The 40,929-nt window shown below is 38.1% G+C and carries 37 protein-coding genes (1 of these 37 running past the window's edge); 6 read left to right on the top strand and 31 right to left on the bottom strand.

Features of this window, described 5'->3' with window-relative positions; genetic code table 11:
- Positions 1-121: 121 nt before the first annotated feature.
- From DK865_RS05680 to DK865_RS05665, 4 genes are all read right to left on the bottom strand, one after another.
- On the bottom strand, positions 122-469 hold the full coding sequence (locus DK865_RS05680; RefSeq protein WP_023581109.1) for a YfiM family lipoprotein: 348 nt from the start codon (positions 467-469) through the stop codon (positions 122-124).
- Between the two features lie 131 nt (positions 470-600).
- The gene (pssA, locus tag DK865_RS05675; RefSeq protein ID WP_023581110.1) at positions 601-1,959 is read right to left on the bottom strand and encodes a CDP-diacylglycerol--serine O-phosphatidyltransferase; all 1,359 of its coding nucleotides are present in this window, start codon (positions 1,957-1,959) and stop codon (positions 601-603) included.
- Between the two features lie 202 nt (positions 1,960-2,161).
- Positions 2,162-4,807 (bottom strand): bifunctional acetate--CoA ligase family protein/GNAT family N-acetyltransferase, encoded by a 2,646-nt coding sequence (locus DK865_RS05670; protein WP_109391415.1) that lies wholly within the window; start codon positions 4,805-4,807, stop codon positions 2,162-2,164.
- 28 nt (positions 4,808-4,835) lie between these two features.
- On the bottom strand, positions 4,836-5,537 hold the full coding sequence (locus tag DK865_RS05665) for a tRNA-uridine aminocarboxypropyltransferase (RefSeq protein ID WP_036912263.1): 702 nt from the start codon (positions 5,535-5,537) through the stop codon (positions 4,836-4,838).
- A 139-nt stretch (positions 5,538-5,676) separates the two neighbouring features.
- On the opposite strand from DK865_RS05665, the gene DK865_RS05660 reads away from it, so the two are divergent.
- Together DK865_RS05660 and DK865_RS05655 are read left to right on the top strand one after the other, a co-directional pair.
- Positions 5,677-6,741, top strand: a complete 1,065-nt coding sequence (locus DK865_RS05660; protein ID WP_109391414.1) for a C48 family peptidase — start codon at positions 5,677-5,679, stop codon at positions 6,739-6,741.
- A gap of 174 nt (positions 6,742-6,915) precedes the next feature.
- Positions 6,916-8,055, top strand: a complete 1,140-nt coding sequence (locus DK865_RS05655; RefSeq protein WP_023581115.1) for a tRNA/rRNA methyltransferase — start codon at positions 6,916-6,918, stop codon at positions 8,053-8,055.
- Between the two features lie 99 nt (positions 8,056-8,154).
- On the opposite strand, the gene emrB is transcribed toward DK865_RS05655, so the two are convergent.
- The 8 genes from emrB to DK865_RS05615 all read right to left on the bottom strand — a co-directional run bounded on the left by emrB (position 8,155) and on the right by DK865_RS05615 (position 17,709).
- Positions 8,155-9,672, bottom strand: coding sequence for a multidrug efflux MFS transporter permease subunit EmrB (emrB, locus tag DK865_RS05650; RefSeq protein WP_036912019.1), 1,518 nt, complete (start codon positions 9,670-9,672; stop codon positions 8,155-8,157).
- 15 nt (positions 9,673-9,687) lie between these two features.
- Entirely contained in the window at positions 9,688-10,866 is a 1,179-nt protein-coding gene (gene emrA / locus DK865_RS05645; protein ID WP_023581116.1) for a multidrug efflux MFS transporter periplasmic adaptor subunit EmrA, read from the bottom strand.
- A 192-nt stretch (positions 10,867-11,058) separates the two neighbouring features.
- A complete protein-coding gene (gene mprA, locus DK865_RS05640) occupies positions 11,059-11,586 on the bottom strand; it encodes a transcriptional repressor MprA (RefSeq protein ID WP_023581117.1) in 528 nt (175 codons plus the stop codon).
- 492 nt (positions 11,587-12,078) lie between these two features.
- Positions 12,079-13,287, bottom strand: coding sequence for an MFS transporter (locus DK865_RS05635; protein WP_109391413.1), 1,209 nt, complete (start codon positions 13,285-13,287; stop codon positions 12,079-12,081).
- 166 nt (positions 13,288-13,453) lie between these two features.
- Positions 13,454-13,861 carry a hypothetical protein gene (locus tag DK865_RS05630; protein WP_109391412.1) on the bottom strand — a complete coding sequence of 136 codons (408 nt, stop codon included), beginning with the start codon at positions 13,859-13,861 and terminating at the stop codon, positions 13,454-13,456.
- Complete coding sequence (locus DK865_RS05625; RefSeq protein WP_109391411.1) at positions 13,842-15,203, bottom strand: phosphatase PAP2/dual specificity phosphatase family protein; 1,362 nt, start codon at positions 15,201-15,203, stop codon at positions 13,842-13,844. Before DK865_RS05625 ends, DK865_RS05630 begins: the two co-directional genes overlap by 20 nt.
- Positions 15,204-15,307: 104 nt before the next feature.
- A complete protein-coding gene (locus DK865_RS05620) occupies positions 15,308-17,077 on the bottom strand; it encodes a bifunctional alpha/beta hydrolase/class I SAM-dependent methyltransferase (RefSeq protein WP_023581121.1) in 1,770 nt (589 codons plus the stop codon).
- Positions 17,074-17,709, bottom strand: a complete 636-nt coding sequence (locus DK865_RS05615) for a CDP-alcohol phosphatidyltransferase family protein (protein WP_109391410.1) — start codon at positions 17,707-17,709, stop codon at positions 17,074-17,076. The genes DK865_RS05620 and DK865_RS05615 overlap by 4 nt, the downstream gene beginning before the upstream one ends.
- 550 nt (positions 17,710-18,259) lie before the next feature.
- On the opposite strand from DK865_RS05615, the gene DK865_RS05610 reads away from it, so the two are divergent.
- Positions 18,260-20,593 carry a TonB-dependent hemoglobin/transferrin/lactoferrin family receptor gene (locus tag DK865_RS05610; RefSeq protein ID WP_109391409.1) on the top strand — a complete coding sequence of 778 codons (2,334 nt, stop codon included), beginning with the start codon at positions 18,260-18,262 and terminating at the stop codon, positions 20,591-20,593.
- Between the two features lie 83 nt (positions 20,594-20,676).
- Here DK865_RS05610 and DK865_RS05605 read toward each other — a convergent pair whose 3' ends face one another.
- From DK865_RS05605 to nrdH, 8 genes are all read right to left on the bottom strand, one after another.
- Positions 20,677-21,027: a hypothetical protein gene (locus tag DK865_RS05605; RefSeq protein WP_036912025.1), complete on the bottom strand. Its 351-nt coding sequence runs from the start codon at positions 21,025-21,027 to the stop codon at positions 20,677-20,679.
- Positions 21,028-21,309: 282 nt separating this feature from the next.
- Positions 21,310-22,305, bottom strand: coding sequence for a glycine betaine/L-proline ABC transporter substrate-binding protein ProX (gene proX / locus DK865_RS05600; protein WP_023581125.1), 996 nt, complete (start codon positions 22,303-22,305; stop codon positions 21,310-21,312).
- Positions 22,306-22,438: 133 nt separating this feature from the next.
- Entirely contained in the window at positions 22,439-23,638 is a 1,200-nt protein-coding gene (proW, locus tag DK865_RS05595) for a glycine betaine/L-proline ABC transporter permease ProW (RefSeq protein ID WP_023581126.1), read from the bottom strand.
- Complete coding sequence (proV, locus tag DK865_RS05590; protein ID WP_023581127.1) at positions 23,631-24,830, bottom strand: glycine betaine/L-proline ABC transporter ATP-binding protein ProV; 1,200 nt, start codon at positions 24,828-24,830, stop codon at positions 23,631-23,633. The genes proW and proV overlap by 8 nt, the downstream gene beginning before the upstream one ends.
- A 622-nt stretch (positions 24,831-25,452) precedes the next feature.
- Positions 25,453-26,421, bottom strand: a complete 969-nt coding sequence (gene nrdF, locus DK865_RS05585) for a class 1b ribonucleoside-diphosphate reductase subunit beta (RefSeq protein ID WP_109391408.1) — start codon at positions 26,419-26,421, stop codon at positions 25,453-25,455.
- Between the two features lie 24 nt (positions 26,422-26,445).
- Positions 26,446-28,572: a class 1b ribonucleoside-diphosphate reductase subunit alpha gene (nrdE, locus tag DK865_RS05580; protein ID WP_109391407.1), complete on the bottom strand. Its 2,127-nt coding sequence runs from the start codon at positions 28,570-28,572 to the stop codon at positions 26,446-26,448.
- Positions 28,573-28,577: 5 nt separating this feature from the next.
- Positions 28,578-28,997: a class Ib ribonucleoside-diphosphate reductase assembly flavoprotein NrdI gene (gene nrdI / locus DK865_RS05575; RefSeq protein ID WP_109391406.1), complete on the bottom strand. Its 420-nt coding sequence runs from the start codon at positions 28,995-28,997 to the stop codon at positions 28,578-28,580.
- Between the two features lie 11 nt (positions 28,998-29,008).
- A complete protein-coding gene (nrdH, locus tag DK865_RS05570; protein WP_023581131.1) occupies positions 29,009-29,233 on the bottom strand; it encodes a glutaredoxin-like protein NrdH in 225 nt (74 codons plus the stop codon).
- A gap of 283 nt (positions 29,234-29,516) precedes the next feature.
- Between nrdH and DK865_RS05565 the strand changes: the two genes are divergently transcribed.
- Positions 29,517-29,990: a methylated-DNA--[protein]-cysteine S-methyltransferase gene (locus DK865_RS05565; protein ID WP_023581132.1), complete on the top strand. Its 474-nt coding sequence runs from the start codon at positions 29,517-29,519 to the stop codon at positions 29,988-29,990.
- 197 nt (positions 29,991-30,187) lie between these two features.
- Entirely contained in the window at positions 30,188-30,397 is a 210-nt protein-coding gene (gene cspE / locus DK865_RS05560) for a transcription antiterminator/RNA stability regulator CspE (protein ID WP_023581133.1), read from the top strand.
- Between the two features lie 97 nt (positions 30,398-30,494).
- On the opposite strand, the gene crcB is transcribed toward cspE, so the two are convergent.
- From crcB to rsfS, 10 genes are all read right to left on the bottom strand, one after another.
- Entirely contained in the window at positions 30,495-30,869 is a 375-nt protein-coding gene (gene crcB, locus DK865_RS05555) for a fluoride efflux transporter CrcB (RefSeq protein WP_109391405.1), read from the bottom strand.
- A gap of 13 nt (positions 30,870-30,882) precedes the next feature.
- Positions 30,883-31,848, bottom strand: a complete 966-nt coding sequence (gene lipA, locus DK865_RS05550; protein WP_006537742.1) for a lipoyl synthase — start codon at positions 31,846-31,848, stop codon at positions 30,883-30,885.
- A gap of 101 nt (positions 31,849-31,949) precedes the next feature.
- Entirely contained in the window at positions 31,950-32,594 is a 645-nt protein-coding gene (gene lipB, locus DK865_RS05545; protein WP_023581135.1) for a lipoyl(octanoyl) transferase LipB, read from the bottom strand.
- A gap of 163 nt (positions 32,595-32,757) precedes the next feature.
- Positions 32,758-33,021 carry a DUF493 family protein YbeD gene (gene ybeD, locus DK865_RS05540; protein WP_036912266.1) on the bottom strand — a complete coding sequence of 88 codons (264 nt, stop codon included), beginning with the start codon at positions 33,019-33,021 and terminating at the stop codon, positions 32,758-32,760.
- Between the two features lie 199 nt (positions 33,022-33,220).
- The gene (gene dacA, locus DK865_RS05535; protein WP_023581137.1) at positions 33,221-34,432 is read right to left on the bottom strand and encodes a D-alanyl-D-alanine carboxypeptidase DacA; all 1,212 of its coding nucleotides are present in this window, start codon (positions 34,430-34,432) and stop codon (positions 33,221-33,223) included.
- 122 nt (positions 34,433-34,554) lie between these two features.
- Positions 34,555-35,544, bottom strand: coding sequence for an endolytic peptidoglycan transglycosylase RlpA (rlpA, locus tag DK865_RS05530; protein ID WP_109391404.1), 990 nt, complete (start codon positions 35,542-35,544; stop codon positions 34,555-34,557).
- A 10-nt stretch (positions 35,545-35,554) separates the two neighbouring features.
- A complete protein-coding gene (mrdB, locus tag DK865_RS05525; protein ID WP_023581139.1) occupies positions 35,555-36,667 on the bottom strand; it encodes a peptidoglycan glycosyltransferase MrdB in 1,113 nt (370 codons plus the stop codon).
- Positions 36,668-36,672: 5 nt separating this feature from the next.
- Positions 36,673-38,568 (bottom strand): peptidoglycan DD-transpeptidase MrdA, encoded by a 1,896-nt coding sequence (gene mrdA, locus DK865_RS05520; protein WP_023581140.1) that lies wholly within the window; start codon positions 38,566-38,568, stop codon positions 36,673-36,675.
- 38 nt (positions 38,569-38,606) lie between these two features.
- Positions 38,607-39,077, bottom strand: coding sequence for a 23S rRNA (pseudouridine(1915)-N(3))-methyltransferase RlmH (gene rlmH, locus DK865_RS05515; protein WP_109391403.1), 471 nt, complete (start codon positions 39,075-39,077; stop codon positions 38,607-38,609).
- A gap of 2 nt (positions 39,078-39,079) precedes the next feature.
- Complete coding sequence (gene rsfS / locus DK865_RS05510; protein WP_006537732.1) at positions 39,080-39,406, bottom strand: ribosome silencing factor; 327 nt, start codon at positions 39,404-39,406, stop codon at positions 39,080-39,082.
- A gap of 559 nt (positions 39,407-39,965) precedes the next feature.
- On the opposite strand from rsfS, the gene DK865_RS05505 reads away from it, so the two are divergent.
- Positions 39,966-40,670, top strand: a complete 705-nt coding sequence (locus tag DK865_RS05505; RefSeq protein ID WP_228407729.1) for a YbgA family protein — start codon at positions 39,966-39,968, stop codon at positions 40,668-40,670.
- 10 nt (positions 40,671-40,680) lie between these two features.
- Here the strand turns inward: DK865_RS05505 and nadD are convergent, their stop codons facing one another.
- Positions 40,681-40,929: the 3' end of a nicotinate-nucleotide adenylyltransferase gene (gene nadD, locus DK865_RS05500; protein WP_023581142.1), read on the bottom strand. It continues 423 nt past the right edge of the window; the window shows 249 of its 672 coding nt (coding positions 424-672); the start codon falls outside the window, past its right edge; it ends in the stop codon at positions 40,681-40,683.

The following is a 40,929-nucleotide window of genomic DNA, read 5'->3' as shown; positions in this document are numbered from 1 at the left end:
CTCCCCATGTGAGAGTAGGGAACTGCCAGGCATTAAATAAGACGAGAAAGCCAACCCAATGGGTTGGCTTTTTTGCGTTTGAGGTTTTTATATCTCTATTTTATTTTTGGGAAATAAAGCACTATTTTAATTGCTGATAAAGTAATGAACCTGCAACAGCTCCTGCAACATCGTAAGTAAAATCATGCCAGCTCCAGCCAGTACCTTCTGGGCGACTATCATAAAGTTCTTTCGCTACCCCTAAACTTATCGAAAGCGAGAGTCCAATTAATAATCCCTCTCTATGACCATAATTTTGATGATCTGCATACGCATTTGCGCCCGCTGAAGCAGCCATAGAAAATAAAAAATGTTGAGCTTTATCTTTGCCTTTCCAATTATCATTGGCAAAATGAAATGACTGACAACCTGTTAAAACCATTACTGATAATAAAATAATCAGAGAACCACATTTAAGCCTTAGTTTCATAAAAAATAAAAGCCTTTTCGCTGATAAATATATTTTAATATAAGTGCTTATTAAGTATAGAAGATAATTTTAGAAAACAAAAAAGCCTTACTGATATTTAAGTAAGGCTTTAAGACGGGAAGCGTTAGTGCTTAAAGTATGCGACTAATTAATCTATCAACACGAATACGTCGTAATCGTTTGATTAATTTCTTCACTTTTAGAGGATAAAGTTTAATGCTTTCTAGCTCTTGGTAATGTTTCACGACAATAGTATGCTGGCGAATACAGACTAATTCATTATATCGTTGCTCATGTAATTCATGTTTAGGATCATGAATTAATATGGCATTTTCTAAATCTAATCCCCATGCACGTGGATTAAGATTATTACCTGTAATTAATTGCCAGCTATCATCTACCCACATACCCTTTAAGTGATAGGTATTATCGTTATCTTTCCAAAGTCTTATTGTTAATTGGTCATTATCAATAAATCGTTGGAAACGTTGAGTAAATTTACGCAGATTGATCTCATAGAGATAAGGTAGAGCACCAATAATTTTAAATGGTTCTTCCGGTGGAATATAGAAGTCATTTGCTGTTTTATCACCAATAATAATTTCGACTTGCTTGCCATTTCTTAATAAATGACTGATTTGGCGTACAAGGATCGCGGGTAAATTAAAATAAGGTGTACAAATAACAAGTTTTTCTTCAGTAGAAGCCATAAGGTGAGAAATTGTCTTGTTTAAGATATTTTTCTTACCTAAACCCATTAAAGGTGTTACAGCGAGTTCGTTGTTAGAAGCATTGGCTTTAATATCATAGCCATCGCGAGTGCGTAAATTAAAACGAAATTGGCGAATACAGTTTTTAATTTCGGCACAACGAATTCTATCTTTGATATCCAATCGTTGAATTGCTTCTGATTGTAAAAGATCAGTCACAATAAATTGCTTCATTGTGGAGGCTAATTCGCTATTTTGGATGATGTGATATCTGTCATAACGATATTTATCCAACTTGTGCAAGTAAACATTATTAATACTTGCGCCACTATAGATAACGGTATCATCAAAGATAAAGCCTTTAAGGTGTAATACACCTAATGCTTCACGAGTATTTACGGGAATACCGTAAATAGGGATTTCGACATCAGGGTGTTGCTGTGCAACTTGGTAGTACCAATCTGCATTTGTTGCATCAGCAGAGACACCAATACGCCCACGTTGAGCACGGTGCCAGTCAACAATAACGGTAATGGATAATTCAGGACGTTGTTGTTTTGCGGTGTAAAGCGCATCAAGGATCTCTTCACCAGCCTCATCGTGCTCTAAGTAAAGAGCTGTAATAAAGATCTCTTTCTTTGCTTGAGCAATGTATTTCAATAAGGTGCTGCGAAACGCGGATGTCTGATAAAGCGTTTCAACATCAGCAACTGACTGAGCTAATTTAGGCAGTTGTGCAAGGTGTTGTTGATGCTTAGCAAGTTTTAGTTTAGACAACATCACAGTGCTTAATTCTCTTGTTTATGATGGCAGATGGAGCCATCGTCCATGTGGATTTTCTTTAACCGATCTTCTGATCATAACATTAGTTATATGGGATGTACGCATAAAATCATCATATATAGCTAATTTATCAAAGGATGCGTGAACAATCACATAAAGAAATTTTCTCTTATGAGTATAGCATTGGGCTATCTTTTGATTATCCAAGCTGTAAATCAAGATTGACTATCCCTTCATCAAGTTGTACTTCAACAGAAAATCCCAGTTTTTTCGCTAAACTTATCATGTTGCGATTTTCAGGCATTGTTATTGCGGTTAAACGTTTAATGCCATGTTCTCTAGTATAGTTGATCAGTTTAGTCATAAGTTGATGGCCTAAAGTATTTCCTTTTAAATCAGAACGCACAAGAATAGCAAATTCTGCATGCTGATTATCAGGATCTGCCATTGCGCGGGCAACACCAATGATTTCAGGCTGATCATCTGGATTTCGGATTGCGACAAAAGCCATTTCGCGATCGTAGTCAATTTGTGTCATATTTGCGAGATCGTCATGTGTAAACTCACTGATCTCACTAAAATAGCGATAATAAAGATCTTCTTTTGTGACTTGGTTTATAAACGTTTTTAGTAACGGTTCATCTTCCGGCAAAATAGGGCGGATAAAGCAAGGATTGTTATCTCTTAGAAAGAAGGTTTCTTCTAATTCATTAGGATAAGGACGAATAGAGAGTCTTTGATGAGGATCGCCTTGTAGAGGTGCTAGCTCCATCGCGACATCAAGTAGTGTAAAATCATTGCCTGAAGCCAGGAGAGGATGAATATCCAATCTGACAATTTGTGGACAATCTAGAAGTAAGTGAGAAACCTGCACCAAAAAATGACTTAGACTTAATATATTTAGAGGCTGTAAAGCGCTTCTAGGCTGTATCTTTCCGCTTTTTATCGCATTAATAACTAGATAGCGAGCAAGCGCCATATTAAGAGGTGGCAAAGCAACTGCGGCTTTCGTTTCTATTTGCCACTCAACTCCCCCTTCACCCAATACAATTAATGGACCAAAAATAGGATCTTGCTCTATCGCGACTCGTAATTCTTGAGAGCCCGCGCGATTTGCCATACTTTGCACCAATAAACCCTGAATTTGAGCTTGAGGATAGAGTTCTGTTACACGCTCTATAATGGCATGAGCTGCTGATGATACTTCAGTGCTGTCTCGAAGATAAAGCATGACACCTTGTACTTCGGACTTATGAGGGATATCAGGAGAACGCAATTTCAGTGCGACAGGATAACCAATCTTTTCCGCAATATTGACCGCTTCTTGAGCATTATGGGCAATCCAAGTTGGAAGTGTATTAAAGCCATAAGCTTCCATAATTGGCTGAACTTGATGTGTGTCTAATCGATATTGCTTATTTTTTAATGCTTCTTCAATGCAACGATGTGCTTGTTGCGTATTCATTTTGACATCTAAAGGCAATGCGGGTGTTTCTTTTAACTGTTTTTGGTTTCGACGATATTCCACCATATGCATAAATGCAGTGACGGCACCTTCAGGTGTTCGATAGGTTGGAATTCCCGCTTCACTAAATAATTTACGCGATTGCTGAGAGGAATACTCTCCGCCCCAGTTAGTGAAAACGGTAAGCCATTTACGTCGAGGATGTTTATTGATGGCTTCTATGACTCGTTGTGCTGTTTCAATGCTAGGTGCAATGGCACTTGGTGTGTGAATTAGGAGTAATGCATCATGATCATGGCTATCTAACAAACAATTCAATGCCAAAATATAACGCTCAACCGTTGTATCATCACCTAAGTTTAGTGGGTTGCGAATGGCATTTTCTTCTTGAATAACACGTTGGAGTTTTTGTTTTGTTTCGTCTGTAAGTTGTGCGAGCTTTCCTGAATGCAAAAATAGTTCATCAACTGCCATTGCCGCGGGTGCAGAGCCATTACTCATAATCATTAATCTTTCGCCTTTTAACGGCGTCATATAACTCAGTGTTTCAACGGCAGAAAACATCTCATGGGTATCTTGTACTCGTAATAAACCCGCACGTTGAAAAGCGGCATCATAAGCCACGTCATAACTTGGTGTATCGCCCAATAACAGTTGTGCTTTTTGAGTACGACCACTTTTTATCACCAAAATCGGTTTGTTACGCGAAGCACTACGAGATGCTGACATAAATCGTCGTGCATCTTTTATATGTTCGAGATGCAATAAAATAGCACTGGTTTTACTGTCTCTTGCCAGAAAATCTAATAAATCATCGACTTGGATATCTTGATTATCACCTAACGCAATAAAATAGGAAAAGCCGATATTACGATAATAAGCCCAGTCTAAAATCGTGTTGGCAACAGCCGCTGATTGTGAAATAAAAGCTAACTTTCCTTTTTTAACGGGAAGCGGTGAAAAGCTGGCATTTAAACCTTGCCACGGCGCTAAAAGCCCCAAACTATTTGGGCCAAGCAAGCGGATATGATATTGCTGACAAAGTAATTTTATTGGCTGAAATTGTTCAGGTTGTGCGGAAAGCACAATTACAGCTTTGCAACCAGACCCACCTAATTGTTTTAGTAGCTCAAGGTTACGGCGATGATGTGTACAAATAATCGCAAGATCAGGAACTTGAGGTAATTGATCAATAGAAGGATAAGTGAACACACCAGAGACAGAGCCACGAGACGGATTAATCGGAAACACAGGACCATTAAATCCACCACTGAGCAAATTTTTCATCATGGTGGTGCCTGCTCGACCTAATTTTTCAGAGGCACCAATCACGGCGATAGATTTAGGACGTAATAGTGCTTCAAGACCTCGTTGGCTCATATCCACTCCAGAGTTTCATTATCAACTGCTATTCAATGTAGCTGATTTGCTCTTCTTTTGCCTGACTTCGGTCTGGTTTTCCAAGTAAATATTGTTGACGAAAGTAACTAAAATGAGAAAAAAGTTGTTGTGAAGCTTGAATATCGCCGACATTCTCTAAAATAGAGGCAGCGACCTCTGCGGTACAATGTTGATCCTCTCTTGCTGCTTGGCGAAGTATGTAGTCACATTTGCTAGCTTCATTTAAAGAGAAAATGGGCAGTGCATCAAGATAGGGGCTTTTGCGAAACATTTTACGAGCTTCACTCCAAGTACCATCAAGAAGAATAAACAAGGGGGATTTACTATTTGTAGGGAGTTGGTTATATACAATACGTTCACTTGATGCATAGCTTTCAGGGAAGACAACATAAGCTTGCCTATCTGGTGTATTGATGAGATCAAGCAATGCCTGTTCTGGTGTTGTTCGGGACCATAAAAAAGCCTGCGTGTCTGGTAATACATCGGCAATTAATTTCCCGGTATTACTTGGCTTCATCACTTCAGTATCATACATCAATAAACAAAATTGGCTTTTTGCTGGTTGATTGACAATGGTGTCACAAAGACACTGTTTTTCGGGTAATAAGCAAAAAGAACAACGTTTTGTACGAAAACCACGCGCTTTAAAAGGGCGAGTAGAAATCGAAAGTCGATATTGACGAAGTCGAGAGACTGCATTGTCATGCATAACAGATTGACCAATACTCATAAAAAAGAATCGAATTTTATCATGATACCCAAAGGTCTACTATCAGTTGTTTTTTTTATGAAAGTTAATTTATAGGACGGTAATAGGATTATTATTATTTAATAAGTCGTGGTGACATATGAACATAACGCCAATCTCTTTTATAGAGAATCAACAAAGTATTAAAGATAATGAAATTAAAAATCTATTTGATATCTTTGATATTCGGCTTTTTAATAATGATAGTTTGAGTTTCAATCTTGATATTGCTAAAAATCAAATAAATGAACTGGCTGATTCAGTAAGGAATGGAAGTTCAAAAGATTTAGATTATTTAGTCAATATCATGTTTCATGATGATATAAAAATAAGCCTATATGCAACTAATCAACTCTACTTAATTTATTCAAAATTAAATAACTCGATAAGAAGAGATATTAAGGAGTTAATTAAATCGCTCTATGAAATAAAAGTAAGAGACGATAAAGAATATTTCAAAGAGCGACCTTTATTAAGCGCCATGGCTTGTGGAGATGCGATTGCTGGGCAACAGGGAAAAGGGAATAATGTTTTTATCTCAGCGATTGATAATTATTTAAATATGAAATGTAATGATAGCGTGTTAGTTAATAGTATGGATAGCGTAAGTAGCAGTAATCGTTATATCTCTTCATCAGAATTACAATCTTGGGTTTCATTTCAACCTTATCAATGTGATATTGGTCACTATGAAACGATACTTAAAAAAATAGAAAATGATAAAAAATCTGATGAGTTAAAAAATTACGTAGTTTTAGTCAACAATAACCATTGGGTTGCTTTATTTACTTATAAAGATAGCTGTTTTTTATGTGATTCATTATCTTCAAACAAAGAAGATAATGATGAACGTCATAAATTATTAACTAGACTAAAAGAAAAAGGATTTAATACCTTTAATATAGAAGATAACTTACAAAAAAATGTACCTAATGGATGTGGTCTTTTTGCTCTTAATTACATTGATAATTTACAAAATAAATTGAATAAATTAAATAATGAAAAAGTAGCAGATTTAACATCCACAATAGAAACAGTATTACAAAATACGGGGAAAATTTTTCTTAACCAGAGTGATGACGAGCAAGCCGTATTTAATCATCATTTTAGGAAAAAATTGATCATGGATGCACTTTTTCATTTTGTTAAATCTAGTAATGAATAGCGCTCTTACATATTGATATACCGATTGTTTTTTATTAAAAAAAAGTTAAATCTAATCTTATTTTTAAAGTGAGAGTTTTTTGATATAGGTTTATCTCTTACTCTGCGTGATTCTCTCGGTGACAGTTGCTAAACTATCATGTAATCTGCGCCCCTATTGCAGTTGGAGAGACAAATGAACGATTCTTATGAAGGTAAAAACGGCAAAGTAAAAGTGATGTATGTCCGTAGTGAGGACAATGCCGATAATAAACCTAAAAAACCATCCCGCCGTCCTGAAAATGGTCGTGGTGATAACCGTAACGACAAAAATCGTGATAATAGACGTGGTGATAGCCGCGACGATAAAAATCGCGATAACAGACGTGGTGATAACAAATTTTCTCGTCGTGATGACCGCGGTGCAGGTAAGCCTTCAGGGCGTGGCGCATCACGTAATGAATCAAAACCTTCTCGCGATAGCGAAGGCGGAAGTTTTTCTCCATGGAAAACGGTTTCTCGCCCTGCTGGTGAAGAGGCAATTAAAGAGCACGATGGCATTACTGGTAAGAGCCAAATCGATCCAGAACAGCTACGTCGCCAGCGTTTAGAAGAAACGCGCATTTATGGTGAAAATGCCTGTCAGGCAATGTTTAAAAATCGTCCTGATGCAATTGTTCGCGCTTGGTTTTTACAAGATGTGACACCACGTTTTCGTGATGCACTAAAATGGATGGCGGCAAACCGTAAAGCTTATCATGTTGTTGAAGAAGAAGAGATGGTCAAAGCCGCTCGTACCGATCATCATGGTGGCGTATGCTTTTTAATTAAAAAACGTGTTGGTCATGATGCAGAAACTTATCTGAAAGATGCACCTGAACATGATTGCGTATTAGCACTTGAAGATGTGGGGAATCCACATAACGTAGGTGCAATTATGCGTAGTTGTGCACACTTTGGTGTGAAAGGGGTTATCTCTCCTGATTCTGCTGTCTTGGAATCTGGGGCTGCTGTTCGTACCGCAGAAGGTGGCGCTGAATATATCCAAGGTATTGATGCTGATAACTTTGCTCAAACGTTAGATAAATTTAAAAAAGCGGGTTATACACTGGTGGCAACATCAAGCCATAAAGGCAGTGTGCCATTATCAAAAGCACAATTACCAGCGAAAATGGTGCTTATCTTAGGTCAAGAGAAAGATGGCTTAAGTGAAAGTACGTTAAATCAAGGTGATATGAGCATTTACATCGGCGGTACTGGGCATGTTGAAAGCTTAAACGTCTCTGTGGCTTCGGGTGTATTATTAGCAGAATGGTGGCGTCAGCACCAAGGCTAATTGCTTTACGGCTTTTAAGAATAATATAAAAAAATCCCGCTTAAAATCTGTATGATTTTTTAAGCGGGATTTTTATTTATTAGATCTATGCTAATTGCATTATTTTCCTGGTGAGAATGGCGGTTTAGCAAACCAAACCACGATCATCATGATAAGAAAAATCCCTGCTGCTAACCAAAAAATCTCATTGGCTGAAATAATTAATCCCTGTTCAGTGATCATCTTCGCTAAATATGCTGACGCTTGTTCATTTGAAAGACCAAGATCATTCATTTGTTGGTACGCCATTTGCGAATCAGGATCAAGTGGATTAATTTTTTCTACAAAGGTTTCATGGTGAAGAGATTCTCTTTGTGTCCAAATTGTTGTGGTTAACGATGCGCCAATTGCCCCTGCTAATGTTCTTAAGAAGTTCGAAAGACTCGACGCTGATGCCATTTTCTCTGGCGGTAATCCAGATAATGTCATTGTCGTTAATGGCATAAAGAAACACGCAACGGCTAAACCCTGCCAGAATTGAGGCCATGCTACCGTGGCAAAATCCATTCCGGGTTCGAAGGTATAAGCTCGCCAATAAAAACACACAGAAAACATAATAAAGCTAAAGCTAATGATATAGCGTAAATCGACTTTACCACCAAACTTACCAATAATTGGTGTGATAATTAAAGGCAATAAACCTACCGATGCTGATGCTAATCCAGCCCATGTTGCGGTATAGCCAAAAACTTCTTGTAGAAGCAGTGGCAGTAAAACAATGGTACCAAAATAGATCATATAGGCGAGGCTGAGCGTGACACAACCAATGGTAAAGTTTCGACTCTTAAAGAGTGAAAGGTCTATCACTGGATGATCATCTGTTAACTCCCAAACAATTAAGAAGCTAAGTGCAACCACCGCCACAATGGTGAGGACTATAATTTCTGTCGAATTAAACCAATCGAGCTCTTTACCCTGATCGAGCATGATTTGTAAAGCACCTATACCCACGACGAGTAAAACAAGACCAATGGTATCTATTGGTTTAATTTCAGTTTTTGTTTCGCGTCCTGCTAAGGTGTTCGATATACACATAATAATCAATACACCAAATGGAACGTTAATAAAGAATATCCATCCCCAATGATAGTTATCGCTGATGTAGCCACCTAAAATAGGCCCTAAAATTGGCGCAACAACAATGGTCACTGACCACAACGCAAGTGCCATATTTCGTTTTGCTGGTGGATAGTTATTTAATAACAAGCTTTGTGATAAAGGAATAAGCGGTCCAGCAACTAAACCTTGAAGTACACGAAAGAAAATCAGCATTTCAAGGCTTTGTGAAATACCACAAAGCCAAGAGGTTAACGCAAACAGTGCCGTTGACCACATAAAGAGTCGAACTTCACCAATACGTTTTGCTAACCAACCTGTAATGGGGATAGAAATAGCATTCGCCACACCAAAAGAGGTAATAACCCAAGTCCCCTGTGAGTTAGAGGCACCTAAGTTCCCTGCAATAGTTGGAATGGCTACGTTAGCGATTGTAGAATCGAGAACTTGCATAAAGGTTGCCAACGCAAGGGCGATGGTCATTAAGGCAAGTTTTCCTCCTTGTAATGGCTCTTTGATCACCTTTACACCCCGCCTTTATTGTCCTGCATTTTGTTCAATGATTTCATTGATCAATTTATTAATCTCTGACATATCAATGTTTAAAACATCGGTATGGTAAGCAGGTGTTTGGCGTTCGCTGTGTGATAATACTTTTCCATCTAGGTTAATCGTATCAACAGTCACTTCAGAAGAAAGACCAATACGCAGTGGTTTTTCTGCTAATTCTTTTTCATCTAATGAAATACGAACGGGTAAGCGTTGAACAACTTTTATCCAGTTACCACTGGCATTTTGCGCAGGTAATAATGAGAAAGCACTGCCTGTTCCCATATCTAGACCTAATACAGTACCGTGATAAATGACTTTTTTGCCGTAAAAGTCAGTGGTGATCTTTGCCGGTTGACCAATACGCATATTGGCGAGCTGTGTTTCTTTAAAATTGGCATCAATCCACATACCTGTTATCGGAACAACAGCCATTAACGGTTTACCTGGTGAGACTTGAGCGCCTACTTGAACGCTACGACGCGAAACATAACCCTCTGTTGGGCTTAAAATTTTAGTGCGTTCTAATGCCAGCCATGCATTACGAACATCCGTCGATGCTTGTAAAACAGAGGGTTGTTTTGCTATTGGCGTGTTTAAAATAATTGCCTGATTAGCATTATATTGCTCTCTTGCAACTTCTAAAGCCGCTCTCGCGGTGGAAACGGCTTCTCTGGCATGTTGAAGTTCTTCTTTACCAATGACATTGCGTTCGCCTAAAACTTCACGACGACGAAGGTCATTTTGTAATTTAGTGAGTTCCGTTTCGCGTAAAACGATGTTTGCTTTTAATTGGCGACTGTTGATGATTTGCTGATGCATTTGGCGAACACTATTTGCTAATGCTGTTTTTGCTTTTTCTAATGCCAGTTTTTCATCACTTGAATCTAATAAAACTAAGGGGTCACCTGCTTTTACAAAGTCGGTGTTATCCACATAAACGGTGGTAACAGAACCAGAAATTTGTGGCATCACCATGATTTGATTGCCAGTCACATAAGCATTATCTGTCGTTTCATGATGTCTTAACACCATAAACCAATATGCCGTGTAAGCTAAACCAGCAACAATAAATAGGATAGTGAGTAACAGTAGAACATTTCGGCGAGTTCGTTTTTTATTGCGAATGGGAGCCTGAGGGGGGGTATTTTCCTCATTAACACTCATTTAGAAGATCTCCATAAAACCAGAAAAACATCATTAGATATGTTTCCAGCATGAAAACTGGAAACATAATTATAAAGTCAATCTTAGAATAATTATTAGCGTGAAGGTAAATTATAAATGCTAATGGGTAAGTATGTTTGCCGATTTATGGCGTAAATAGGATTAGATCAATAAAACTATTTATTATGTTACTTATTCACAACCTTTTTCAGCCAAAGTATCTAATTGTAATAACAACTTACGCATTAGTGTTTCAAGCTGTCTTTGCTCAGATTGATCTAATACAGACCATATTTGTTTTAAACACTGATGTTGTGGTGGTAATAAGCTATTTAAAAACTCTTCACCGGCATCAGTTAAATGGAGATGCAAACAACGGCGGTCATTATGACTTTCACGACGTTCAATCCAACCTTGTTTTTCAAGCTCATCAGCAATACGCGTTGCATTTGTTCTTGAAGAACCTAAAGCTGCACTTAATTCCGATGGTTGGATACTCCGATTTTCTGTCGTATCTAAAATCATTAGTGCCATAAATAATGTCTCGTTAATACCTTGAGACTTCAACATATTATTACGACTTTCAAGAAGTTTGCTTTGAACATGCATAGAAAGGCGAGTTAACAAAATCTCTTGATAAGGAATATCTTTGTTAAGCGATTTCTGTTGTGTAGCGCGAGTGTTTAGTAATTCTTCTGTTGGCGTAAATGAGCTTTCCATTTTTAGACACCTTGTTAGTTTCGAAAATTAGGATAATGCTGTTATCAACATGTTAAATGGTATATTAAACACACAATTTAGCAATTTTTATTATTTATAGTCACTATGTTTTTTTGATTATGTTACCTGATTCATAAATTTTCTGAATGATAACACAAAAAAAAGGATAGGTACTTATCTCTTTGCAATAAGTTAATAAAATCAATTTATCACTTATCTGACAATGAATAGTAGTCTATTTGCGAAAAAAGGGATCATTTTTTACGATAAAACACGTAATAAATTTATTATTACTACCAATGGTTGTTAGGTTGATAGTGTTTAAGTGAAATTATTTGTATAGTGCTTTATTGGGAAGATTGATATAATTTTCTTAATAAAGAATGGGATGATGATATACATTAATAGTAATCACGCTGTTAAAACATTCACATTTTATTCTGATTAGCGTGGGATTGAAGAAATAATATAGCCCATCCTTGGGTCTAAAAACTATTCGGCGTGGATTATTGGATCATTTTTATAACCTAAAAACCAAACAATAAGACCGATAACACCAATGATTAACCCGGCGATAGAAACACCTGTCCATCCATATTGATGATAAGCATAGCCTGATAGTAAAGATCCTAATGCACCCCCTATAAAATAGCTTGTCATATAAGCGGCAGTCAGGCGATTTCTAGCATCAGGTAAAATACGGTATATAGTGCTTTGATTGGTGACATGGACACCCTGAACAGCTAAGTCTAGCAGGACAACGCCAATAATAAAGCTAATGAGCCCAATCCAGTGATAATAAGGTGCAATAATGATAAAACCCCAAGAAAGAAAGAGGATGATTAATCCTACTGTGGTGGTTTTCTTACCTTTCCCTTTATCAACTAATACGCCTGCTTTACCCGCCATTAATGCACCAGCAGCACCCACAAGACCAAATAAACCAATCACAGCATCCGAGTAATTAAAAGGATCAGAAGCCAATAAAAAGGCCATTGAGGTCCACAATAAGCCAAAGTGAGCAAAAATAAGTGCACCAACTAATGAGCGAGTTCTCAATACGGGGGTTGTTGCAAATAATTTGAAAATAGAACCTAGTAATTGGAAATAATTTAAGTTTGTTTCACTTTTATAAGTGGGTAAACAGCGCCATAAAGTGATCGCTAAAATCGCTAGAAAAACACTCGCTACCCAGAAAATTCCCTGCCAATTAGTAAATGATGCCATTAACCCAGATGCGGTTCTCGCAAGTAAAATCCCTAGTAAAAGGCCACTCATAATAGTGCCGACTGCCTTTCCTCGTTGATGGGGTGCAGCAAGCGTTGCAGCAAAAGGAACTAGAATTTGAGCCACAACGGAGAACATACCTGAGAGCGCAGTTCCGATTAACATTACCCAAATATTAGATGACATCGCGGTAATTAATAGACCACTCGCTGAAATTAATGTCATGGTAATAATGAGTGAGCGACGTTCAAAAATATCGCCAAGAGGTACTAATAACATTAGCCCTACGGCATAACTTAATTGCGCGGTGGTGACAATAAACCCTGCCAATGTAGCCGATATGTGGAAATAGTTTGCGATTGAATCAAGTAGAGGTTGTGCGTAGTAGTTACTGGCAACAACCATACCTGTGGCAACCGCCATCAGTAAAATAAGACCTTTGTTTAGCGATGTTTGTGGTGCGGTGTGTTCCATAATACTCATAACAAGTCATTTGTAAGGTAAATGATAGTAACATGAGTCATTTTTTTAAGGAAAGAATTACAGTGATAGAGATGTTCAATTAATTTGATACAAACGCTTAGACAGTGTTGTTATAACATATTGTTTTATATAATGAATAAACATTGACTTTCATTTATCAATAACTAAAAAATGTAAAAAGGAGCATGGATAAACACCACATCCATTGAATTGAAACGCCAATCACGGCAAAAGAAAATAGACGTTTAGTTCCTAGCCAGCGGGCTTCCATAGTCTGCTTTTTGGGGCGTTTAGGAAATAACGTAGAGAGGCTTTCATCAAAGCTCATATTGTCTTGATAGCGATAAAGAGCCTGAAAAAAATGGCTATCGAGCCATAAACGAAAAAGGTGATATTGCGTCAATAAAAATAAAAGAGAAGCAATAAAAAAAGCCAATTTATTGTGAAAGTGAAGGCTAAACACCGGCCATGTGCTTATATAGGGTAACAGTGATAACAGCAGTAAATAGCGCCAACTTTGAGTTAAAGACACAATGACTTTACCGCTAGTTTTTGTTGTCAGCATAGTTGCCTCGTGATCTATTTTGTTGGAAACGTGAATACCAAATTTGTAATGCCTCTTGCGTTTCTGGATTTAAAATGACTTGAGGGCGTGTTTGATACACCTGTTTTATTGCGTCCTCCAAGGTATCTACGGTGCCATGATAAACTAGCCATGCAACCGCAATAGTAGCACTGCGCGAATAGCCTAATTTGCAATGAATATAAACAGTCCCTACTTGGCTAAGACGTTCCATAGACAACATAGCTTTGCTGATATCATCAGGAGATAATGGTAATAAATCGATTTGAGGTTGAGCTAAATAAAGCTGATTTTGGCTAAATTTGTTTCTTGGCCATTCACAGGTTAAATCAAAAACGGCGTTAGCGTTTAATTGATAGAGAGGGCGTCCACCTAGTAAAACGCCTTCCGCCACTAAACTAGGGGTTTGGCAACGAGTTAAATAATAGCGATAAGTACACCAAGCAAAAAAGCGATAAGGTAATAGGATTATCTGTGCAGAAAGGGGAATTTCACCCTGTGTATCTTTTTGAAAAATAGAAGATCCTGCCCCTAAATAACCCAAAGTTACAAAAGTTAATGTGATTGCCGGCCAGAGAAAGATCCAAAAGAAACCTTGCAAGCCAAAAGATAACAGATAAAACACCATTGCTGATAACGCATAATTTTTACCAATACGTAAACTGCGTTTGCAGCCAGTAAAATGCCATTTCCAACGAGAGTTTATGGGTAATAAATAACAAATAAACACGCCAACACCAAAGCCCGTAATAATATCAATAAAGTGGTGTTGCCATGTTGTTAGTACAGAAGCCGCAATAAGTAATGACCATAAATTTAAAAACCATTGATATGATTTAGGCGTATGTGCGCGAAAACGTAACCATAGTATCCACAATAAGATAATGTGCAGAGAAGGGGCTTGGTTATAAGGTAAATCGAAACCTTCTAATTGAGTAAACAACCAACCAGAAAATCCTTCAGTTGTTGGGCGAATAAAACTAAATTTTAAAGGAAATAATAAAAAACCAGTACAAGCAATCAATGAGGCGACAATTAAACGTAATCCATGTATAAATTGCTCTCTTAACGTTGTACAAATAATCAGTGAAATACCATAGGCAATATTCACACTCCAATAAGGAATAATTGTCCAAGGTAAAAAGGGGATAGATTTTTCCCAAGAATAAACAAAAGAAGGAACATCAGATAAAGTGGATGTATAAGTGTTCACTTGCATATAAGTTAAATAGAAAAATGGGGCAAGAAACAACAGCCATACAATACCAGCAAGCCAGATACTTTTTCTTGATGATGTTATTTGAGTGTGTAGGGTTCCACCCATACTAAAATTCCTTTCTTTATTTATATTTCTTTTTTTTCAATGAGTTAAAACTATCGCTATAGGTTGCCATATAGCGATAGGTCGGTTATTGATGATGCATTCCGTTAGCGACGTTTTGCTATCGATACACTAAAAATACCCCAATGATCAATCTGTTGATCTAACTTTTCAAATCCTGCTTCATTGACTAAAGCATCCATTTCACCTTGACTACGGCAACGCATGATCCAAGGTTGTCCATTTTGGTGACTTGGTAATACACGCGCAATCATTTCAAGCTGAGGGTGCCAAGGTTGACAGGTATAAATCAATAAACCGCCACGAGGTATGGCTTGCGATAGCCCTTTTAAAGACGCTTTTAGCAGGTGATTTTCAGGGAATAATTCATAGAGTCCACTGACAATACCTAACGTTGGTGACGGTGAAACAGTACTCAAGCTTTCTGCATCAAAAGCGTTACCTTCTTCAAAACGCACTTTATCTTCTAAGTGACGCTCTTTAATTGCCATTCTGCCTTGTTCAACGTTAATGGCGCTATAATCACGCATTAAAATTGAATCGACCTTACCATAATCATTAACAGCATCAAAAAGATAGCGCCCTTGTCCTGCCGCAATATCCATAATATGCACCGGCATATTATTTTGTATTAATTGGCGAATTGCATAGCGGATTGTATTTTCAATATTGATTTTACGTTGGCGAATACCTTGCCAACCAATGCTATTTAAATATTGCCTATCAACAACACGACCAAATAACCCTTTTCCTTGTGGCTGATTGCGGTAGACATAATCCAGCGTTGAGCCAGAATCAAAACCCTTATCGTAACCCAGAGCAACCCCTTCAGACGCTTTACCTAAAGTGCTCATAGAACGGCTAAGGACTTTATAATAAAGTCTTTTTGGACAAAATTTAGGAAGAGGGGTCTGTAATGCGCGATACACATCAGCGCTATGGCTCCAAATATCTTCATGTTGGTAATCATGTTGATAAAGTGGTTGTGCAAACAAGGTTTCAATAAAACTACGCATTTTATTAATAGGAATGACCCTGTCTTTCTCACCTAATGTATCGTGATAAAAGCCGGGTAAGACGTGCTTTTCTTTAATAGAGGTATTTAAACGTTCATAGAAAAGATGTTGAGGCTTAGCATGGACCACATGGTCATTGCCTGAAATAAACAACTGTGTAGGTAACGTAATCGCACTGGCATCTTCAACAACACGATCTGCCGTTTTATAAAGTTCTAATAAAATATTGACGGCAATAGGGCGAGTGATCAGTGAGTCTTGATTAAAAGAGTCGATACGACGTTGGTCATGGGTTAAGTATTTGGCTTTCACATACGAATTGACGTAAAAAAGGCCACGAACTTTTTGCATTAAGGCAAGACCAGTACGTGCAAAAGGAACATATAATTTCACTTTAAATGCCGGGGATGCTAACACCATACCGCGAATTTTGGGCGCATAATCGTGTACCCAACCGGTAACTAAAACGGCACCCACACTTTGACCAACAACCAGAATATTCTCCATTGGAATATGATAGTTAGATGAAATGTAATGAACGAATTCGTCGATATCTTTTATTGATGTTCCCATTGATGGGCTATAACCGCGAGCACCTTCATTTTTACCATGTCCACGCGCATCCCAAGCAAACATTGAAAAATCAGGAAGATCTAACTCATCAACTAGATGAGCAACACGCCCTGAGTGTTCATGTCCTCGGTGAAATAAAATAATTGCTTTTGGCTCAGTGGTAATTTGAGCAGGCCAGTGGCGATAATACAGTGGTGTCTTATCGCTGGTGGTAAATTCAGACTCAATCATATTCCTTTGAGTTTGATATTGCGGTTGTTGATTCATAACGATGTATCCTTATCTTTATCTGTCATCGTTGCTTCTTTTAGTGCGCGATGAATTCGGTGATAACAAGTCAACAAAAGTAATAAATTAATAATAATAAAAAGATAATGCGTGTTTTCTGATAATGTCAGTGAGGGGAATAATCCGATAAAAAATGCAATAGCACCGAAAATAAAGGCTCTATCACTTTTACCCATCGGACCATCATAACGACGAGAAGCATGAATAGTTTGGGCAAGAACGCCTAAGAACTCAGTCATTATCATTAAAAAAAGAGCCAGCATGATCCACCAGTAGGCCTGTGGAAAAATAAAAATAAAAGGTAGATAGAGTGCAATGTCTGAAATAACATCGCTGGCTTCGTTTAATATCGCGCCAAGCGCACTTTTTTGATTATGTTCTCGTGCAAGCATGCCATCAATGGCATTAAGCGCCATACGAAAAAAGAGGACAAAAGGGAGTAATAAAAATAAACGAGGGGACGGATAAAGCAAAAGTAATCCACCTAGGGTAATGGATAACAGTAAGGCAAAAAGTGTGACCTGATTTGCAGTGATCCCTTTTGTGAATAACTGTTCTACATAAGGGCGCAAGAGAGATTGAAATTTGGGTTTTAGGTCATAAATTGTCATGACGCATCCTTGTGTTCAAAAGTGCGTATATTACCTCAAAATTATTATTTTATTATTAGCTGATTTTTATCTCATTGAATATCTTTATTTCAATGGTTTAATTTATTTACGATTTAAACATAAAACGGATATCTGAAATTTACTTGAGTTAATAATTATTTAGCGCCCACAATAAAGGAAAAATAAGATACGCAAAATTGTCATTATCAGACAGTTCCGTGTTTGTTTTATTCTTTTTATTTTAAGAAAGATTAATTTTTCTTTAGTAATATTTACGTAATTATAATTAGAGAATTAAATGAGTGAAATGAAAACAAGGAATATCAAAAACCTTATAATAACTAACGAAATTAGGTTAATTTATTATAAATATTGTTTTATATAAAATTTAAAACTAACAAGTATGTATCAATAGTGTAGTTATCTGTATTGAGTGATAAATGCAAAAAAACTAGATAATGATAATTATTATCATTATCATAATTAAGTCTGTTAGTAACAGCTCTAATTATTTATCAAATTAATAACCATACAAAAAGATACTACTATTATGATCCATTTCTTAGCAAAAAATGATGCTCATCGTCAGGGATTTGGGATATTTTCATTTTCGTCATCAGCGATGACATTATTATTGACTTCACTCACTTCGTTAAATAGCTATGCAATTGAAAGTGTAAAGCCAGAAATAACGACATCCACAAGGTTGGAAACGCTTGGACAACCCAAATCGCGTGAAAAGATTATTATTGAACCTATCTATGTATCAGGTGAGCTCAATTCAAGCGTTGATGCAGGAAGTACGGTTCTGACATTAAAAGATATCGACAGAATTCAGCCTAATAATATCGCAGAGCTGGTGGATAAATTACCTGGGATCTCATCATCAGGCTCACCAAGACCTGGTGGTCAAACATTAAATATCTGGGGGATGGGTAATCCTGAAGATATTAAAATCACTCTTGATGGCACACCTAAAACCTTTGAGAAATATCGCCAAGGTTCTATTTTTATTGATCCTGAATTAATACGCCGTATTGATGTTGATAAAGGTCCTCATAATATTACTCAAGGGAATGGCGGGTTTGGGGGTTCAGTGAGAATTGAAACTAAAGATCCCGATGATTTATTATTACCCGATCAGAATATTGGGATGTTTTTAAAATATGGTCACCATACCAACGATAGACAAAATCGTTATAGTGGTGCGGTATACGGTAAATTACTTGATGGGCAAGCCGACGGATTATTCTATTTTAACCGTCGTGAAAGCGACGATCTGCGACGCCCTGATGGGACTAAATTTGGCTATTCACAGTCAGACCAAGATTCTTTTTTAATTAAAATGAATCTCTATTTCACTGAAGCACAAACATTAACGTTATCAGCTTCACGCTCAGAAAGTGATGGTTGGACACCTTGGGCGGCTAAACGTGATGAATTAGCTAAACCTAGCCAAGCTGAAGTGGATAAATATGGTTTTGATGCGGCGATGAAACGTAAATTAGTTTATCGCGATCAAAAAGACGACACCTTTAGTGTGAAATGGAATATTCAGCCAGTTGATTCTGATTTCATTAATTTAACGCTTACCTACGGTTATTCAAAAACCAAACAAAACGATAGTCGCCCAGAGACAGCGAGTTCCTATTTTAGTGGCAGTATGGGAAATCAAAGTTGGGTAGACTATCGAAATCATCAAATTGAAATTAAGAATGAAAGCACTGTTATGCAAGGTGCTTTAGAACATCAGGTATTAGTAGGAACACGCTGGCATCGCAATGATCGTGATGTCTTAATGTTTACTCGCGATAAAGCGAAAAATCCAAATTATAACTATGGATATTATGCGCCTCCTTATATGCCAGAGGGTACGCAAACAACCACCAGTTTCTATCTTCAAGATTCGATGAGTTATAGAAACCTGACGATAACACCGGGTGTTCGCTACGATATCGTTAAAAACCAAGGCAAGGGAAGCCGAGCTATAACCTATCAAGATCCTGATCCCTATTATGGTCATGATTATTCGGATGTGACTTATAGCGGGGCAACACCTCATTTAGGTTTATTATGGAAAATGAACCCGAATTTCAGATTCTTTGGTGATCTAACTTATACATGGCGAGCCCCATTGATTGATGAGCAGTATGAAGTTCAAGGACGTATTTCTAGTTTAACGGGAACAAGTCGCCATCTAGATAAAGAAACGGTAAGAGCGGCACGAATTGGTGCAATTGCTGATTTTGAAAGTGTTATTCAACAGGAAGACCAACTGCAATTAAGAACAACACTGTTTGATACTCGTGGTAAAGACGAAATTTTCCGCCGGCGCGGTGTCTATTGTGAAAGCCAAAAGGTGGATGGGCATAATGGAAATTGCCCGCCTTCAATGGGGAATTACCGTAATTTACCGGGCTACCATATTCAAGGGTTGGAAATTGAAGCCTTTTATAATAGCGCTAATGTATTCGGTCGTTTAGCGTATTCGACAATGAAAGGGAAACGTGACCAATCACCGCGTGATCCGTGGTTTGGTCAAAAAACATGGATTGCGGAGATCCAGCCTGATGCTTTACATGCCACCCTTGGTATAAAAGTACCCAGTATTCATATCAATATGGGATGGACTGGCGATTTTATTGGCGCCCAACGCCGTTCACCAATGGATGCTGATCCTGATGCGGGTTATTGGTCATTACCAAAAAGCAAAGGCTATGCAATTCACGGTTTATTTGCGAATTGGGAACCTTCTTTTATAGATAATACTGAGGTTCGTTTTACAGTCGCGAATTTATTTAACCGTGATTATTATCCTTATTTAGGAGAGTCTGTTTCAGGTGTAGGGCGTGATTATCGGTTTACTGTGGTAAAACGTTTCTAATATTACTGAAAATAAAAATAGATAAACCCCATAGATATTATGGGGTTTATTGTCATTAAGAGTTCAATACTCAATACACTGAATTAATAACCTTGTGATGCAGAAGTGGCAATCATTGCCATCATGGTAGTGAAGAAGAAAATAAAGAACAAAACAGCCATGATGATACTAATAATAAAGTAAACAAAGCCGGCTCTGTTCCATGTTTCTTGCACTTTCATAAAGGTTTCAACGGAATCATAATCGCCATTTTTCCAAGCCCATTCATTTCCTTTAATACCGCAGACAAAGATCCACACAAGATTAAGTAAAGGAACAAGCGCTAATAATGGAAGATAGGATTTATTACCAAAACCCCAAATAATATTAAACATGAAAGCACCCCAGTTCCAACGTTTAATTTCTTCAGGTACTGGTTTGTTAGTGTAAGACACAATTTATTCCTTATCTAAAATAATAAATATAAATGAGAATACTTACTGGAGAAAGAGAGGAGCATAATTGAAGAAAAGAGAGAATGAAAGAAAGGGATAAGTGAGTACTTAATAAGAAGAATAATCTTAATAAAAAAATCATATTGAGATTATGTTTTATTGTATAAATATATTTTGTTTAATAACGTCTCATTTTATTTTTTATAAAGAAAAACAGACTACAATATTGTAGTCTGCTGAGTCATAATCTTTGTTTTATAGATTATTTTTTATTTCATCATGTTACTTTGCGGCACTTCGAGCTTGTTCAATCCAACCATCAAAAGTTTTTTGATGGGCTTTGATCCAAGCATTAGCATGACGTTCAATGTCTGCCTGTGATTTTTGACCATTATGCATACGTAAGTTTTGCGCATTAATATCGGCAACAGACACTTTCATGACTTCAAAGAGTTTTGCCGCAGCAGGATTTTCTTCAGCCCATTTTTTATTTGCTGCGATATGCATGGTACTTGGCGGAAAGCCATAGTTTTTACCATTAGCTAATGTGGTATCGGTTTTATCATCACCCGGTAATGAAGAGAAGGGAACTTGTAACCACACCACATCTTTACCCGGTTTTAAGACATCACTTATCCAGTAAGGTGTCCATGTGTAATAAAAAATGGGTTTGCCTTCTTTATAGCGAGTGATGGTATCTGCCATCATTGCCGCGTAATTGCCTTGGTTATGTGTAACAGATTTTTCTAATCCATAGGCTTTTAAGTGGTTGTTGATCGCCTCTTCACAACCCCATCCTGGATTACAACCCGTTAAATCGGCTTTGCCATCACCATTGGCATCAAATAATTTGGCAATGTTAGGATCTTTTAATTGCTCAATATTTGTAATGTTATATTTTTCAGCTGTTTTTTTATCAATCAAATAACCTTGAGCTGCATTAACGACATAATCCCCTTTACGATAAAAGGTATTATCACCGCCTGCTGCTGCATATTGTGAATTATGAAGAGGAACCCAACTGACTGCCATAAAGGTAGCATCACCATTGGCGATAGAGGAGTAAGCAACGTTATAGTCAACTTCTTTAATTGGCTGAACGGTGTAACCTAATTGTTCTAGTGCTTTATTAACGATTAACGTTTGAAAGGTTTCTTCAGAAATCGTACTTTGCACAGGTTGAACCGAAATCCCTTTTCCGGGTAAATCAGCAGCGGATAACTGGGTGCTTATCAGTGTGGCGGACAATACGGTTGCCCAGAGAACTGGATTACGCATAGTTTTTCCTTCTGTTGTGATGGTAAGAGATAAAAGCGACAGCGAACTGTCGCCTCTACTTCTTATATTGATTGAACGTGATGTTTTTTATTGGTTTTTAATACTGATTTTTAATAAATAGTGAAAATATTTATTACGATGCTTTTTTGCCAAAGAGTCGGCAAATTAAGCCGATAGGCCCTGTCATATACCAGCATCGATTGCCTTTATGACGGCTGTTTTGACCTAAAGATTGTGTTAATCGGTCAAGAATAATAGCGAGGATAACAATACCTGCGCCTCCTACGGCAGCAAGTCCCATATCAAGACGACCTATACCGCGTAATACCATTTGACCTAATCCGCCAACGGCTATCATGGATGCAATAACAACCATTGAAAGTGCTAACATCAAGGTTTGGTTTACACCCGCCATTATCGTTGGCATGGCGAGCGGTAATTGCACTTTAAACAGCATTTGTCGAGGATTTGCACCAAATGATTGTGCTGCTTCAATTAAATCTTCAGGAACTTGTTTGATCCCTAAAATGGTCAATCTCACAATAGGAGGTAAGGCAAAAATAATGGTGACCACAACGCCGGGGACGTTACCAATCCCAAACAACATGACGATAGGCACTAAGTAGACAAACGCCGGCGTTGTTTGCATCGCATCCAGTAAAGGCCGAACAATTTTGGATGCTCTATCACTGTTAGCTAACCATATTCCTAATGGAAGCCCGATAATTAGACAAAACAGTAATGAAGTGAGTACCAGTGCAAGGGTAACCATGGCTTCAGACCAAGCTCCAATCGCACCAATTAATATTAATGAGATAAAAGAAGCGACACCCATGACTTTGCCTGAAAGTTGCCATGCAATCAGAGAAAATAGAATAATGGCGATAGGTGCTGGCATTGAAGTTAAGAAATTTTCAAAACCACTTAATACAAAATCAACGGGTACACGAATACCTTGGAAAACAGGGCGGAAGTGCAACACAATCCAGTCAATCGCGTCAGTAACCCAAGAATCTAATGGGATCAGTGTGTTGTGAAAGGGGTCCATTAGATTGAATGAATCGGGTGCGATATCTGTCGGTGTGGCATCTAGCCAATCACTGCCTGCGGATGAGGTGTCAATATTTTCAGTACCACTGCCTGTACCCCATGGGTCGGCATCGGTTGAAGAACTGTCAGCACTACTCCAAGGATCGCTTTCTGTTGTGCTTGTATCTGTTGTTGCCCAAGGATCATCATTTACGTTATTGGTTGTCTCTTGTGCCGTCTCGCTTGTTGTGGTTTCTTGGATATTTGTGTCCAAAGCTGTATCTTGATCTGTTGTATTACTCATTTGGCGTCTCCTTATCCAGTGCTTGTAGTAACATTCCTTTAGAAATTAACCCGATATAACGATTTTTTTCATCAATAACAGGAATGGCACAGGGAGATTGTGCAACAGTTGAAATCAGCTCGTTTAACGGAGTATCACCATTAATGGCGCAAGGCTCAGGTAAAATAGCTGACTCAATAGGTTGTTTATTTTTAAGCGCCTCTTCAAGAGACGTAACGGAAACGATGCCAATAAATTTTCTTCCTCGTTCAATAAGGTAGCCAAAGTTTCTGTCTTCATCTTCGAGTACTTTTAAGGCGGAGCGAGGGCCAAAACCGGGGGCTATATGCAGCAAGGTTTCTGGGCGACGTTTAGCAATATCTTTTGCACTAAATACGTGGCTAATATCAACACCACGGAAAAACGTACGCACATAATCATTTGCTGGATTGTTGAGTATTTCATCGGGTGTTCCCGTTTGAACAACAACCCCCCCTTGCATAATGGCAATTCGGTCGCCAATACGCATAGCTTCATCCAGATCATGAGAGATAAACACAATGGTACGCTGTTTATCACCTTGTAAACTTAATAACTCATCTTGCATTTCTGTACGAATTAATGGATCAAGTGCTGAAAAGGCTTCGTCCATTAACAAAATATCAGGATCATTGGCAAGTGCACGCGCAAGACCGATACGTTGACGCATCCCACCAGAAAGCTCATCAGGCCAAGAGTTTGCGTAACTCCCTAAGTTGACCTGCTCTAAGGCATCCATCGCTTTTTTATAACGCTCGTCTTTACTTAATCCAGCGAGATCCATTCCAAATGCCGTGTTATCAAGCACGTTCATATGGGGCATCAATGCAAATGATTGAAACACCATACTGATTTTTTTACGGCGTACTTGTCGTAATTCGGCATCCGACATGGTGGCAATATTTTCACCATCAATAAGCACTTCTCCTTTTGTCGGAGCGATCAGACGATTGAGAAGGCGGACTAGAGTAGATTTACCTGAACCAGATAATCCCATAATGACAAATATTTCGCCTTCTTCAATTGCCAGATTTGCATTTTGAACGCCCACTGTCAGCCCCGTCTTATCAAAAATCTGATCTTTATTCATACCAGATTCTAATAATTCAAAAGCGCGTTTCGGGTGCTCGCCAAATACCTTGTAGAGATTTTTTACTTCGAGTTTAATTGCCATGCAATATAAAGTTTCCTATTTAAATATTGAAAGGAATAAATTAAATATTAATTAATAAGTGTTGTTGTTTTTCCTAAATAAGATTTTTAGTAAGGGAAATACCCTACCACAATGATTGAGTCTGACAACCCTATGTTAATTATAATTAATTAAATAATTTATCTGTATTTTCTTTGTTTTTAATATGATTAATAATTAAATAAAGTGAAATAAATAAAATTTATTAAAAGATGTATTTTCCTCTAACCAACTGAAATAACTTTATTTTTATAGATATTATTATTTTGATTAGGATCTCAATAAAAATGAAGACTTAATTTTAAAACAAAGCGAAAAAAGAGAGGGAAATTAAATGAAAAAAAAGCGAGATACATTAGATTAATTAATGTTTAATGTGTTGTGATAAGGTTTATCTACGAGGTATAAGCTAAAATCATTCGAAAAAAGTTAATTTTTTGACAACATTGAACGGCAAAAATCAATCAATTAGATTATTTAATAAACAAATAAAAATACACTAAAAAATAATCTATATTTTTCAGTGTATTATGTTTTATCTGTGACTCATAATTAAATTGAATGTATTATGCTGTTTCTATTACCTTCAACTAGGCGCGCGAATTTAAAAATCCCAATCATCGTCTTCAGTGTTAATGGTTTTTCCAATAACATAAGATGAACCGGAGCCAGAGAAGAAATCGTGGTTTTCATTTGCATCTGGTGATAATGAAGAAAGAATTGCAGGACTTACATTGGTTATTTCATCTGGGAATAACGCTTCATACCCTAAATTCATTAATGCTTTATTCGCATTATAATGAAGAAATTTTTTGACATCTTCTGTCCAACCGACAATGTCGTAAAGATCTTCGGTATATTTCACTTCATTATCATATAAATCTAATAATAATGAGAAAGTAAAATCTTTAATATCTTGTTTCTCTAATTCGGATTTGCTTAATAACTGATTTTGAAATTTATAGCCAATATAATAACCATGAACGGCTTCATCCCTAATAATAAGTCGAATTAAATCAGCGGTATTGGTTAGTTTTCCACGACTTGACCAATACATTGGTAAATAGAATCCAGAATAAAATAAAAAAGATTCTAAAAAGACGCTGGCGATTTTTTTCTTTAAAGGATCTTCATCTTGATAATAACGCAAAATAATTTCTGCTTTCTTTTGTAAGTAAGGATTTTCTTCACTCCAACGGTAGGCTTCATCGACATCGCTTATTAAGCAGAGTGTGGAAAATATCGAACTGTAAGAGCGAGCATGAACGGCTTCCATAAAGCAGATATTAGATAACACCGCTTCTTCATGAGGCGTGAGTGCATCAGGCATTAAAGTAGGTGCGCCTACGGTGTTTTGGATTGTATCAAGCAAAGTGAGTCCGGTGAAAACACGGATCGTCAGTTGTTTTTCGGCTTGAGTCAGCGTGTTCCATGAGGGGATATCATTAGAGAGTGGAATTTTTTCAGGTAACCAAAAATTCATGGTTAAACGATTCCAAACTTCTAAATCTTTTTCATCTTCAATACGATTCCAATTAATCGCATTAACGTGGCTTAATAAAGGTGATGACATGCTATGTTCTCCTTATTGTTATTATTAAAGTGCGCACGAAACACAACCTTTGATTTCAGTTCCTGCTAATGCAGATTGTCGGATGCGAATGTAATACAAGGTTTTAATCCCTTTACGCCATGCATATATTTGTGCTTTGTTAATATCTCGGGTTGTTGCTTCATCAGAAAAGAATAATGTGAGCGATAAGCCTTGGTCGATATGTTGAGAAGCTTCGGCATAGGTATCGATAATTTTCTCAGCCCCAATTTCATAAGCATCTTGATAATATTGACGATTCTCATTGGTCATAAAAGGGGCTGGGTAATAAACCCGTCCAATCTTACCTTCTTTTCTAATTTCTATTGGCGCGGCAATAGGGTGAATGCTTGATGTAGAGTGGTTGATATAGGAAATAGATCCTGTCGGTGGTATTGCTTGTAAGTTTTGGTTATAGATCCCATGCACCATAATAGATTGTTTGAGAGTCTGCCAATCTTCCTGTGTTGGAATATGAATATTAGATTGATTGAATAGCTGGTGGACTTTTTGAGTTTTAGGCAACCACTGTTGTGATATATATTTATTAAAATATTCACCTGTTGCGTATTTTGAATTTTCAAAGCCTTTAAAGTGCTGTTTTTTTTCAATAGCTAATTGATTTGATGCTAATAACGCATAGTAAGTGACGGTATAGAAATAGATGTTAGTAAAATCTAATGCTTCTTTAGAGCCGTAATAAATCCCTTCACGTGCTAAGTAACCATGTAAATTCATTTGTCCTAAACCAATGGCATGAGACGCAAGATTACCTTTTTCAATAGAAGGAACGGACTCGATTTTCGTCATTTCAGAGACATTGCTTAATGCTCTAATTGCCGTACTGACGGTATGTGCAAAGTTAGGTGAGTCCATTGCCATCGCAATATTCATAGAGCCTAAGTTACAACTGATGTCATGACCAATATGGCGATAACTTAAGTCAGGGTGATATTCACTTGCGCTGTTGACTTGTAAAATTTCAGAACAAAGATTGCTCATGTTAATTCTGCCAGCGATAGGATTGGCGCGATTTACTGCATCTTCAAACATGATATAAGGATAGCCAGATTCAAATTGAATTTCGGCAAGTGTTTGGAAAAACGCCCTCGCTTTAATTTTCTTCTTACGAATTTGCGCGTTATTCACCATTTCACTGTATTTTTCGCTAATACTGATCTCTGACATAGGTACGCCATAAACACGCGCGATATCATAAGGTGAGAAGAGATACATATCTTCATTGCGTTTCGCTAATTCAAAAGTGATGTCAGGGATAACAACACCTAAAGAGAGGGTTTTTATTCGGACTTTTTCATCCGCATTTTCTCTTTTTGTATCAAGAAAATGGTAAATATCCGGATGATGAGCATGAAGATAAACAGCCCCCGCTCCTTGCCTTGCACCTAACTGATTGGCATAGGAAAATGCATCTTCAAGCATTTTCATAACAGGAACAACGCCAGAAGATTGATTCTCTATCCGTTTAATGGGCGCGCCTGCTTCACGTAAATTAGTGAGCAAAAATGCAACGCCACCGCCACGTTTAGAAAGTTGTAATGCGGAATTGACCGATCGACCGATAGACTCCATATTATCTTCTATACGCAGTAGAAAGCAGGAAACCAATTCACCGCGTTGTTGTTTCCCACAATTTAAAAAAGTGGGTGTTGCGGGTTGAAAACGACCATTAATGATTTCATCAACAAGATGAATCGCAAGATCAGTATTGCCTTGTGCAAGAGTGAGCGCCACCATACAAACGCGATCTTCATAGCGTTCAAGGTAGCGCTCTCCATCAAACGTTTTTAAGGTATAACTGGTGTAATACTTAAAAGCACCAAGGAAAGATTGGAAGCGAAACTTTTTGCTATAAGCATGTTTGAAGAGCTGTTTGATAAAAGCAAATTCATACTGTTCTAACACTTGGGCTTCGTAATAGTGTTGTTGGACTAAGAACTCTAATTTTTCTCTTAGATCATGAAAAAATACGGTGTTTTGATTTACATGCTGACGAAAAAAATGGTGTGTTGCTAATTTGTCTTTATCAAACTGAATATTACCTTGCTCATCATAGAGATTTAGCATGGCATTTAATGCATGGTAATCCAGTTGTTCGGCTGATGGTATCATGTTAATTATCTCGTGACGCATTGGTCAGCAAGGCTTGACCAAAACGTGTTTAAACCTGTTTTGACGCGGCTTACATCTTCTGGCGTACCTAATAATTCAAATCGATACAAGAAAGGGATGTGGCATTTTTGTGCAATAATATCCCCCGCTAATCCGTAAGCTGTACCAAAGTTAGTATTTCCAGAAGCAATGACTCCGCGTATTAATTGGCGGTTCTCAGGAATATTTAAAAACTGAATAACCGCTTTAGGTACCGCACCTTTCGTACCACCGCCACCATAAGTTGGACAAAGCAACACAAAAGGTTGTGTTGCAAGCAATGTTTCATCTTCAATAATTCTGGTCGCTTTTATATTGAGTTTTTGTATAAAACGATGGCAGTTTTCAGAGCGACTTGAAAAATAGATCAAAGGTGCAGTTTGCATGAGTGGCTCCTTTAGAGCGTGATCTGTCTGATTTTATCAGGGCAGAAACCCGACCAATGTTGTTCACCATGAACCACAACAGGTACTTGGCGATATCCCATAGAAACAATGTGAGCGAGGGCTTGTGTATCTTTGGTGAGGTCAACTGCAACAAACGGAATATTTTTCTGTTTTAAGGCGCGTTCTGTGGCACTGCATTGAACGCAATTTGGTTTGGTATAGAGGATAACAGACATAAAAATAACCCTTATAAAAATATGGATGCGTCTGTTTTCACATCCATAATGAGAAGTATTTAAATACTATATATAGAGTTATTTATTTTCAACCACACAATATATGGTGGTTTTCATTTTTGATAATGATTATCATTAAAATTAAACAGTTAGTGAACTAATTTTATTTTTAGATCGCTCGATTGATCAATTTTTATTAGATATAGCAGTAATTAGATGATTGCTTTATCAATCAAGCATGCTTTAATCTTGTTGCTAAAGACAAATCAGCAGAGAAAACATTATGTACCAAGACTATCTCAATGCACCTCAAGGCTTTCCCAAACACTATATTTCTATCACCGCGAATGAAAAGGGGATCACGAGTCTCTATTTTGTGAATGACAAAGAGGTTGCTGTCAATACAAGCCCTGTGATTAACCAATGTATACAACAATTAAAAGAGTATTTTGCGGGGAAACGCACGACGTTTTCAGTGCCATTAGCACCTGAAGGAACGGAATTTCAAAGTCGTGTTTGGAAGACATTACAGACAATCCCTTATGGTGAAATTTGGAGTTATAAAAAATTGGCGCTTACATTAGGTTCGGTCAATTATTGCAGAGCGGTAGGAATGGCAAATTCACGTAATCCGATATCTTTAATTATTCCTTGCCACCGCGTTATTGGTCATAACGGTAAGTTAGTCGGCTATACTGGTGGATTAGACATTAAGCGTTGGCTACTTCAATATGAAAAAATAGAAATTGATGAATAGTTCAGATTGTAAGTATTAAGTATTGTTTCTTAAGTGAACTATGCGTTAAGGCATGGGATTTGTCTGAATATTAATCATTTGGCAGAAAAAAAATGTGAGTTTCGTGATCTAGACTGTGGACAGGGAATCATCATTTTTGTTTTACTATAGCTAACGCAAAACGCTTGCGTTTATTTTCTATTTTAAAGGTAAACTTGATGTCTAAATTAAAAGGTAACGTTAAGTGGTTTAACGAAACTAAAGGTTTTGGTTTTATCACTCCAGAAGATGGCAGCAAAGATGTATTTGTACACTTTTCCGCTATTACATCAGAAGGCTTTAAAACCCTTGCTGAAGGTCAAAAAGTAGAGTTTGAAGTTACTGACGGCGCGAAAGGGCCATCTGCTGCAAACGTTGTCGCTATCTAATTAACGACTTCTTTGAGACAGTAAAAACCCGTTTTTAACGGGTTTTTATGTATCTAGAGCAACACTCATTATTCAACTGATTTTTATATTCCGAGTATTACATCTCTCGAAGTAACCAAAATGCAAATGCGGTCATTAAAAATGAACCTGCCAGATTAGCCCCCATCGTACTTAATGCCCATCCTATCCTCCCTTCAGTTAAGAGCGCGACAACTTCGACAGAAAAGGTTGAAAATGTTGTCAGACCGCCACAAAAGCCCGTAGTTAGCATAATTTTCCAAATAGGATCAATATGTGGTGCTTTGCTAAACCAAGCGATACCAAAGGCAATAATAAAAGCACCTATACAGTTAGCAATAAAGGTGCCTGTGGCAAAATGAGGAAAAATAGAATTTAGGCGGTAGCTAATCAGCCAGCGTAATACGCTACCCAAACCACCACCTATAAATACAGCAATTGCAATATTAAGCATGAGAGATCAATTGTTATTTAACCTCAATCCCCTGAGCTTGAAGATCAGCATGATAAGACGAGCGAACAAACGGCCCACAAGCTGCGTGGGTAAAGCCCATCGCAAGTGCTTGCTCTTTCATATATTCAAACTCGTCAGGACTGACGTAGCGTTGAACAGGAAGATGGTGACGGCTTGGCTGTAAATATTGCCCTAATGTCAGCATCGTTACCCCATGTTTACGCAGATCACGCATAACGTCAATAATTTCTTCATTGGTTTCCCCAAGACCAACCATTAAACCGGATTTAGTCGGAATATCTGGGTGAGCTTGCTTAAAACGCTCTAACAATGTTAATGACCATTGATAGTTAGCACCTGGACGTACTTGACGATAAACGCGAGGAACGTTCTCTAAGTTATGGTTGAAGACATCAGGTGGTGTTTCTGTGAGGATCTCAAGTGCTTTATCCATACGACCACGGAAGTCAGGAACTAATGTTTCAATACGGATCGTTGGATTTTTTGCACGAATGGCAGCAATACAATCAGCAAAATGTTGAGCACCGCCATCACGTAAATCATCGCGGTCTACGGAAGTAATGACAACGTAGCGTAACCCCATATCTTTAATCGTTTGAGCGAGTTTTTCTGGCTCTTGTGGATCGGGGGCATTTGGGCGACCATGAGCAACATCGCAGAATGGGCAACGGCGTGTACAGATTGCGCCTAAGATCATAAAGGTTGCTGTTCCGTGGTTAAAACACTCTGCAAGGTTAGGGCAAGAGGCTTCTTCACAGACGGAATGAAGACCATTTTTACGCATCGCTGCTTTGATACCCTGTATTTTACTTGAGTCAGCGGGTAACTTTATTTTCATCCAATCAGGTTTGCGTAGCAGTTGTTCACGTTCTGTAGCGACTGTTTTAACAGGAATAAGTGCCATTTTATCGGCGTCGCGATATTTAACTCCGCGTTCCATCTGAATAGGTTTACTCATAATTGTGCCAGTTCCAGTTATCTAGAGTGATTAACACGATGTGACTGAGGTAATCAGGGTTTTAAAAAAATATGACAAATGTTAAAAAAATTATAGCATTTTTATTGCTGTGGTTGAAATCCTAGTTGTGTACAAAAATGCTTAACTAATAACGGTGCTACCTGTGTCGTTGTCGTATTCGGTGCAAAATCAATTAACTGCGTCATTTTGAGATCAGAATAACCACAAGGATTTATTCGTGTAAAAGGGGATAAATCCATATCGATATTGAGTGCAAGTCCATGAAAGGAGCAACCTTTACGAATACGCAATCCTAAAGAGCAAATTTTATCACCCTTTACATAAACGCCGGGTGCATCAGCGCGAGCATAAGCCTCTACATTAAACTCTGCCAGCGTATCAATAACGGTGTTTTCAAGAGCGGTGACTAATTGACGAACACCGACATGATTGCGTTTTAAATCAATTAAAACATACATCACTTGTTGACCGGGGCCATGATAAGTGACTTGACCGCCACGATCAGACTGAATAACAGGGATAGTTCCTGTATTTAATAAGTGTTCAGCTTTACCTGCTTGGCCTTGGGTAAAAACCTGTTCATGTTGAACGAGCCATATTTCATCAGGAGTGTGACTTTCCCGTTTTTCCGTAAACTGATGCATAGAATCAGAAACCGGTAAATAGGGTTTCACACCTAATTGGCGAATAATGATTGTCTTGTCTTGCACCGTGAAAATCTTCATTTGTAGCGTAATTGTGAAGAGCAGTATAACGCTCCAGTAAATGAACTACCAGATTGAGATGTTTTTTTTCCGAGGTAAGGGGAAAAATAAGGAAATGTAGAATAAGAAAAAGCGCCTTAATGATGAAAGGCGCTTTTAAAAAGGCATCGATTAAAAGAAGAGATTATAGAACCATACGTACCAGTTCAAGTTCACCTAATTCTTTATATAACGTTTCTACTTGATCGATATGAGTTGCATTGATGGTAATAGACACCGAGTGATAATTACCTTTGCTACTAGGTTTCACTGAAGGTGTGTAATCACCAGGTGCATGGCGTTGAATGACTTCAACGACTTGATCTACTAATTCAGGTTTTGCATGACCCATCACTTTATAAGTGAAAGAACATGGGAACTCTAACAGTTCATTTAATTTTGTTTTCATCATAATGTAATTCCTTAAGACAACAGGTGCTGTTGTTTTAATAATTTATTTCTACACCTAATCTTAGCAAATAAAAAGCGCATTCCTTACATAATAAGGAATGCGATACTGGTAATTAGGGTAAATATGGAATGGTAAATGTATTTCTGCCAATATCTGTATGGAATTTATATGTGGTCATATTTACCTTTTTCAAGTCTTAGCCAAACCAGTGTGAGAATAATAATTTGATATAGTCGATAATACGGCTAAAGAAACCACCTTCTTTTACTTCATTCATCACAACAAGTGGTCGCTGTTCAATAACTTGACCGTCAAGTTGGAAATTAATTGTTCCCACAACTTGGTTTTTAGTTACTGGGGCATGTAATTCTACATTATCAAGAACATAGCTTGCTTTTAAATCCTTTAAACGACCACGAGGAATAGTTAAATAAACATCTTTATCTACTCCTAATTGTACTTTATCTGTTTCACCATACCAGATAGGTTCAGCCGCGAACTCTTTACCCACTTGTAATGGTTTTACGGTTTCAAAGAAACGAAAACCCCAAGTGAGTAGTTTTTTACTTTCAGCATCACGGCCTTTAGATGAGTGACCTCCCATAACCGCAGAAATTAAACGCATATCGCCTTCAGTTGCAGACGCGACAAGGTTATAGCCAGCAGATGCCGTATGACCTGTTTTAATGCCATCAACGTTTAAGCTGGTATCCCACAACAAACCATTGCGGTTAGTTTGGCGGATATTATTGTAGGTGTACTCTTTTTCTTTATAGATGGCATATTCATCCGGTACATCGCGAATTAATGCAGCACCAATTAGTGCCATATCGCGAGCTGAGCTATATTGTCCTGGAGCATCAAGACCATGAACGGTTTGGAATTGTGTATTTTGTAAACCTAGACGTTTAACGTAATCGTTCATCATGGTCACAAATGTATCTTGGCTTCCTGCAACATAAGAGGCCATTGCAACACAAGCATCATTACCTGATTGTAAGTTAATACCACGAGTTAACTGCGCAACTGTAACTTGATCACCCGGTTTTAAGAACATTAAAGAAGAGCCACGAAAAACAGGATTACCCGTTGCCCATGCTTCTTCACCAATGGGTACGATATCGCTATTAGAGATTTTACCTGCACGAATAGATTGACCAATAACATAGCTAGTCATCATCTTGGTTAAACTTGCAGGATCACGGCGAACGTCAGCGTTCATTTCAGCCAGTACTTTCCCAGAATGATAATCAATAAGAATATAAGATTCGGCTTCGATACTAGGAACAGCAGGTATCATTGTTTTTAGGGAATCTTCTGCAATACCTTGATGACTTACTGTGAGTAAAGCAAAAGTGGCGCTTAATAGACTTGTTCTTAGTAATTTTGCTGGGAGTATCTGTTTCATTCTGTTTGTTTGATCCGAAAATTCAGGGAAAAATAGGGAGCGATAAATAAAATATCAGCAAATCCAGACGATTCTACGCTTGAATTTGCTGATATAAAAAGGATTTTACGTAAAATTATCCTTTATTGGGTAATAATAAACCCAGTGATATCTTTAACTTGTTTTAGCTTGTTTTTTATCGTTTCGGCTTGATCTTTAGATGAATAGGGGCCGAGTTGTACTTTATATAATCCATCTGTTTTATTGATCACGCCTTGAGTGCTAAATAATGACGATAAATCATTGAGCCAAAACTGTGCATTATTTTCGTTACTGAGAGCCCCAACTTGGACATAAAAGCCTTGTGTTATGGAATTTGAAGATAATACTGGTTTTGGAGCTGGAGCTGGAGCTGGAGCTGGAGCTGGAGCTGGAGCTGGAGCTGGAGCTGGAGCTGGAGCTGGAGCTGATGGCTTAACTGGCATATTGTTGTTGGTAGGCGCGGATGTTGTTAATGGCGCAGGCGTTGCTGGTTGAGCATTAAAATTAGGACGTTCAGGTAATGCTGTTGTTTTCTTCTCTATTTGCGCACCATGTGTACCAATACCACTCATATGACCAGATTGATCAACAACAATGCCTTCAATAAGCAATGGGGTTGTCGGCATTAAACGTAAGCTATCAGAAACCGCTGGAGTGACCTGGATTTGTTTTCCATTGACATAAGGACCACGGTCATTAATACGTACAACCATGGTACGTCCATTGAGCAAGTTCGTGATTTTTGCATAGCTTGGGATTGGCAATGTAGGATGCGCAACGGCAAATTCATAGGGATTAACGCGCTCACCAATGGTCGTTAATCGACTCATCGCTAAGCTATCATAGACAATCGCTTCGCCTTTCTCACTGAAATTGGCAGGATCAGTCACAATACGGTAAATCACCCCGTTTTTTCGGTAATCTTGATTTGCCGTAGGGTGATAAGGCTCGTAACGTGGCTCAGCACCAAGAACACGTTGAGCTGGCACATTGGGTAATGGTGCTGGCTGTTTATTGGTATTTGGTTTATCAATAACACACCCTGACAGTAGCAATGCACTGATACCAATCAAAACCCATTGCAGACGCATAAAAACCTCATTATAAACTTTTCGATAGTAGTTTTCGGTGTGTATGAATCGACATCACGATACCAAACCCAGCCATTAACACAATAAGGGCTGAGCCTCCGTAACTCATCAGCGGTAACGGAACACCCACAACAGGAAGGATGCCACTCACCATTCCTATGTTGACAAAGACATAGACAAAGAAAATTAGCATTAATCCGCCAATCATTACTCTACCAAATGTATTTTGTGCTTTCGTTGCAAGGTAAAGACCTCGCGCAATTAAGAGTATATAAAGCGTTAGTAGTATCAAAACACCAATTAATCCGAGCTCTTCAGCCAATACAGCAAAAATAAAGTCTGTATGGCGCTCTGGTAAGAATTCTAATTGAGATTGAGTGCCTTGTAACCATCCTTTTCCATGTAATCCACCCGAACCAATGGCAATTTTAGATTGGATGATATGATATCCTGCTCCAAGGGGGTCTGATTCAGGATCAAGGAGCATCATTACCCGTGCTTGCTGGTAATCATGCATTAGGAAAAACCAAAGTATGGGGATAAAGGCGGCGACAAGAATAATGGCCACGGTGATAAGGCGCCAACTCATTCCCGCTAAGAAAAGAACGAATAATCCAGAAGTAGCGACAAGAATAGATGTCCCTAAGTCAGGCTGTGCTGCGACTAATAAAGTGGGGACAAAAATAAGGACCAGAGCAATGGCTGTATTACGCAATGTAGGAGGACACACATCGCGATTCATAAATCGAGCGACCATTAAAGGCACTGCTATTTTAGCGATTTCTGAAGGCTGAAAACGCACAATACCTAAATCCAGCCAACGTTGTGCACCTTTACTGATTTGTCCAAAGACATCAACAAGAATAAGTAAAATAACACAGAAAAAATAGAGGTGAGGCGCCCAGCTTTCATAGACTCTCGGTGGGATTTGTGCCATGACTATCATGACCATAAAACCCATTGCAATCTGCCCTAACTTACGTTGCATCATTTCTGGATCTTGCCCGCTGGCACTCCACATAATAAATGCGCTATATCCTAATAAAGCAATAATGCAAAGTAAGAATAGAGGGTCGATATGGAGCCGAGTCCAGAAGGATTTTTTCTTATTATTTTCAGTCATGAGTATTATTCCTCTGAACCACGCGGTGCGGGTGGAGAAGCTGGCAATACGGTGTTGTTATCACCAAGAAGAATGTGGTCTAGAATTTGTCTTGTAATATCACCGACAGAAGGACCTGCGCCACCATTCTCTAGGATAATAGAGATGGCTACGGTTGGTTTATCATAAGGCGCAAAAGCAATCATCAATTTGTGGTCACGAAGATGTTCAGCCAATTGACTCGCATTGTAGGTTTCGTAACTAAACACCTGCGCAGTTCCTGATTTTGCGGCTACTTTATAAGGTGCATCTGCAAAACTTCGGCGACCTGTACCGTTAGGAAAATTAGCCACACCATACATGCCGTGTTTTGCTAATTCCCAATAACCTGAGTTGATATCACCAATTTGTCGTGTTTCAGTATCCACATAAGGCAACATTTCATTGCCAAGTTTTGTACCATAAAGTAGGTGAGGGGTTTTAACTTGGCCGTCATTAATCAATGTCATTAACGCTTTCGCCATTTGAATTGGCGTTGCTGTCCAATAACCTTGTCCAATCCCTACAGGGATCGTGTCACCTTGATACCAAGGTTTTTTATAACGTTGTTGTTTCCACTCACGCGTTGGCATGATGCCATTACGTTCTTCGGATAGATCAATACCAGTATATTCACCATAACCAAAGCGCCCCATCCAAGTTGATATACGATCAATACCCATATCATAAGCAACTTGGTAGAAGAAGGTATCCGCCGATTCTACGATAGATTTTGTCACATTAAGCTTTCCATGTCCCCAACGTTTCCAATCTCGATAACGTTTTTCAGAGCCTGGAAGTTGCCACCAGCCAGGATCATGAATTGTTGTATTGGCTGTAATGACACCTTCACTTAATGCAGCAACAGACATAAACGGTTTTACGGTTGATGCTGGTGGATAAAGACCTTGGGTTGTACGGTTGATCAGCGGTCTATCTGGGTTGTTTAATAACCCTTGATAGTCGGTGTTCGAAATCCCACCGACAAATAAGTTAGGATCATAACTAGGGTTTGATACAAGCGCTAAAATTTCACCATTGCGAGGATCGGTTACTACAACCGCCGCTCGGCTTGTGGTGAGTAATTCTTCAATATAGGTTTGCAGTTCAAGGTCGATGGTAAGATAGATATCTTTACCTGCCTGTGGGGGCTGTTCGTGTAATTGGCGAATAACTCGACCACGGCTATTAACTTCAACTTCTTCATAGCCAGTTGTGCCGTGTAAAACAGACTCATAATAACGTTCAATGCCTAATTTGCCGATATCATGAGTTGCCGCATAGTTAGGTGATAAACCTTCTTTTTCAAGGCGTTCAACATCTTTATCGTTAATTTTTGCGACGTAACCAATCACATGTGTTAATGCTGAGCCATAAGGGTAATAACGACGTTGATAGCCTTTAATTTCTAAACCGGGATAGCGGTATTGATTGATTGCGAAACGCGCGACTTGTACTTGGCTTAATGTTGTTTTTAAAGCAATAGAGCTAAATCGACGTGAGCGCTTGCGCTCTTTTTCAAACGCAGCAATATCTTCGTCAGTTAAATCAACAACATCTCTTAAACTTTCAAGTGTTTCCTGTAAATTTGCTACCTTTTCCGGCACAATCTCTAATTGATAGATAGTACGATTGAGCGCAAGAGGGATACCTTTGCGATCGTAAATAATGCCTCTGCTGGGAGCGATTGGTACTAATTTTATTCGGTTATCATTTGAACGTGTTTGATAATCATCATGGCGATCGATCTGTAAGTGATTGAGGTTAAAAACCAAAATACCACTCAATATAATAATTACTGAAAATGCGACAATCACACGACGGATAAATAGCTTTGATTCCGCAGTATAATCTCGAAACGGGGTACGTTTTTTTCTTTTCATCCCATTTGACTTCACTTACTGACCCGCCAATTTATTGATTATTCACGATGATAAGGATGGTTTGTGGTAATGCTCCATGCCCGATAAAGGCTTTCTGCTACCACGACGCGAACAAGGGGATGTGGCATTGTTAAAGGAGATAACGACCAGCTTTGTTCAGCCGCAGCCTTACAAGCAGGTGCTAATCCTTCAGGGCCACCAATGAGTAAGCTGACATTCCTACCATCAAGCTTCCATCGATCAAGTTGTTCTGCAAGTTTTGGCGTATCCCAGCGAGCGCCAGGAATATCGAGAGTAACGATACGATATCCTTTACCTACAGCCGCTAACATTTGTTCACCTTCTTTTTCGAGAATACGTTTTATATCCGCATTCTTTCCACGCTTGCCAGCGGGGATCTCGATAAGTTCTAAAGGCATGTCTTTTGGGAATCGATTAAGATAATCCATAAAGCCGGTCTGTATCCAGTCCGGCATTTTTGTACCAACGGCAATGAGCTGTAATTTCAAACTCAGCTCCAGAGTTTTTCAAGTTCGTACATACGGCGACTATCTTCTTGCATGACGTGTACCATGGCTTCACCAAGATCAACGACAATCCAGTCAGAAACGCCTTGACCTTCAACACCTAAAGGTTGTAACCCCGCTTCGCGACAATCATCAACGAGATTATCTGCAACAGACATTAGGTGTCTGCTTGATGTGCCCGTACAAATAATCATGTAATCAGTGACACTTGATTTTCCGCGGACATCTAATGCAATAATGTCTTGAGCTTTAGAATCTTCAAGTTTATCAATAATAAATTGCTGTAATTCAGAACCTTGCAAAAGGATCACCTTTAATCTAATGAGTTAATTCAATCGAAAAATAACATATTCGTGATACTTCAAGTTGCAGTGTTGTTGACTACACTTATTTAGCACTAGTTATATACTTGAGTATGTTCCTAGCGACTTGCTCCACTTGTTGTCTCACTGCGCTTCAAATTATTTAGAATATGAATGCTATTTTAAAGGAATTTATACCAATAAATCTATTTTACTGGATGATTAATTCCAGTTAGCAATAACAAGAACATAAACCTCATTTTCTTGTTTTTCGACGTTTGATTTAGAAAAATTCATATATGCCCATTAACTGCGTCATAATAAATAACAAAAAGAAGGCAGATAGGAACTTTTCCGTTTAGACGACAGTTTTACCTTACAGTTCCCTTAAGGGAACAGAGGGTGAGAATAACAGCTAAACCTCGTCTGTCAATGCTCATCAACCACCTAAATAGGTGTGTTTTTATTTTGTTGGGTTCAGATTATACAGACTAATACTCATACTTTTTAGTTAGAGAGAAAAAGAATGAAAAGAAAAGTGAATTATCTCGGGATATCTTCAGAAATTATGAGTAACAGCGATCGCCAATTACAAGAAAAGTTAGCGTTACTTTGTCATGTGGTGAAAGATGAAAAAATAGGCATTATGCAGATAGATCTCCAAAACAGAGATCATCCGTTACCAATTTATGGTTATATCGGAAAAGAAGGGGACACTCTTGTTTCGTCATCAAATTTTACCTTACCTCAATTAAGTCTTGAGCAAATTTTACAGCCTATTTTTCTTGATCATTTTCTTACCCAATTTTTTACACTATTCGATTACCAACAACAGGTTAATCAATCATTAAGTAAAGGGGCTTTGATTAAATTCCATAGTCGATATAAATATTTAATTATGGCTTATTCGCAAGTGGCTTATCGAGAATTAGGGCGTTATATCGCGAACCTTTCTGACGAAATCCCCCTCGACGAAGTAGCATCGAAATATCAACAAAAGCTAATGAAAGCATTAAGTGTTGCACCAAACCGAGAAGGGCAAACGAATGCATTAATGCATATGGCGGGATATTTTAAGCGAGTGCTGAATTCGCAACAGAGACAAGAAATGTCACAAACAATTTTGCTATATCGTCAAGGTATTGTGCCTTTTTCTAAGCCTTATGATTTACTTCAATATTGGCTAACTATTTATCCTGATGATTATTTGGTTAACCAACGCTATTTTTCGCCTTATCCGTCAGCTTTTAATTACTTAAGATCTCAGCTTTAGAATTAATACCTTATTTATAAAGTTGTTGCTGGCGAATATAGTCTTCAACGGAGTTGGGGAGTAAATCGTGACAATTTAGACCGGCTTTGTGACGAGCGCGAATGTCTGTCGCTGAAATATTATAAAGAGGAGTATCAGCCAGAAAAATTTTTCCTGAAGGTAAGCAATGAATATCTTCTTGCTGTTTTGTCTGATGCTGGGTTAGCCAAGTTTGCATTTGTGTGTTTTCAAAATGGGTTTGATAACCGGGACGGGCGCA

It is taken from the genome of Proteus cibi (assembly GCF_003144405.1).
GTDB classification, from domain to species: domain Bacteria; phylum Pseudomonadota; class Gammaproteobacteria; order Enterobacterales; family Enterobacteriaceae; genus Proteus; species Proteus cibi.
This window is presented reverse-complemented; position numbering and strand designations above follow the sequence as displayed.

Coding starts and splice junctions, on each gene's coding strand:
- DK865_RS05680 (WP_023581109.1), bottom strand. CDS start 469: ATGAAACTAAGGCTTAAATGTGGTTCTCTGATTATTTTATTATCAGTA.
- pssA (WP_023581110.1), bottom strand. CDS start 1,959: ATGTTGTCTAAACTAAAACTTGCTAAGCATCAACAACACCTTGCACAA.
- DK865_RS05670 (WP_109391415.1), bottom strand. CDS start 4,807: ATGAGCCAACGAGGTCTTGAAGCACTATTACGTCCTAAATCTATCGCC.
- DK865_RS05665 (WP_036912263.1), bottom strand. CDS start 5,537: ATGCATGACAATGCAGTCTCTCGACTTCGTCAATATCGACTTTCGATT.
- DK865_RS05660 (WP_109391414.1), top strand. CDS start 5,677: ATGAACATAACGCCAATCTCTTTTATAGAGAATCAACAAAGTATTAAA.
- DK865_RS05655 (WP_023581115.1), top strand. CDS start 6,916: ATGAACGATTCTTATGAAGGTAAAAACGGCAAAGTAAAAGTGATGTAT.
- emrA (WP_023581116.1), bottom strand. CDS start 10,866: ATGAGTGTTAATGAGGAAAATACCCCCCCTCAGGCTCCCATTCGCAAT.
- mprA (WP_023581117.1), bottom strand. CDS start 11,586: ATGGAAAGCTCATTTACGCCAACAGAAGAATTACTAAACACTCGCGCT.
- DK865_RS05635 (WP_109391413.1), bottom strand. CDS start 13,287: ATGGAACACACCGCACCACAAACATCGCTAAACAAAGGTCTTATTTTA.
- DK865_RS05630 (WP_109391412.1), bottom strand. CDS start 13,861: ATGCTGACAACAAAAACTAGCGGTAAAGTCATTGTGTCTTTAACTCAA.
- DK865_RS05625 (WP_109391411.1), bottom strand. CDS start 15,203: ATGGGTGGAACCCTACACACTCAAATAACATCATCAAGAAAAAGTATC.
- DK865_RS05620 (WP_023581121.1), bottom strand. CDS start 17,077: ATGAATCAACAACCGCAATATCAAACTCAAAGGAATATGATTGAGTCT.
- DK865_RS05615 (WP_109391410.1), bottom strand. CDS start 17,709: ATGACAATTTATGACCTAAAACCCAAATTTCAATCTCTCTTGCGCCCT.
- DK865_RS05610 (WP_109391409.1), top strand. CDS start 18,260: ATGATCCATTTCTTAGCAAAAAATGATGCTCATCGTCAGGGATTTGGG.
- proX (WP_023581125.1), bottom strand. CDS start 22,305: ATGCGTAATCCAGTTCTCTGGGCAACCGTATTGTCCGCCACACTGATA.
- proW (WP_023581126.1), bottom strand. CDS start 23,638: ATGAGTAATACAACAGATCAAGATACAGCTTTGGACACAAATATCCAA.
- proV (WP_023581127.1), bottom strand. CDS start 24,830: ATGGCAATTAAACTCGAAGTAAAAAATCTCTACAAGGTATTTGGCGAG.
- nrdF (WP_109391408.1), bottom strand. CDS start 26,421: ATGTCATCACCTTTATTAAGCCACGTTAATGCGATTAATTGGAATCGT.
- nrdE (WP_109391407.1), bottom strand. CDS start 28,572: ATGATACCATCAGCCGAACAACTGGATTACCATGCATTAAATGCCATG.
- nrdI (WP_109391406.1), bottom strand. CDS start 28,997: ATGCAAACTGCACCTTTGATCTATTTTTCAAGTCGCTCTGAAAACTGC.
- nrdH (WP_023581131.1), bottom strand. CDS start 29,233: ATGTCTGTTATCCTCTATACCAAACCAAATTGCGTTCAATGCAGTGCC.
- DK865_RS05565 (WP_023581132.1), top strand. CDS start 29,517: ATGTACCAAGACTATCTCAATGCACCTCAAGGCTTTCCCAAACACTAT.
- cspE (WP_023581133.1), top strand. CDS start 30,188: ATGTCTAAATTAAAAGGTAACGTTAAGTGGTTTAACGAAACTAAAGGT.
- crcB (WP_109391405.1), bottom strand. CDS start 30,869: ATGCTTAATATTGCAATTGCTGTATTTATAGGTGGTGGTTTGGGTAGC.
- lipA (WP_006537742.1), bottom strand. CDS start 31,848: ATGAGTAAACCTATTCAGATGGAACGCGGAGTTAAATATCGCGACGCC.
- lipB (WP_023581135.1), bottom strand. CDS start 32,594: ATGAAGATTTTCACGGTGCAAGACAAGACAATCATTATTCGCCAATTA.
- ybeD (WP_036912266.1), bottom strand. CDS start 33,021: ATGAAAACAAAATTAAATGAACTGTTAGAGTTCCCATGTTCTTTCACT.
- dacA (WP_023581137.1), bottom strand. CDS start 34,432: ATGAAACAGATACTCCCAGCAAAATTACTAAGAACAAGTCTATTAAGC.
- rlpA (WP_109391404.1), bottom strand. CDS start 35,544: ATGCGTCTGCAATGGGTTTTGATTGGTATCAGTGCATTGCTACTGTCA.
- mrdB (WP_023581139.1), bottom strand. CDS start 36,667: ATGACTGAAAATAATAAGAAAAAATCCTTCTGGACTCGGCTCCATATC.
- mrdA (WP_023581140.1), bottom strand. CDS start 38,568: ATGAAAAGAAAAAAACGTACCCCGTTTCGAGATTATACTGCGGAATCA.
- DK865_RS05505 (WP_228407729.1), top strand. CDS start 39,966: ATGAGTAACAGCGATCGCCAATTACAAGAAAAGTTAGCGTTACTTTGT.